At 42.1% G+C, this 57671-nt stretch carries 60 protein-coding genes and 1 riboswitch (2 of these 61 running past the window's edge); of the genes, 39 read left to right on the top strand and 21 right to left on the bottom strand.

The window, feature by feature from the left end; translation table 11 throughout:
• The 11 genes from ACRRMM_RS16115 to ACRRMM_RS16065 all read left to right on the top strand — a co-directional run.
• Positions 1–95 carry the end of a GntR family transcriptional regulator gene (locus ACRRMM_RS16115; protein ID WP_017366490.1) on the top strand. 277 nt of this gene lie to the left of the window's left edge, so only the last 95 of its 372 coding nucleotides appear in the window; its start codon lies beyond the left edge, outside the window; its stop codon occupies positions 93–95.
• A gap of 5 nt (positions 96–100) precedes the next feature.
• Positions 101–976 carry an ABC transporter ATP-binding protein gene (locus ACRRMM_RS16110; protein ID WP_048002317.1) on the top strand — a complete coding sequence of 292 codons (876 nt, stop codon included), beginning with the start codon at positions 101–103 and terminating at the stop codon, positions 974–976.
• Positions 960–1565, top strand: coding sequence for an ABC-2 transporter permease (locus ACRRMM_RS16105; RefSeq protein ID WP_046527284.1), 606 nt, complete (start codon positions 960–962; stop codon positions 1563–1565). Before ACRRMM_RS16110 ends, ACRRMM_RS16105 begins: the two co-directional genes overlap by 17 nt.
• Positions 1566–1749: 184 nt before the next feature.
• Positions 1750–1968: a helix-turn-helix transcriptional regulator gene (locus tag ACRRMM_RS16100; RefSeq protein WP_017358703.1), complete on the top strand. Its 219-nt coding sequence runs from the start codon at positions 1750–1752 to the stop codon at positions 1966–1968.
• Positions 1965–2264: a hypothetical protein gene (locus tag ACRRMM_RS16095; RefSeq protein WP_017358704.1), complete on the top strand. Its 300-nt coding sequence runs from the start codon at positions 1965–1967 to the stop codon at positions 2262–2264. The genes ACRRMM_RS16100 and ACRRMM_RS16095 overlap by 4 nt, the downstream gene beginning before the upstream one ends.
• A 55-nt stretch (positions 2265–2319) precedes the next feature.
• Positions 2320–3264 (top strand): alpha/beta fold hydrolase, encoded by a 945-nt coding sequence (locus ACRRMM_RS16090; protein ID WP_052321025.1) that lies wholly within the window; start codon positions 2320–2322, stop codon positions 3262–3264.
• Positions 3265–3357: 93 nt separating this feature from the next.
• A complete protein-coding gene (locus ACRRMM_RS16085; RefSeq protein ID WP_035390632.1) occupies positions 3358–4248 on the top strand; it encodes a helix-turn-helix domain-containing protein in 891 nt (296 codons plus the stop codon).
• 129 nt (positions 4249–4377) lie between these two features.
• Positions 4378–5010, top strand: coding sequence for a TetR/AcrR family transcriptional regulator (locus ACRRMM_RS16080; RefSeq protein WP_035390631.1), 633 nt, complete (start codon positions 4378–4380; stop codon positions 5008–5010).
• Between the two features lie 28 nt (positions 5011–5038).
• A complete protein-coding gene (locus ACRRMM_RS16075; RefSeq protein ID WP_035390630.1) occupies positions 5039–5710 on the top strand; it encodes a hypothetical protein in 672 nt (223 codons plus the stop codon).
• Between the two features lie 6 nt (positions 5711–5716).
• Positions 5717–6496 (top strand): DUF4097 family beta strand repeat-containing protein, encoded by a 780-nt coding sequence (locus tag ACRRMM_RS16070; protein ID WP_231493302.1) that lies wholly within the window; start codon positions 5717–5719, stop codon positions 6494–6496.
• Between the two features lie 219 nt (positions 6497–6715).
• Positions 6716–8104 carry an amino acid permease gene (locus tag ACRRMM_RS16065; RefSeq protein ID WP_035390629.1) on the top strand — a complete coding sequence of 463 codons (1389 nt, stop codon included), beginning with the start codon at positions 6716–6718 and terminating at the stop codon, positions 8102–8104.
• A gap of 40 nt (positions 8105–8144) precedes the next feature.
• Here the strand turns inward: ACRRMM_RS16065 and ACRRMM_RS16060 are convergent, their stop codons facing one another.
• The 5 genes from ACRRMM_RS16060 to fabF form a co-directional block, all read right to left on the bottom strand.
• A complete protein-coding gene (locus ACRRMM_RS16060) occupies positions 8145–9026 on the bottom strand; it encodes a glycerophosphodiester phosphodiesterase (protein WP_017358710.1) in 882 nt (293 codons plus the stop codon).
• A 92-nt stretch (positions 9027–9118) separates the two neighbouring features.
• Positions 9119–10453: a glycerol-3-phosphate transporter gene (gene glpT / locus ACRRMM_RS16055; RefSeq protein WP_008343899.1), complete on the bottom strand. Its 1335-nt coding sequence runs from the start codon at positions 10451–10453 to the stop codon at positions 9119–9121.
• 218 nt (positions 10454–10671) lie between these two features.
• Positions 10672–11442 carry a SurA N-terminal domain-containing protein gene (locus ACRRMM_RS16050; protein WP_017358711.1) on the bottom strand — a complete coding sequence of 257 codons (771 nt, stop codon included), beginning with the start codon at positions 11440–11442 and terminating at the stop codon, positions 10672–10674.
• A 152-nt stretch (positions 11443–11594) separates the two neighbouring features.
• Positions 11595–13658 (bottom strand): thioredoxin domain-containing protein, encoded by a 2064-nt coding sequence (locus ACRRMM_RS16045; protein ID WP_428828745.1) that lies wholly within the window; start codon positions 13656–13658, stop codon positions 11595–11597.
• 156 nt (positions 13659–13814) lie between these two features.
• Entirely contained in the window at positions 13815–15047 is a 1233-nt protein-coding gene (gene fabF, locus ACRRMM_RS16040) for a beta-ketoacyl-ACP synthase II (protein ID WP_428828746.1), read from the bottom strand.
• 103 nt (positions 15048–15150) lie between these two features.
• Between fabF and ACRRMM_RS16035 the strand changes: the two genes are divergently transcribed.
• Positions 15151–15987, top strand: coding sequence for a helix-turn-helix transcriptional regulator (locus ACRRMM_RS16035; RefSeq protein ID WP_025206654.1), 837 nt, complete (start codon positions 15151–15153; stop codon positions 15985–15987).
• Between the two features lie 360 nt (positions 15988–16347).
• Here ACRRMM_RS16035 and ACRRMM_RS16030 read toward each other — a convergent pair whose 3' ends face one another.
• Positions 16348–16854, bottom strand: a complete 507-nt coding sequence (locus tag ACRRMM_RS16030) for a hypothetical protein (protein ID WP_052320712.1) — start codon at positions 16852–16854, stop codon at positions 16348–16350.
• A 118-nt stretch (positions 16855–16972) separates the two neighbouring features.
• Here ACRRMM_RS16030 and ACRRMM_RS16025 point away from each other — a divergent pair, with 118 nt between their 5' ends.
• The 10 genes from ACRRMM_RS16025 (at position 16973) to ACRRMM_RS15980 (ending at position 22492) form a co-directional block, all read left to right on the top strand.
• Entirely contained in the window at positions 16973–17287 is a 315-nt protein-coding gene (locus tag ACRRMM_RS16025; RefSeq protein WP_008343888.1) for an ArsR/SmtB family transcription factor, read from the top strand.
• 83 nt (positions 17288–17370) lie between these two features.
• Entirely contained in the window at positions 17371–17799 is a 429-nt protein-coding gene (locus ACRRMM_RS16020; protein WP_041091707.1) for a DMT family transporter, read from the top strand.
• Positions 17800–17812: 13 nt separating this feature from the next.
• Complete coding sequence (locus tag ACRRMM_RS16015; protein WP_052320711.1) at positions 17813–18277, top strand: DMT family transporter; 465 nt, start codon at positions 17813–17815, stop codon at positions 18275–18277.
• A gap of 122 nt (positions 18278–18399) precedes the next feature.
• Positions 18400–18660: a metal-sensitive transcriptional regulator gene (locus ACRRMM_RS16010; protein ID WP_003217059.1), complete on the top strand. Its 261-nt coding sequence runs from the start codon at positions 18400–18402 to the stop codon at positions 18658–18660.
• A gap of 125 nt (positions 18661–18785) precedes the next feature.
• On the top strand, positions 18786–19268 hold the full coding sequence (locus tag ACRRMM_RS16005; RefSeq protein ID WP_035390623.1) for a DsrE/DsrF/DrsH-like family protein: 483 nt from the start codon (positions 18786–18788) through the stop codon (positions 19266–19268).
• A 14-nt stretch (positions 19269–19282) separates the two neighbouring features.
• Complete coding sequence (locus ACRRMM_RS16000; RefSeq protein WP_428828747.1) at positions 19283–19639, top strand: rhodanese-like domain-containing protein; 357 nt, start codon at positions 19283–19285, stop codon at positions 19637–19639.
• 52 nt (positions 19640–19691) lie between these two features.
• The gene (locus ACRRMM_RS15995) at positions 19692–20249 is read left to right on the top strand and encodes a sulfurtransferase TusA family protein (protein ID WP_428828748.1); all 558 of its coding nucleotides are present in this window, start codon (positions 19692–19694) and stop codon (positions 20247–20249) included.
• 15 nt (positions 20250–20264) lie between these two features.
• Positions 20265–21392, top strand: coding sequence for an MBL fold metallo-hydrolase (locus ACRRMM_RS15990; protein WP_213406347.1), 1128 nt, complete (start codon positions 20265–20267; stop codon positions 21390–21392).
• 34 nt (positions 21393–21426) lie between these two features.
• Positions 21427–21657, top strand: coding sequence for a sulfurtransferase TusA family protein (locus tag ACRRMM_RS15985; RefSeq protein WP_008343881.1), 231 nt, complete (start codon positions 21427–21429; stop codon positions 21655–21657).
• A gap of 58 nt (positions 21658–21715) precedes the next feature.
• Complete coding sequence (locus ACRRMM_RS15980) at positions 21716–22492, top strand: sulfite exporter TauE/SafE family protein (protein ID WP_017366514.1); 777 nt, start codon at positions 21716–21718, stop codon at positions 22490–22492.
• Positions 22493–22544: 52 nt separating this feature from the next.
• On the opposite strand, the gene ACRRMM_RS15975 is transcribed toward ACRRMM_RS15980, so the two are convergent.
• Together ACRRMM_RS15975 and proS are read right to left on the bottom strand one after the other, a co-directional pair.
• Positions 22545–22721: a hypothetical protein gene (locus ACRRMM_RS15975; protein WP_017358723.1), complete on the bottom strand. Its 177-nt coding sequence runs from the start codon at positions 22719–22721 to the stop codon at positions 22545–22547.
• A 308-nt stretch (positions 22722–23029) separates the two neighbouring features.
• Complete coding sequence (gene proS / locus ACRRMM_RS15970; protein ID WP_035703007.1) at positions 23030–24463, bottom strand: proline--tRNA ligase; 1434 nt, start codon at positions 24461–24463, stop codon at positions 23030–23032.
• A 400-nt stretch (positions 24464–24863) separates the two neighbouring features.
• Positions 24864–24963: riboswitch (purine riboswitch) on the top strand.
• Between the two features lie 77 nt (positions 24964–25040).
• On the opposite strand from proS, the gene ACRRMM_RS15965 reads away from it, so the two are divergent.
• On the top strand, positions 25041–26213 hold the full coding sequence (locus ACRRMM_RS15965) for an MFS transporter (protein ID WP_008343877.1): 1173 nt from the start codon (positions 25041–25043) through the stop codon (positions 26211–26213).
• Between the two features lie 42 nt (positions 26214–26255).
• On the opposite strand, the gene ACRRMM_RS15960 is transcribed toward ACRRMM_RS15965, so the two are convergent.
• Together ACRRMM_RS15960 and ACRRMM_RS15955 are read right to left on the bottom strand one after the other, a co-directional pair.
• Complete coding sequence (locus ACRRMM_RS15960; RefSeq protein ID WP_048002330.1) at positions 26256–26633, bottom strand: hotdog domain-containing protein; 378 nt, start codon at positions 26631–26633, stop codon at positions 26256–26258.
• 137 nt (positions 26634–26770) lie between these two features.
• Positions 26771–27538, bottom strand: a complete 768-nt coding sequence (locus tag ACRRMM_RS15955) for a GNAT family N-acetyltransferase (protein ID WP_125590867.1) — start codon at positions 27536–27538, stop codon at positions 26771–26773.
• Positions 27539–27745: 207 nt separating this feature from the next.
• Here ACRRMM_RS15955 and ACRRMM_RS15950 point away from each other — a divergent pair, with 207 nt between their 5' ends.
• The 4 genes from ACRRMM_RS15950 to ACRRMM_RS15935 all read left to right on the top strand — a co-directional run bounded on the left by ACRRMM_RS15950 (position 27746) and on the right by ACRRMM_RS15935 (position 30586).
• Positions 27746–28204 carry a MarR family transcriptional regulator gene (locus tag ACRRMM_RS15950; RefSeq protein ID WP_125590869.1) on the top strand — a complete coding sequence of 153 codons (459 nt, stop codon included), beginning with the start codon at positions 27746–27748 and terminating at the stop codon, positions 28202–28204.
• 348 nt (positions 28205–28552) lie between these two features.
• Positions 28553–29014, top strand: a complete 462-nt coding sequence (locus ACRRMM_RS15945; protein WP_039169309.1) for a DUF523 domain-containing protein — start codon at positions 28553–28555, stop codon at positions 29012–29014.
• A gap of 29 nt (positions 29015–29043) precedes the next feature.
• Positions 29044–29460, top strand: coding sequence for a hypothetical protein (locus ACRRMM_RS15940; RefSeq protein WP_353829602.1), 417 nt, complete (start codon positions 29044–29046; stop codon positions 29458–29460).
• 298 nt (positions 29461–29758) lie between these two features.
• Positions 29759–30586 (top strand): aldo/keto reductase, encoded by an 828-nt coding sequence (locus ACRRMM_RS15935; protein ID WP_008343867.1) that lies wholly within the window; start codon positions 29759–29761, stop codon positions 30584–30586.
• A gap of 50 nt (positions 30587–30636) precedes the next feature.
• Here the strand turns inward: ACRRMM_RS15935 and ACRRMM_RS15930 are convergent, their stop codons facing one another.
• Entirely contained in the window at positions 30637–31719 is a 1083-nt protein-coding gene (locus ACRRMM_RS15930; protein WP_268432187.1) for an iron-containing alcohol dehydrogenase family protein, read from the bottom strand.
• A 199-nt stretch (positions 31720–31918) separates the two neighbouring features.
• Between ACRRMM_RS15930 and ACRRMM_RS15925 the strand changes: the two genes are divergently transcribed.
• Both ACRRMM_RS15925 and ACRRMM_RS15920 read left to right on the top strand, forming a co-directional pair.
• On the top strand, positions 31919–32887 hold the full coding sequence (locus tag ACRRMM_RS15925; RefSeq protein WP_007498459.1) for a rhodanese-related sulfurtransferase: 969 nt from the start codon (positions 31919–31921) through the stop codon (positions 32885–32887).
• A 343-nt stretch (positions 32888–33230) separates the two neighbouring features.
• Entirely contained in the window at positions 33231–34850 is a 1620-nt protein-coding gene (locus ACRRMM_RS15920) for an APC family permease (RefSeq protein ID WP_008343861.1), read from the top strand.
• A gap of 34 nt (positions 34851–34884) precedes the next feature.
• Here the strand turns inward: ACRRMM_RS15920 and ACRRMM_RS15915 are convergent, their stop codons facing one another.
• Positions 34885–35085, bottom strand: a complete 201-nt coding sequence (locus ACRRMM_RS15915) for a hypothetical protein (RefSeq protein WP_008343859.1) — start codon at positions 35083–35085, stop codon at positions 34885–34887.
• Between the two features lie 185 nt (positions 35086–35270).
• Here ACRRMM_RS15915 and licT point away from each other — a divergent pair, with 185 nt between their 5' ends.
• From licT to arr, 5 genes are all read left to right on the top strand, one after another.
• Positions 35271–36107 carry a BglG family transcription antiterminator LicT gene (licT, locus tag ACRRMM_RS15910; RefSeq protein WP_017358738.1) on the top strand — a complete coding sequence of 279 codons (837 nt, stop codon included), beginning with the start codon at positions 35271–35273 and terminating at the stop codon, positions 36105–36107.
• Positions 36108–36343: 236 nt separating this feature from the next.
• Positions 36344–38203: a beta-glucoside-specific PTS transporter subunit IIABC gene (locus ACRRMM_RS15905; RefSeq protein WP_249476526.1), complete on the top strand. Its 1860-nt coding sequence runs from the start codon at positions 36344–36346 to the stop codon at positions 38201–38203.
• Between the two features lie 19 nt (positions 38204–38222).
• On the top strand, positions 38223–39644 hold the full coding sequence (locus ACRRMM_RS15900; RefSeq protein WP_216943106.1) for a glycoside hydrolase family 1 protein: 1422 nt from the start codon (positions 38223–38225) through the stop codon (positions 39642–39644).
• Between the two features lie 157 nt (positions 39645–39801).
• Positions 39802–39987, top strand: a complete 186-nt coding sequence (locus tag ACRRMM_RS15895; RefSeq protein WP_008343855.1) for a hypothetical protein — start codon at positions 39802–39804, stop codon at positions 39985–39987.
• 120 nt (positions 39988–40107) lie between these two features.
• A complete protein-coding gene (arr, locus tag ACRRMM_RS15890) occupies positions 40108–40524 on the top strand; it encodes an NAD(+)--rifampin ADP-ribosyltransferase (protein WP_428828749.1) in 417 nt (138 codons plus the stop codon).
• Positions 40525–40585: 61 nt separating this feature from the next.
• Here arr and ACRRMM_RS15885 read toward each other — a convergent pair whose 3' ends face one another.
• Genes ACRRMM_RS15885 through ACRRMM_RS15860 form a run of 6 tightly spaced genes read right to left on the bottom strand, consistent with a single transcriptional unit; the run spans position 40586 to position 48075 of the window.
• Entirely contained in the window at positions 40586–42505 is a 1920-nt protein-coding gene (locus ACRRMM_RS15885) for a BglG family transcription antiterminator (RefSeq protein ID WP_428828750.1), read from the bottom strand.
• A complete protein-coding gene (locus tag ACRRMM_RS15880; RefSeq protein WP_024719038.1) occupies positions 42502–43386 on the bottom strand; it encodes an ROK family protein in 885 nt (294 codons plus the stop codon). The genes ACRRMM_RS15885 and ACRRMM_RS15880 overlap by 4 nt, the downstream gene beginning before the upstream one ends.
• 57 nt (positions 43387–43443) lie before the next feature.
• Positions 43444–46107 carry a mannosylglycerate hydrolase gene (gene mngB, locus ACRRMM_RS15875; protein ID WP_428828751.1) on the bottom strand — a complete coding sequence of 888 codons (2664 nt, stop codon included), beginning with the start codon at positions 46105–46107 and terminating at the stop codon, positions 43444–43446.
• A gap of 28 nt (positions 46108–46135) precedes the next feature.
• The gene (locus tag ACRRMM_RS15870) at positions 46136–47254 is read right to left on the bottom strand and encodes a PTS fructose transporter subunit IIC (RefSeq protein ID WP_017358746.1); all 1119 of its coding nucleotides are present in this window, start codon (positions 47252–47254) and stop codon (positions 46136–46138) included.
• Positions 47255–47290: 36 nt separating this feature from the next.
• The gene (locus ACRRMM_RS15865; RefSeq protein WP_007498438.1) at positions 47291–47620 is read right to left on the bottom strand and encodes a PTS fructose transporter subunit IIB; all 330 of its coding nucleotides are present in this window, start codon (positions 47618–47620) and stop codon (positions 47291–47293) included.
• Entirely contained in the window at positions 47617–48075 is a 459-nt protein-coding gene (locus tag ACRRMM_RS15860) for a PTS sugar transporter subunit IIA (RefSeq protein ID WP_007498437.1), read from the bottom strand. Before ACRRMM_RS15860 ends, ACRRMM_RS15865 begins: the two co-directional genes overlap by 4 nt.
• A 242-nt stretch (positions 48076–48317) precedes the next feature.
• On the opposite strand from ACRRMM_RS15860, the gene ACRRMM_RS15855 reads away from it, so the two are divergent.
• Together ACRRMM_RS15855 and ACRRMM_RS15850 are read left to right on the top strand one after the other, a co-directional pair.
• The gene (locus tag ACRRMM_RS15855) at positions 48318–50984 is read left to right on the top strand and encodes a S8 family peptidase (protein WP_058214111.1); all 2667 of its coding nucleotides are present in this window, start codon (positions 48318–48320) and stop codon (positions 50982–50984) included.
• Between the two features lie 107 nt (positions 50985–51091).
• Positions 51092–51574 carry a hypothetical protein gene (locus tag ACRRMM_RS15850; RefSeq protein ID WP_007498435.1) on the top strand — a complete coding sequence of 161 codons (483 nt, stop codon included), beginning with the start codon at positions 51092–51094 and terminating at the stop codon, positions 51572–51574.
• A 346-nt stretch (positions 51575–51920) separates the two neighbouring features.
• On the opposite strand, the gene ACRRMM_RS15845 is transcribed toward ACRRMM_RS15850, so the two are convergent.
• The 3 genes from ACRRMM_RS15845 to mmuM form a co-directional block, all read right to left on the bottom strand.
• Positions 51921–52541 carry a hypothetical protein gene (locus ACRRMM_RS15845; protein WP_017366532.1) on the bottom strand — a complete coding sequence of 207 codons (621 nt, stop codon included), beginning with the start codon at positions 52539–52541 and terminating at the stop codon, positions 51921–51923.
• Positions 52542–52653: 112 nt separating this feature from the next.
• Positions 52654–54057 (bottom strand): S-methylmethionine permease, encoded by a 1404-nt coding sequence (gene mmuP, locus ACRRMM_RS15840; protein WP_035390586.1) that lies wholly within the window; start codon positions 54055–54057, stop codon positions 52654–52656.
• Positions 54058–54103: 46 nt separating this feature from the next.
• Positions 54104–55042: a homocysteine S-methyltransferase gene (mmuM, locus tag ACRRMM_RS15835; RefSeq protein WP_035390584.1), complete on the bottom strand. Its 939-nt coding sequence runs from the start codon at positions 55040–55042 to the stop codon at positions 54104–54106.
• A gap of 337 nt (positions 55043–55379) precedes the next feature.
• Here mmuM and ACRRMM_RS15830 point away from each other — a divergent pair, with 337 nt between their 5' ends.
• The 3 genes from ACRRMM_RS15830 to ACRRMM_RS15820 all read left to right on the top strand — a co-directional run.
• Complete coding sequence (locus tag ACRRMM_RS15830) at positions 55380–56210, top strand: YitT family protein (protein WP_025206673.1); 831 nt, start codon at positions 55380–55382, stop codon at positions 56208–56210.
• Between the two features lie 694 nt (positions 56211–56904).
• Positions 56905–57222, top strand: a complete 318-nt coding sequence (locus ACRRMM_RS15825) for a PadR family transcriptional regulator (protein WP_017366535.1) — start codon at positions 56905–56907, stop codon at positions 57220–57222.
• Positions 57215–57671: the 5' portion of a DUF1700 domain-containing protein gene (locus ACRRMM_RS15820; protein WP_057078633.1), read on the top strand. Its footprint extends 131 nt past the window's final position; the window shows 457 of its 588 coding nt (coding positions 1–457); the start codon lies at positions 57215–57217; its stop codon lies beyond the right edge, outside the window. Before ACRRMM_RS15825 ends, ACRRMM_RS15820 begins: the two co-directional genes overlap by 8 nt.

Below are 57671 nucleotides of genomic sequence, written 5' to 3'. Positions count from 1 at the left end.
AGGAACAGCTTGGAGCGGTTGTTACAAACGGCAAGGAATTAGGCTTATCTTTTGATGAATTGCAGCAGTTATTAAAGTTCTTATATGAGGAGTGAGATAGGTGGAACATGTGATTGAATTCAAAGACGTGTCAAAACGTTTCAAGGACTTTGCCGTTCAGGATCTGAACTTACAAGTGAAGAAAGGCTTTGTCACAGGGTTTATTGGGGAAAATGGTGCCGGTAAGTCAACCACCATCAAAATGATCATGAATCTATTAAGGCCGGATGCGGGTGAAGTCAAGATTTTTGGATTAGATTATCACACGCATGAAAAAGAAATAAAGGAACGAATCGGGTTTGTTTACGACGCCAATGTGTTTTTTCCAGGGCTGAACTTAAAGGACATCAAACGTATTGTGGCACCTGCCTATAAACGCTGGGATGATAGACTATTTTATCAATATATTGAACAGTTTGGCCTGCCGCTTCATAAAGCGATTAAAACATTTTCAAAAGGAATGCAGATGAAGGCATCGCTTGCGATTGCGCTATCGCATCATGCAGAGCTGATTATCATGGATGAACCGACTGCTGGTTTAGATCCGGTATTTAGAAGAGAGCTGCTAAGTACGTTACAAGAATTGATGATTGATGGGAATCGGACGATCTTTTTCTCGACTCATATGACAACAGATTTAGACCGGATTGCGGATTATATTGCGTTTATTCAAAATGGGCAGCTCATCTTTCAGCAGTCGATTCATGATGTAGCGGAGAATTATGCGCTGGTGAAAGGAAGTCTGGATTTGCTTGATCGAGACACTGAAAAAGCCTTTGTCCATATTCAGCGAACAGCAGTAGGATTTGAGGCATTAACAGATCGTATAGAAGGTGTGAAAGCTATTTTCGGGGATGCTGTTGTCATTGAACGGCCATCATTGGAGGATATTATGTTTTACATGAAAGGCGGGGTGGAGCATGTTTCATTTAATTAAACGTGATGTGATTTTGCAAAAGAAGCAACTGATGATTTTTCTTCCGTTTATCTTATTTTTTATTTTCATGGATGTACATCCGGTATTGACGTTTCTAGTTGCTAGTGTCTTCATTCCATTTAACACATATGCGTACGATGAGAAGGCAGAAACGAATATTCTATTAAATTCTTTGCCGTATACCCGCAAGGAAATCATTGCATCACGTTATTTAGGTGCTGTTGTTTATATGATCCTTTCGATTGGGCTGACAAGTGCTGCTTTCATTAGTTTTGGGAAGCTATTTTCGATGACCGATATTGCGATTGGTAGCGGGCTATTTTTATTGTTTGCGGCGTGCACATTTCCATTGTTTTATATCTTAAAGCCTGGCTATATCACAACGGCAGTGATTATTGGCTTTATCATTTTATCTGCTATGGGGCCACCTGTTGTGATCTATTTAGCAGAGCAATTCAGTGGGATCACTGATTTTATAATGAATTTATCAATCCCTATTTTATACACTGGGTCCGTTGTGCTGATTATGCTTATTTACTTGCTATCTTGGGGGCTTTCTACTGCGATTTACCAGAGGAAAGTGTTTTAAATCAGATGATCACATCATTTATAGAGAATCATTCATTTTGAGGTAGGCCTTTCAAAATGGATGATTCTTTTTTGCATCCGGTGAAATTGACATCCAGTAGAAAACAGGTTATTGTTATTTAACATAATGTTAATTATTTTTAACATAATGTTAAATAAAACATCCTTTAAGAAAGGAATCTGAAATGGAAATTAAAAATAGAATGAAAGTATTACGGGCAGAAAAAGACTGGACACAAAAGGATTTGGCAGAGAAGTTAGGTGTGACTCGTCAAACTGTGGCAGCGATTGAAAATGGTAAATATTCTTTGTCTTTAAAACTAGCATTTCAAATTGCGAGAACATTTGAAGTTGATTTATATGACGTTTTTCAAGAGGTCGACAAGGAGGAACAACAGCGATGATGACAACGATCATACTTTATTCTCTGATTATCCTTTCTATCTTAAGTACGGTCTTTCAATTTAAGAAAAGCCGTGAATATAAACAGGATGAACGGGGTCAATTTATTTTAGCGAAAGCTGGAAGTTTTTCAATTGTAGGTGTGGCATTAGCCTATATATTGGTTGCTGTCGTTCAAGCTTTTGTTCATGAATTATCATCTCCAACAGAATGGTTTTATATAGCGATTACGTTTATGTATGTATCAAGTGTTTGCGCAAATACAATTGGCATTATCTATTGTGAAAGAAAATACTAATCTTTCATCTGCGGATGCAAGCTAGGGTACTTCATCATGAAGGGAAGAAAAAATATTGAAAAAATTACTGAAAATAATGCTGATTGCTCTATGTACCATTCTGACTGTCTTGGTTGTATTTGTAGCCAGTGTTTATGTTGTTAATCTAATTAGTAAGGAAAGAGAACAGGGGAAAATAGAAGCTTATGGGCAAAAGGTCTTGGTGGATGGGAAGCAGATGAATGTGCTCATTCAAGGCGATGGGAAAGAAACGATTGTCCTTCTCCCAGGCTATGGAACTGCTTCACCCGTGCTTGATTTTAAACCGTTAGTCAAGGAGTTATCGCCATATTATAGAGTTGTTGTAATTGAACCGTTTGGTTATGGTTTAAGTGACGACACAGATAAAGCAAGGACAAGTCAAAACATTGTGGATGAGATTCATGAATGTTTGCAAAAACTCAACATTAAAAAATATACGCTGATGGGTCATTCGATTGCTGGCATTTATGGATTAGAATATGTGAATCAATACGAAAAAGAAGTCCAAGCCTTTGTCGGCATTGATACGAGTGTTCCTAAACAGGAAACGGATGAATTGCCGGTTTCTAGCTTGCAGCTGCTCAATCAATCTGGCTTTTACAGATTGTTATTGAAAGTGAAAACAGATCAACTGGTGATGCCTAACGTGGATCAACAAACGAAAGATCAAATCAAAATGCTGACCTTCCGAAATTTCTTGAATGAAAGCCAAGCGAGTGAGGCGGAAAATTTCACAAATAACTTTAAAAATGCAGAGCGTTTACATTTTCCTAAGCGTCTCCCTGTTGTTTTCTACCTAGCGGATCAAACGGAGGAAGAAACACCAAGCTGGAAACCAATGCATGAAGAGCTGCTGAAACATGTAGACCACGGAAAAGTCGTTACTTTCAAAGGCGGCCATTATTTGCATCATACGAAATCAAAAGAAATCGCAGATGATGTGAGGGAGTTTCTATCGAACAACGAGCGCTCACGTTAGCGGTTTTCCTCCTCAGCTGGACAGATGAAACATCGCAATTTTGATCAAAACGAGTGAACTGATTTGTTTTATGATCAAGAAGAGGTGAGGGAAATGATGTATAGTCGGGTGACGCAAGAGGTGATTTCTTATTTGGAGTCGCATTTGATGGATGAGCTGTCGCTGAGACAGGTGCCTGAGAAAGTAGGATATTCACATTTTCATTTGCTGCGTGTGTTTAAACGAGAAACCGGGCTGTCGATGGGGGAATATGTGCGGAAACGAAGATTGGCTACGGCTGCACAGCTTCTTTTGTATACGGATCAGGGGATTTTAGACATCGCTTTTTCGTTACAATTCCAATCGCAGGAAGCCTTTACGCGTGCTTTTAAGCATCTGTATTCCTTACCTCCCGGAATGTACAGGTCGATGATGAGAGACATGCAAATGAAAAAGGAGGAAGATTCGATGACATTACATGAAGCAGTACCTGGCTGGGGTTTGAGTGGTTCACATCCGCATATGTATGAGATGGGTGTTGATACAGCAGAGTTCCATACGGGAAAGCAATCAGGTGTTTTATCATCTAAAGAAGGCGTACAAGAAGGACAGTTTGCGACGATGATGCAAGGGTTTCAAGCAAAAGAGTATGTAGGCAAGCGGTTGAAGCTTTCTGCTTTCTTGAAAACAGAGAATGTATCTTCAGCAGGAATTTGGATGCGGGTAGATGACGGAAAGGGTGATACGGTGCAGTTTGATAATATGCAGAATCGACCTGTGACAGATTCTACGGAATGGAATCAATATGCGATCGTATTAGATGTTCCTACGCGCAGTGAATCCATTCATTTTGGAGTGCTGCTCAGCGGTCATGGAACAGTCTGGGCTGACGGTTTTCGATTTGAGGAAGTGAATGAGAAAACACCTACGACAAATATGGCGGAGGCTTCGGCTCTGCCAGATGTGCCGATGAATTTGCATTTTGAGCTTGAGGAGACCGTGTGAGCGGTCTTTTTTTGTTGTATACAAATCTGCATGAACCGTTTATAATGAAAAATATAAATAAACATACCGTCGGTCGGTATGTAAAAGGGGGCGTTTGAACTGGCGCGAAATAAGTATCCAGAAAAGACGATGCAGCAAATTTTGGACGTGTCGACAAAGTTGTTTCAGGAAAAGGGATTTGAAAAGACAAGTTTGCAAGATATTATCCATGAATTGAATATGTCTAAAGGGGCTATATATCATCATTTTAAATCGAAGGATGATATATTACGCGGCGTGATGGATCGGCAGTTTCGTTATGCAACCGAGAAGCTTGAGGAGTTAATTGAGCATACGGAGGCAGCTCATGCGAAAGAGAAGCTGCAGCTTATCCTGGAGCAGCTTGTGGCAGACCCTCAGTCTCATTCGATTGATGGGATCTTGGTTGATCAGATGAAAAATCCGCAATTTGTGATTGAAGGCATGAAGACAGGTGTCAATCAGGATGCTGTGAGAATCAAACAGTTAATCATTGAAGGGATTGAGGATGGTTCGATGGAAACTGCGTTTCCTGGTGAAGTGGCAGAAGTATTTTTGCTTCTTGTGAATATATGGTTGAATCCCACCTTGTTTGTCCGCAATCATGAAGAAACGGTCCAGCGTTTGTGTTTTTTAAAGCAGATGATGAAGGGTCTTGGCGTGGATATTGTGAGTGATCTATTTATTCAAAAGGTGACAGCGCACTATGCTGAAATTGGCGGGTATGATCTGCCCGAAAGATAAAGAATGCCAACTGATAGGAGGATGACGTATGATTCATTTTATGAAGGTTGAGCTAAGAAAAGGCCACATGAAGCAGTATATTCAAGCTAGTTTCATCGCGAGTATTGTGCTGCTAGTATTCATCTATTTTATTGCGTTTGCTGCAAAAATTGAACGCGAACCGGGTTTTCAGCAATATACGAATATTTATTTGTTAACGAGTACAGTATGGATGATCTTTTTTTCTATCATCACAGCTATGCTGTATTGGCGTGTAGGCAAGACTGTTTATCAGGAACGCACATCCAATTCAGTGAGATTCCTTTCTCATATGATATGGATGGTGTGCCTTTCAACGTTTGCGATGATGTGTAGTATCATTCCTTCGTTTGTTGTGTTTAGTGTGACTGAATTGTTTTTCCCTATTGTTCACGATACGCTGACGGCAGGTTCTCTGTTTCAATTGATGAAAACATTCTTTATGTTGATTGTTTGTGTTCAAGCGATTGGCATGATGGCGATGAGAATAGGGTTGAGCAAGAAATCTGTTTTGATGACCGTCCTGACTGCCATTGTTTTATGTGCTGTTTTAGGAAATGTATCGCTCGCCATTTATGGCAATGATCAAATGAACCTCATCCTGTCAGGAGTGATGATTGCAGCAATCCTCATTGTGATCTTGGAATTGTGGAGCCGCATCGGCCGGCTGCAAACGAGGTAATTCATGATGGGAAAAGGGTGGAGACATGTGAAGCATACGGTTCAAATTGAAGAAGCAATAACGGAACTTTCGTTAAACTGGCTGGTGGGAGATGTTCGCCTTTATCACCATGATCATCCTTATTTATTGATGAAGCAGACCACCAATCATGTATTCCCCCATCGGTATTTACTGCATCATCAAGTGCAGGAAGGCAGGCTAGTCATTCAAGATAAAAGAAAACGAGCGATCAGCTTGGGGCTTCATCTTCATCAAACGAATTTGGAGATTTACCTCCCTCAGGCACAGTTACAGTCCTTGTCTATTCATTGTAAAGGAGCAAATCTATTCTTGGATGGACTGAAGGTGAAGGAGGCTGACTGCCAATTGATTTCTGGAAAGTCCATGTTCACGGGAGAAATCAAGCATCTGCGCTTGCAGACAGTGGGTGGACTTATCTCTAGTCAACAGCTCAACACGCAGACATTGAGCCTGCGTACTACTTCGTCAAAAGTGGAGATGGTAGGTGCTTTTTCAGATATTGATCTGAATTTAATAGGCAGAAGGGTACAGATACATTCAAAGGCCATGTTGCATTCGCTCAAATCGACGTCAACTGGATCATCTGTCAAAGTGGCAATTCCGGAAAATGATGGATTTATTTGTTATGTGAAGAAAAGATCAGGTACTTTTCACAATGACTTTCCTTGTGTTGATGATCAGGATAGAATGGTTTATAAAAATGGAGGGAAAAGCTTTGAGGTCGATATAAGGGGAGGTTCTTTTCTATTAAGTGATGGTCATTGAAGCGATGATGATCCTCTGATTCGATATATCAATATAAAATAATTTGAATATCTTTTTATGTCAGAATATTTTGTTAATAGTGTTTTCCTCAAAAAAACAATTGTTTTTTAAGGGTAGATTTATTATGATAATATACATCGAAAGATTGAAGATTTTGAATCAGAATGAAAATTCTGATTTTTTATTTTTTATGTTGTTTGTTGATGAGGGGGAATAGAAGTGGCTCAAAAGGAATTAAAGAGAGGGTTAAGTGCTCGTCATATTCAAATGATTGCGCTTGGCGGCACAATTGGTGTTGGCTTATTTATGGGGTCAGCTAAAGCCATTCAATGGACAGGTCCATCGGTTCTTCTCGCGTACGCAGTGTGTGGTATTTTTATCTTTTTTATTATGCGTGCGATGGGAGAAATGTTGTATCTTGAACCGAGTACGGGATCGTTTGCTACATTTGGGCATCAATATATTCATCCGCTTGCGGGGTATATGACAGCTTGGAGTAACTGGTTCCAGTGGGTCATTGTTGGAATGTCTGAGATTATCGCCGTAGGCGCTTATATGAAATATTGGTTCCCGGAGTTACCGGCGTGGATTCCCGGATTAATCGCCATGATCATTTTAGGTGCGGCCAACTTGATTTCGGTTAAGTCATTCGGTGAGTTTGAATTCTGGTTTGCGATGATCAAGATTGTGACGATTATTTTAATGATCATTGCAGGTTTAGGCATTATTTTCTTTGGGTTTGGCAATGGTGGAACAGCGATTGGTTTGTCTAACCTTTGGGCGCACGGCGGATTCTTTACAGGTGGATTTAGCGGTTTCTTGTTTGCATTATCCCTAGTGATTGCTGCCTATCAAGGGGTAGAGCTCATTGGGATTACTGCAGGTGAGGCGCAAAATCCGCAAAAGACGCTGACAAATGCCATCAAAAGCATCATCTGGCGTATTTTAATTTTCTATATCGGTGCGATCTTTGTCATCGTGACGGTGTATCCGTGGGATCAGCTGAATACGCTCGGCAGTCCATTTGTGGCGACGTTTGCGAAAATTGGAATTACGGCAGCAGCAGGTATTATTAACTTTGTTGTCATTACAGCAGCGATGTCCGGCTGTAATAGTGGAATCTTCAGTGCGGGACGTATGCTTTATACATTAGGTGTGAATGGACAGGCACCTGCTTTCTTCACAAAAATTTCGAAGAATGGTGTACCGTATTTTGGGACATTTGCTGTGCTGATTGGTTTAGCGGTTGGGGTGGTCTTAAATTACGTTTCGCCGCCAAACATTTTCGTTTATGTGTATAGTGCGAGTGTCCTTCCTGGTATGGTGCCTTGGTTTGTCATTTTGATTAGTCATATTGGCTTCAGAAAAGCGAAGGGGGCAGCGCTTGATCAGCATCCATTTAAGATGCCGCTAGCACCAGTTTCTAATTATCTTACGATTGGCTTCTTATTGATGGTTCTTGTGTTTATGCTCATTAATCAGGATACGCGTATTTCTCTTATTGTGGGGATTGTTTTCTTGATTGTTGTAGCGCTTAGCTTCTTCATATTTGGGATTGGAAAGAGAAAACCGATCCAAGCTGCTCCATCTAATCAAACGGTGGAATAATCAAAAGCCTTGCGGAGTGGACCCGCAAGGCTTTTGTCGTTTACAGAGAAGCTTTGACACGCTGAAAGACATCTGGAAAATTGGTGAAAAGACCGGTGACGCCGTATTGCAGAAGACGTGTCATGTCTGCTTCGCTGTTTACCGTATATGGGTGAAGGAGGAGTCCGTGGCTTCTGACCTGCTGTACATTTTCAAGTGTCAAAGCTCTAAAATTCGGTCCGACCCCCACTGCATATGATTTGATGAAGTCGAGCTGATCATCTGTAATAGACGTCATTTGCGCTCTATCTAATAGCTGTACTTTTGGAAGCCGAGGGGCGAGTTTCTGCAATTTTAATAGACTTTCTTGGCTGAAAGATTGGATGATGACCTGCCCTTTTCTCGTATGTTTTCCAAGAAGATGATGTTTCTTTAAGACGGCCAATAGTTTTTCTTCCATTTGCGGATAGATGTCTGGTTTTTTGGTTTCAATATAATAATTTTCTCGTTTACCGAAGTAGCGTAATACCTCATCTAATGTGAGGACTTGTTGTCCAATAAAGTGGGCATTTTGTTTGTCGGGGTTGGCTTCGTTAAACCATGCACCGGCATCGAGCTGTTTGATTTCGGCAAGTGTGAGGTCTTTGACCCAGCCTGTTCCGTTTGTCGTCCGGTCAACTGTTTCATCGTGCATGACGATAAGGTGTCCATCCTTTGTCATTTGAAGGTCAAGTTCGAGGTAATCTGCATTCATCTTTGTGGCGAGCTTGTAGGAAGCCAGGGTATGCTCTGGGGCATACCCTGATGCTCCGCGGTGTGCAACGGTTAAAATGCGATCTGGAGATAAAAGATGTTCATGTGCCGATATGGTGGTCGGCACCCAACCAAAAGACAGTAAAGCAAAAGAGAGTAACACGAAAGCAAGTAATCTACTTTTCTTCATATTTTATCCTCCTTTTACGGTAACTGCCTCTATCATAAGAAATAGATGTAAAGGGCATGTTGGGCGGAGATGAATCTTTTATGTGATTTTCATTAAGCTTGCTCTACGCGTTTTCCTGTATTCCATGTCATGGCGAGGAACACAATCGCAAGGATACAAGAACCAACTAGTAAAATGAAACCTCCTGTCCAGTCATAGTGATCGACGACGACACCCATCATGGCATTAGCAAAAGCAGAGCCACCAATATACCCAAAGAATCCTGTCAGCCCGGCAGCAGTGCCAGCGGCTTTTTTCGGAGCGAGATCAATGGCTTGCAGTCCAATGAGCATGACGGGTCCGTAAATTAAAAACCCGATGCTGATGAGGGCAATATTATCAACCATTGGATTGCCGGCAGGGTTTAACCAGTACACGAGAACCGCAATTAACACGCCAATCATAAAGAGGACGCCTGCTGGTGCGCGGCGGCTTCTAAAGAAGCGGTCACTAATCCACCCGCACAATAATGTACCAGGGATGCCTGCATATTCATAAAGGAAATAAGACCAGCGTGAATGCTCTGGTGAGAATCCTTTTGCTTCTGTTAAATAGGTAGGTGCCCAGTCTACGACCCCGTAACGGACAAAGTACACAAAGACGTTGGCAATGGCAATATACCAAAGGAATTTATTGTTGAGTACATATTTAAATAAAATCTCTTTTACGGTTAATTCTTTTTCTTGATCTTCATATTGTTGTGCCGGATAGTCATTTCGGTATTCTTCAATTGGCGGAAGACCAGCGGATTGCGGGGTGTCCCGTACGAGAAGAATGATGACGAAGGAGACGATAATGGCGATGATGGCAGGGAAGAAAAAGATACTTTTCCACGTCGCAAACAAAACAATTCCTAATGTAATAAGCGGTGCAAGAATTCCTCCACCGATATTGTGAGCGACGTTCCAAATCGACATTTTTGTTCCACGTTCACTCACCGAAAACCAATGTGCCATCGTTCGTCCGCATGGCGGCCACCCCATTCCTTGAAACCAGCCGTTTAAGAACATGAATAAAAACATGATCCATACACTGGATGTCACCCATGGAAATGAGACAAATAGAATATTGATAAGAGCTGATAGAAAGAGTCCAGCGGCTAAAAAGTATCTTGGGTTACACCGGTCTGAGATCATCCCCATAATGAATTTACTAAAGCCATAAGCGATTGAAACAGCCGCCAGTACAAAGCCTAATTCACTTTTTGTGAACCCCTCTTCCTGTAAATAAGGGATGGCAAATGCGAAATTTTTGCGCAGCAAATAGTAGCCCGCATATCCGATGAAGATCCCCAAAAAGACTTGCAGACGCAGCCGTTTATAGGTTTCGTCTGTTTTGGCATCATCGAGCCTGTCGATATGCGGAGCGGGTTTAAACCATTTGAACATAAACATCCTCCTCTTGTAGATATGACTGAAACAAAAGTACGAGGTCTGTCTTTGATCTTGTACTTTTTCAGAGACAAAAGAATTGATAACGCTTTCTTTTGTACTCTCATCATATCGGATGGAGAAGATGTTTATGATGAGGCTTTTGTCATTATTTTGGAAAAACAGTTCATGAAGTGATGAAAAAAATCCGCACAATGGCGGATTTTTAATAGTGGTTAAATTGATACATCAATTTTTGCAGATTTCTTTAGTTGATCAATTTCTTTTTGTACTTCTTTTTGCTTTTCTTGAGATTCTAACTGCTTCTTGATTTGTGATTTGACGTCTTTGAAATCAGGTGCTTTTTGTTTTTGTTTTTTCATTTGTTCGGCGTATTGGTCATAGTACGCTTTGACGTCTTTTTCAGACACAGAGGCTGATTTAATTTCTTTGTCGACATATTGGCTGTATTTGATGCTGTCGGCAATATCACTTTTCAGCTGATCCATTGTCAGTCCGCTCTTTTTGAGTGCTTCTTCAAATTGAGCATTGTCTTTAAATTGTTTCTTTTCTTCTTTTAGCTGTTTATCGACTTGTTTGTCAGAGGCTTTATAGCCCTTCTTCTCAGCATCTTGCAGGATGAGCTCTTGACCTACTAGCGCATCAATGGTTTGCTTTTTGACAGCTTTTGCGCCTTCTTTAGATGTTGGGTCTTGTCCTGACTGCTGAAGCTGACCTTGAATGGTCGATAAGGCGCTATTGTATTCACTTCCTGTGATTTTATCTTTGTTGACGGTCGCAACGACCTTTTGATCATCAATTTTTTGTGCGTCTAATTTCTTTTGCATCTCTTCCATTTGCTTTTGCTGCTCTTTTTGGTCAGCTTGTGTTGTTTCCTTGCTGTTGGCTGAATCGTTTTGCTTATCCTGTTTCGCATCGTTTGATGAGCAGGCTGCAAGCCCCACTGATAACAGGCAAGCAATGAGTGTATATGATACTTTTTTCAATTATTTTCTCTCCCTTCGGTATGAGAACATCTAGTGCGCATTCTAACCGTTTTAGAGAGAAAATAAAACCGTACAGACGAATTGTTAGCGGATTGACATGTTTTTTATCTGTTTGTCCTCATTTTGTCTTCTCATAGTCATCATATGACAGCTTAAATTTGAAATAATTGTTCCATCGCTTCGTCGAGATTGGTGATCGGCTGGCGGCAGCTGTAGTTTTCACAAATATAGACTGTCGTGCTGTCGTTGATCGTTTTGTAATCTTTTGCAAAAGGTGCGAGCCTTGCTAATTCTTGCCCTGTTTCGGCAGTTAAAATGAGATCAAATGGCATGAATCGTTTTTGCAATGCTTGTAGAAGCTGTTCTTTTTGCGGATCGCCCTTTTTCCCGAGAATAATGATTTCTCGTTTTACGGCATATTGGCTTAATAGTCCTTGTAAAAAGGCGGTATGTCCGCTTGGATAGGAAGAGACATCGACGTAAAAGGCGCTGAACATCTTCTCTAGTGTTTCGATCCAGTCTTGACGTCCGATCATTCTGCTTAGTTTCAGAAGGTGTTGGAGTGCAGTACTGTTACCAGACGGCATGGCCCCGTCGTATACTTCTTTTTCACGAACGATAAGCGCTTCTGCATCTGAGCCTGAGAAGAAAAAGCCCCCGATTTGCTTATCCCAAAACAGTTCAAACATATTTTCAGCAACGGCTCTTGCTTTTGTCAGCCAATCTAGGTCAAAGGTCGCTTCGTATAAAGACATATAAGCTGTTAGCATGTGCGCATAATCCTCGATAAAGCCTAGATGCTTTACGTCCCCTTCCCTGTAGCGGACCATGAGCCGTTCCTGCTGGACGAGGTGTGTTTCTAGAAAAGATATTGCCTGTTTTGCCATGCGTATGGCTTCTTCTTCATGAAAGACACTCCCTGCTTTGGCAAGTGCGGAGATCATCAGCGCATTCCACGAGGTGAGTACCTTGTCATCGATTAGCGGTGCAGGTCGCTGCTGTCTTACAGTGAGTAAGATGTTTCGAGCGGATTGCAGTTTAGAATAAAGGGTTTGGTCGTCGATTGAATATGCTACCTTGATGTCATCAAATGAGGTGGAAATGGTATGAGGGATGTTCTGTCCTTCAAAATTTCCTTCCTCTGTGATGTGGTAGACCGCACAAAATAAAGTGCCGAGGTCATCACCTAAATGAGTCATGATCTCCTCTTTTGTCCAAACGTAATATTGCCCTTCCTTTCCTTCCGAATCGGCATCGATTGCTGAATAAAAAGAGCCATCACGATTCATCATGTCTCGTTTGATAAATTGAATGAGGTCTTGGACAAGCTTTTCGTACTCAGGGTGTTGAGTGATTTGATAGGCTTCGGTGTAGGCATCTATCAGCAAGGCGTTATCATACAGCATCTTTTCAAAATGCGGCACAAGCCATTTTTCATCTGTTGAATATCGAGTAAATCCAGAACCAATATGATCATAAATACCGCCGTTTGCCATGCCGTTTAACGTTTTTGTGACAGCATATAACGCATTTTCTTGCCCTGTCCATTCAAAATAACGCATGAGAAACGTGAGCATATGAGGCGCGGGAAATTTAGGCGCAGAACCGAAGCCGCCATACAGCGTATCAAAGCTGCTCATGAGCTGATAATAGGCTTTGTGAATCGACTCCTGAGTGAGCGTATTTTCTGTCTGCCCTGCTGCCTTGATTCGCAGATTATTTGTTGCCTTTTCTGCCAATGATTCAATATGATCTCGGTCGTTGTGATACGCATCCAGCAATTGCGTCAGTGCTTCAATGAAGCCAGGACGGCCGTAAGCACTTCTTTTTGGAAAATAAGTCCCCGCATAAAAAGGCTTTTGATCAGGCGTGACAAACACGTTGAGCGGCCAGCCTCCTTGCCCAGTCATCATCTGACAAACGGACATATACATCGAGTCAATGTCTGGACGCTCCTCACGATCGACTTTGATTGAAATGAAATGCTCGTTTAGGATGTCAGCGACTTGTTGATCTTCGAAACATTCGTGTGCCATGACGTGGCACCAGTGACAAGTGGCATAGCCGATGCTGACAAGCACCGGTTTATTTTCACGTTTCGCTTTGTCGAGTGCTTCTTGCCCCCACGGGTACCAGTGAACTGGGTTGTGGGCGTGTTGAAGGAGGTAGGGTGATTTTTCCGTGATGAGTGGGTTGGGTGTTTGGTTGTTTGGCATGGGTCACCTGCTCTTTCAATTTTTTAAGTATTTTCTTTTCTCCATTTAATATATCAGATTGCTGAGGCTCGTCATATTTTGTCTGTGAGGTATTCCCATCATGAAAAAAACAAGGGCAATAAACCCTTGTTTTGTCATTATTTCACCTTCACCACTTCAATCGTAATGTTTTAACAAGATGGCTGAATTATGTCCTCCAAAACCAAAAGAATTGGATAGCCCATATTTCAATGGAAGCTGTCTCGCTTCTAATACAACATCTAAATTGCAATCTGGATCTTGTTTCTCTACATTAATAGTTGGCGGAATCATTCCTCGTCTCAAACTTTCCACTAAAGCAATCGCTTCTACTCCGCCAGCAGCACCAAACATGTGCCCCGTCATTGACTTGTTCGCCGTTGTTGGAATTTCGCCTGAAAGATCACCAAATAATTTCTTAATGGCTAGAACTTCTGAACGATCCCCTACTTGTGTACTTGTTGCATGAGCACTAATAACATCGATTTCACTTATTGATATATCTGCACTTCTCAATGCTTTCTTCATGGCTAAGTAGGCACCCCTACCTTCTGGGTGTGAAGCGACCATATGATGTGCATCTGAACTAGCCCCGTATCCCACTACTTCACATAATATCGGTGCATCTCTATGAATTGCGTTGTCTAATGATTCTAATACTAAGATACCGGCGCCTTCACTCATCACAAAGCCATCTCTATCTGTATCGAATGGACGGCTAGCTCGACTTGGGTCTTGGTTTCTAGTAGATAGTGCGTGTGCGTTTCCAAAACTAGCCAAAGATATCTGGTTGACGGCAGCTTCTGCTCCACCGGCAAATATAATATCTGCTTCATCATTTCGGATCGCATTGAAAGCTTCACCAATAGAGGTGTTCCCAATAGAGCAAGCTGTGACCGGTGACAATGATGGCCCTTGTGCGCCTAATTTGATGCTGATTTGGGCCGCAGCTGCATTTGAAATCATCATGGGGACAAGGCTAGGGCTTACTCTCGATGGACCTCGTTTATCTAATACATTCACCTGATCAACAAGCGATTGTATGCCCCCGATTCCTGAACCAACATATACGCCTAAACGTTCAAGATCTACTTGATCTAACTGTAATTGTGAATGTTCTAATGCTTGTTCGGCCGCTGCTAAGGCAAACTGACTAAAACGATCTAATCGTTTTGCTTCTTTTCTCCCTAATATTTCATCTGCATTGAAATCACGAACGATTCCAGCTATTTTTGTTTTATAATCAGTCGTATCAAAAGAATCAATGAGAGATATTCCTGATTGTCCTTTAACGAGTTGATTCCAAAAGCTATCTATATCATTTCCTAGCGGGGAAATAACTCCCATTCCAGTAATAACAACTCTTTTCATGATCATTCCCTCCTTGTTTTTATTAACTTTAGCCATTGTGTTATCCTATTACAAGTTGTTGTTTATCCTAGTATAATGAATAATATTTTAAAAGGAGACTTTAATGAAACCTGAAACAAGACTTCAAGCATTATCAGAATTTCTAAAAAACCAACGTTCGAAAATTACGCCTCAAATGGTTGGTTTACCTGTAGGAACCCGCAGAAGAACACCAGGGCTCAGAAGAGAAGAAGTAGCTCAACTAGCCGGTGTGAGTCTTACTTGGTATACATGGTTAGAGCAAGGCAGAGATATAAAAGTATCTACTTCGGTATTAGATGCGATTTCTAGTGCATTACAATTAAATAACGATGAAAGGAGATATTTGTACGCTTTAGCGTTAGAGGAAGGTGTGAAACAATCCTATATCATTGAGAATGAGAAGGAAATCAGTCCGGCTTTAGTGAAAATTCTGCAGGAACTTCGTTATTGTCCAACGATTATATCTGATAGAAGAAGTCAGATTGTTGGGTGGAATCAAGCAGCAGCTAATGTATTTTTGGACTTTGAACAAATCATCCCGGCAGAAAGAAATATCATCCGCTTACTATTCGCAAGAAAGGAATTTAAAAGTTTAGCCGTGAATTGGGAGCATTTTGTAAGAGGCTATATCGCCATATTTAGAACGTATTATGGACAGTATGTGGCGGACGACTGGTATGAACAATTTATAGAAGAGATGGAGCAGGCATATCCTGAGTTTCGTAAAATATGGAATGAAAATGAGATCAGCTATGCACCTGAAGTATTAATTGAATTTCGTCATGCTAAGGCAGGTAAAATGTTGTTTAATCTCACTTCATTACAAGTGTATGGGGATACTGATTTAAGATGCAGCGTCTATACTCCAGTTGAGGATACTGAAACTGAGCTTAAGTTAAAACGTTTAATTGAAGGCTAGCTATTGTTTGGAGAGAAGAATAGATTTGAGGTATCCTTCCATGTTCAGAAAGTAAATAAATTAGGTATTTATGATAGAAATTATTTTTTTACTTCTTAAAACTTAATCATGACATTTAGCTTCTTTGGGTAGCGCTGATTGAGACATGCCGTCTATTCGCTTATCTAGTTCAAATAATATGAAAAAGTTTATGATGATCTGAAGAGAGGTAATTGAGGAAATTTTGGTTCCTTCAACTACCTCCGTGTTACATTTCTATTCGCTTTTCTATGAATAACTTCAAAGGATCTTTGCGTACCAAGGTTACGCTTCTACAATCTCTAGTAACACAGCATTTTGATGTAACTTGTCAATTCTCCTCTACCTCTTCACCAGTACATATTGTAAGTTTTCTAATTCAAACATATCAATCAGTTCATCGATCCCTTTAAAATCGATATGTTTTCCAAACCGTTTTTTGCTTAGGTCAATTTCTACATCTAATTGATCGTCCTGTTCTTTCATTTCGAGTCCATCTAGACAAGAATAGATTTCGATGGTTTCTCCTTTTGACAGTTCTTTTTCAATGAATTTAAAAAGTGCACGAAGAGAATGAATGATGCCTAATTCATAAACAAAAGGATGCGTGAATTTGTCTCTTACCTCTTCATAGACGGGATCTAGATAATCAATATGAATGCCTTCGAAATCCTCTTCTGTTTCAAATACTTCTATCAAAAGATCTTCCTTTTGATAGGTTTTGTGCTTTTTTTGTTTTTTATCAAACATGCTGATATTGAGTTCAGAGAATGGTTTATAGGTAGGATTTTGACCAATGGTACCAAGCGGCAGTTCTTTGTTTGATCCAATATAATGCTGTAAAGTCATGGGTTGCCCTCTTTCCTTGAAATATTCCTTATAGCGTTGATTATTTCCTTTTTACCAATTTAGAGGTGAATATGCAATGGCTTGACATATCGGTATTTCTAGATATACAATGTCTGCCATGGAACCTATTGATGTGTTTAAGGCATTATCGAATGAAACAAGGTTGAATATTTTAAAGTGGCTCAAGGAACCTGAGAAGCATTTTCCTAAGCAAGGCGCTCATTTACCGAAGGAGGTTAGTTATAAGGGGGGCGTTTGTGTTGGGGATATTCAAGAAAAGGCGCAAATTTCTCAATCAACGGTCTCTAGCTACTTACATTTGATGCAAAAGGCTGGTCTGCTTGAATCGGTACGGCATGGACAATGGACATACTATAGACGAAATGAAGAATTTATCCAACAGATCGGACAATATATGAAAACAGAGATCTAAAGGATGTGTGATTTCTGTTTTTTTCTATTCTATATATCTGTTTATCTAGATATATAAATATTTGAATCAAAGGAGATTTGATGATGCGTTTAATTTTTTATGTGCTTGCACTATTAGCCGGTGCGGCACTTAGTTTTGAAGGAGCCATCTATGCGGAGCTTGGGAAGTCAATTGGACAGTTAGAAACGAGTTTTTATAACTTTTTTGTCGGTTCAATTATTATGGGTTTATTGTGGCTCTTTGTTGGCAAAGGTGACCTTTCCTATACGTTGAAGGCACCGAAATGGTCACTGCTTGGCGGAGCGATGGGGGTTGTGTATTTAACGTCTATTGTGGTGAGTGTTCCATTCGTTGGTGTGGGGGTAACGATGGTTGCTGTCATTATTGGTCAGCTGCTGATGAGTATGGTGATTGAGCATTTTGGCTGGCTTGGGAGTCAGAGAACGAGAGTAAACAAAGAGAAGGTATTTGCGGTCATTTCGATGATCATTGCCCTTATTCTTATTCATTAGGAGGAAAGTCGATATGGCATTATTGTTAATTTTATTTACTTTCATCGGAGGCATTACGTTAAGTGCGCAATCTTCCATAAACGGTACGTTTAGCAGGAGAGCGGGTACGATTGAAACGACCTTTTTGACCTTTTTAACGGGTACGATGTTTTTGACCATTCTGATTTTATTCTTTGGGAGCGGCCATCTGTTGAATCTCTTGCATGCACCAAAGTGGCAGTTGAGTGCGGCTTTTCTTGGAACGGCTTATTTAATCCTGACAGTGATCGCTGTTCCGAAAATCGGTGTCATTGCTGCGAATATTGCGGGGATTGCTGGTCAGCTTGTCATTGGAATGGTCATTGATCATTTTGGCTGGTTCCATAGCTTGGTGATTTCACTTGATCTCAAACGCATATTGGCATTGGTTTTTATGCTGATCGCTCTTTATTTTATTTACAAAGGAAATAAGCGCTCTCGAGAGGAAGCGAGGGCTTAAAGAGAACGGGCTGCTGCGACATTTGCTCTCAGCAGCTCTTTTGTAATGATTCATCATGTTTGACTAAATACCTGTCAGGGTATACTATCTGATCATAGGGAAAAGAGAAAGGGGTGTTAAACGTGGAGTATAATCAGCAGATGAAGAATCGTCTTCGCCGGATTGAAGGGCAGATTAAAGGGGTTCTTGCGATGATGGAGCAGGGAAAGGATTGCCGCGAGGTGGTGACGCAGCTGTCTGCATCACGCAATGCCATTGATCGGGCAATGGGTGTGATTGTGAGTACAAACCTTGAACAGTGTGTCCGTGAAAGTCTTGAGCAGGGCAAGGATACAGAGGGGCTTGTCAAAGAAGCGGTTGAACTCTTGGTGAAAAGCCGGTAAGAAATTCCTCAGCCTTTGGAGGTTGACGAATTTTTTTACTTGTTATAATATACCCTTACCGGTATGTGTATATATTTTTTGTTATCAATATACCCCAATGGGTAATTGATATAAGGAGGATCATGATGGAGGAACAGAAAAAACGAACAACAATTGTTTTATTTAGTGGAGATTATGATAAAGCGATGGCCGCTTACATTATTGCAAATGGCGCAGCAGCTTATGATCACGAGGTGACGATTTTTCATACTTTTTGGGGGCTGAATGCCTTGCGTCAGGAAGAGATGGTGCCACTGAAGAAGGGATTTTTAGAAAAAATGTTTGGCAAAATGATGCCGCGCGGCGCTGATCGAATGGGGCTGTCAAAGATGAATTTTGCAGGAATGGGACCGAAGATGATCAAGCATGTGATCAATAAACACAATGCCATGACCCTGCCGCAGCTCATTGATATGGCGAAGGAACAAGAGATCAACCTCGTGGCATGTACGATGACGATGGATCTTTTAGGGCTGCAGGAGAATGAATTACTAGAAGACATTCAATATGCCGGTGTGGCAGCGTATTTAGCAGAGGCAGAAATCGGGAATGTGAACTTATTTATCTAGGGGGGTGTCCATACATGATTCAAATGCTTTTGCTCATCATGGTGATCGCTTTGCTTGTGAGCCGTTTTCTTCCCGTACGGGGTGTGAAACAAATGGACGCAGCTCATCTGAAATCTAAATTGCATAGTCGGCATCAACAGCTGATAGACGTGCGATCACCTTTAGAGTTTCAAACAAATCATATAAAAGGATTTCAAAATATCCCCTTATTCCAGTTAAAGGAACGAGCGCATGAGCTTGAGAAAGACAAAGAAGTGTATGTGATCTGCCAAAGCGGGATGAGAAGTATGCAGGCGGCTAAATTGTTAAAAAAACAGGGATTTACCCACATTACGAATATCAAGGGTGGCATGAATGCTTGGCGATTATAGGTATAAATAAGCTTTGAAATATACCCCCATCCCTATAAAAGGAGGAAAAACAATGCAGCAACCAACAGTAATTCTAGATGCAAAAGGATTGGCATGCCCAATGCCCATTGTCAAAACGAAAAAACAAATGAATGAGCTCTTGCCAGGAGATGTGCTTGAAGTGCAAGCAACTGACAAAGGGTCTACAGCGGATTTAGCAGCTTGGTCAAAAAGCGCCGGTCATGAATTTTTAGGAACAAAAGTAGAAGGACAGGTGCTTCATCATTTGATTCGTAAAGGCGGAGCGAAACAGGAGGAGCAGTCAATGATTTCGGAAATGTCGTTGAACATGTTTCAACAGAAGGTAAAAGAAGATCAGTCATTGTTTATTTTAGATGTACGAGAGCCAGATGAATATGAAGCGGGCCATATTCCAGGAGCTGTTCACATTCCTCTTGGCGAGGTGGAACAACGTGCTGAAGAATTGAACCGAGAGACGCTCATTTACCTCATCTGTCATTCAGGCAGAAGAAGTGAATTAGCCGCTCAAAAGTTAAAAGAAAAAGGATTTCATCAATTGATCAATGTAGTGCCAGGCATGAACAGCTGGACAGGAGAGATTGAAAAATAGGAGCTGAATGAACCAATGACTGTAAAAGCAATGACAGCAGAACAGTTAACAAAAAAGATCATCAACAAAGAGCCGATCTTTTTGTTGGATGTACGAAACGAATCAGATGTGCAGGACTGGAAAATTGAAGGGAAAGCCGTTGAATATTTAAATGTGCCTTACTTTGAGCTTCTTGATGGCGTAGAGGATATGGTGGAGAACATACCGGATGACCTAGATGTACTGGTCGTTTGTGCGAAAGAGGGCTCTTCTATTATGGTGGCAGAGATGCTGTCAGAGGCAGGCAGAACGGTCCATTATTTGCAAGGCGGCATGAAGGCATGGAGTGAGCATTTAGAGCCAGTGAAGATCGGTGATTTAACTGGCGGAGGAGAGTTGTACCAATTTGTGCGAATGGGCAAGGGATGCTTGTCGTATATGATCATGTCGAATGGAGAAGCTGCGATTATTGATGCAGCTAGAATGACGGAGGTCTATACGCAATTTGCTAAAAAGCATCATGTCACAGTGACGCATGTGTTTGATACGCACCTTCATGCGGACCATATATCTGGCGGGAAAAAGCTGGCTGAACAGACTGGGGCCACCTACTGGCTACCGCCAAAAGACGCCGAAGAGGTGACATTTGCGTACAATCACCTTGAAGAAGGTCAGCGTGTGACGATTGGAGCGACGGAGATTGATATTCATGCCCTTTATTCACCGGGCCATACGATTGGTTCAACCTCTTTTATCGTAGACGGCCGTTACCTCCTTTCAGGTGATATTTTGTTCATTGATTCGATTGGAAGACCTGATCTAGCCGGTATGGCGGAGGACTGGGTAGGTGATTTGAGAGAAACCCTTTATACACGATATACGGCGCTTTCGGCAGAATTGATTGTGCTGCCTGCACATTATATGATCGTGGATGAGCTTAATGAAAACGGAAGCGTTTGGAAGGAGCTAGGCGCTTTGTTTGAAGAAAATCACGGGCTGAACATTGAAGATGAAGACGTATTTAGACAAATGGTCACGCAGGATCTCCCTGCACAGCCAAACGCTTATCAAGACATTCGGTCTACCAATATGGGGAAGCTGCATCCAGACGAGGAAGCGCAGCGAGACATGGAAATTGGTCCAAACCGTTGTGCGATTCGATAATGTTCAATAAAATAAAGAAGCGAGGGATGATCAGATGACATCAGATCACATTTTAGACGTAACCGGGCTTGCATGCCCAATGCCAATTATTCGGACGAAGAAAAAAATGAACGACTTGGCAGAAGGCCAAGTATTAGAAATACATGCAACAGATAAAGGGGCCAAAGCTGATTTGGCTGCATGGGCTAAGTCAAGCGGACATGAATTGATCACGCAGACAGATGAAGGGCATGTGCTGAAGTTCTGGGTGAGAAAAGGGTCCTAAAGGGGAGAGGGGTATCTATGAGGGAGCCCCTTTTCCTTTTGCAAAGGAGGAGACCAGCGTGGATTTTGCATTTTTCATTACTTTATTTATCATCGGATTTATTGGTTCCTTCTTATCAGGAATGGTCGGAATAGGAGGATCGGTGATCAACTATCCTATGCTGCTTTATATCCCGCCTCTAGTCGGAGTGATGGCATTATCGGCACACGAGGTTTCAGGGATTGGTGCCATTCAAGTCCTATTTTCGACACTCGGCGGTGTGCTGGCGTATCGAAAAAGCGGATTTTTACATCGTCCATTGATTTTATATATGGGGAGCAGTATATTGGCAGGGAGTTTATTAGGCAGCTATTTATCACATTTCCTTCCAGAGAAAGGCATCAATGTAGTCTATGGTCTGCTTGCCATTGTCGCTGTCATTTTAATGCTTGTTCCGAAAAAAGGTCAGCGGGCAGAAGCAGATGGAGAGGTGACCTTTCATAAAGGATTGGCGGCTGGTATTGCCTTTGTGATCGGAAGTGTATCCGGTGTATTAGGTGCAGGCGGTGCCTTTATTTTAGTGCCGGTGATGCTATCGATTCTCAAAATCCCTGTGCGGATGACGATTGCCTCGTCTCTGGCCATTACGTTTCTCTCTGCGATCGGCGCATCGGCTGGGAAAGTGCTGACTGGTCAAGTCATGTTCATGCCTGCGCTTGTCTTAATGGCAGCCAGTTTGATTGCTGCGCCGATTGGGGCGAAGATTGGTCAGAAGATCAATGCCGTTTATTTGCAATGGGCACTTGCCGTGATGATTACAGCTACAGCAATTAAAATCTGGCTGGATTTATTATAAAAAAAAGACCAACAACTGAGAGCAAGGGCTCTTTTCCATGTGTTGGTCCTTTTTATTTCATATCATCGTGCTCGATATACGTTTCAAGTGCAGGGTGGTACTCTTTTTGATAATGAAGATTGGGGCATGTTTTCACGACTTTGCCTTGCAAGGCATTGGACTTCGAGACATCTAATGCTGTTTTACATTTTGGACAACGTTCGTTAAATATTGAGAGCCAGCGCTTCATAGATCACCACTCCAGTTAAAGTCTTAAAAACCGATTATATTAATATGAATTATAGGGGATTGTGTGAAGGAGGTCAATGGATATTTGGCTCTTTTTAACAAAAAAAGAAGCATCGTATAAGATGCTTCAGTGTGTAGACAAATCCTCGCATTCTTTGTCAGCCCTGCGTGTTGGTGCTTGCGAATGTCAAATTCGCTCTGCCAGTACTCGTCCTTCCTAGGTTGCAAAGTTTTTCTATCACGCTGAAAAGAAGACAAAGGGCTAAAATAAAGTTCATTTTAGCCCTTTGTCAACAATCAGAAGCATCATTAGTAGGCTTTTGCCCAGAACACCATATCAGAAGCAGGTTTCCCGCAGCAGACACATGTGTCAGAAACGGATTCTTGTTCAAACGGGATACAGCGTGATGTCGCCCCTGTTCTCTCTTTGATGTCGTTTTCACAGTCTTCATCGCCGCACCACATGGCTTTGATCAACCTGTTTTCTTCGGCAAGAAGCTGCTCGATGTCTTCGATTGTGTGGGCGTTTGATGTTTTTTCATGTAATCGTTCTTTTGCTTTTTCGTACATCGTCTGCTGAATGTCTTCAAGCGTGGACGTGATGGTTTGTTCAAGTGCATCTAATGTGACGGCTTGCTTTTCACCAGTGTCTCGTCTTGCGAGCATCACCTGACCTTTTTCCATATCCTTTGGTCCCACTTCTACGCGTAATGGGATGCCCTGCATTTCGCATTCGTTGAATTTCCAGCCAGGCTGTTTATCACTTGCATCGATGTCAGCGCGTGCGATGCGGGCGAGTCTATCCTTTAATTCATAGGCATGATCGAGGACACCTTCTTTATGGGAAGCAATTGGCACAACACGTACTTGGGTTGGCGCAATGTTTGGCGGCAGGACAAGTCCTCTGTCATCGCCATGCACCATGATCATAGCGCCAATAATTCTTGTGGTGAAGCCCCATGATGTTTGCTGGACATGCTCTAATTTTCCTTCTCGATTTAAAAATTCAATGCCAAACGCCTTGGCAAATCCGTTGCCGAAGAAGTGAGAAGTGGCGGTTTGCAGGGCTTTTCCATCATGCATCAAGCTTTCAACCGTATAGGTGAAGCGGGCGCCAGCGAATTTTTCTTTCTCTGTTTTCCTGCCTTTAATGACAGGGATCGCTAGAAGCTCTTCACAAATAGACGCATAGATATGAAGCATTCTTTCTGTTTCTTCAATCGCTTCTTGCTCAGTCTCGTGACAAGTGTGCCCTTCCTGCCAGAGGAATTCAAGGGTTCTAAGGAATGGACGTGTTGTCTTTTCCCAGCGGACGACATTGGCCCATTGGTTATATAGCTTCGGTAAATCACGATAGGAATGAATGATGTTTTTATAATGCTCGGCGAACAGCACCTCGGATGTTGGTCTGACGCAGAGTCTTTCCTGTAATTCCGAATCACCGCCATGTGTCACCCACGCCACTTCAGGAGCAAAGCCTTCGATATGATCCTTTTCTTGCTGGAGCAGACTTTCTGGGATAAAGAGCGGCATATAGACATTCTCGTGACCCGTTTCTTTGATTTGACGATCAAGTTCGTCGCGAATATTTTCCCAAATTTTAAAACCGTATGGCTGAATGATCATACTGCCTCTAACGCTTGAATAATCGACGAGACGCGCCTTTGTGACAACATCTGTATACCACTGGGCAAAGTCGTCTTCCATGCTTGTAATTTTCTCAACAAATTGTTTCTTTGACATCGTCTTTTTCCTCCTTTTAAAAAAACAAAAAAGCTGTGCTTTAAGTTAGGGACCATTCCTGGTGGTACCACCCTAATTTAAAGCACAGCTTTACACTCGATCATGATAACGGTATGAACCGCTGTATGAAACAGAACTAAATCGGCAGGTTCACTTGAAGATGTCAGTAGGAACTTCTCAGCACCGTTCCCTCTCTGGTAAAGATCAATTCAAGCTACTATTCCAGATCTACGTTGATCCTTGTTCGTTGATTTTTCATCAGTTTACCTGTAAATGGGGGAGAAAGCAAGTTGGTCCGCAAGTTCATTTCATGCCCTTCTGAGGTCGTTTATGTTGCTGAGCCATTGGCAAACACTTTCTGTTTTTGCAGCTTGCACGTTATGGAAGGCTATGCTAATATATTTGAAGAAAAAAATAGACTTGTATAACCTCAATAATATGGTTTGAGGGTTTCTACCAGGATCCGATAAATCCTGATTACAAAAGCGCGCTTTCCTTTTTTGTAATCAGGGTTTTTTTGTTTGTCTGCACCCTGTATCAAAAGTGAAAGCCATGATATAGAGAAGGGATGTTAGACATGAACTGGAGAGTTTATTTATTAGCTGTTTCTACTTTTGCGGTTGGATTAGTTGAGCTTGTGGTCGGGGGCATTTTACCAAGTTTAGCAGAGGATCTCAATGTGTCTCTTGCGACAGCTGGGCAGCTGATCACGGTATTTGCGATTGTGTATGCTATTTCAGCACCGGTGCTACTGACCGTCACAGCCAAAATCGAACGAAAGCGTCTTTATTTAATCGCATTATTGGTCTTTACATTAGGCAATGTATTCACATATTTTAGTTCCACCTTTACCCTTGTCATGATCTCTAGGGTCTTGATTGCCATGAGTACAGCGCTTGTTGTGGTACTATCATTGACGATTACCGCCAAGCTGGTGGAACCAGCGCATCGAGCGAAAGCATTAGGTCTGATTTTTATTGGGATTAGCTCATCACTTGTTCTCGGTGTACCGATCGGTATTTTTATTACAGAGAGCTTTGGCTGGAGAGTGATGTTTTTAGGAATCAGTATTCTGTCAGCCATATCTATGGTACTCATTTATTTTCTATTGGAGAAAATGCCTGTTGAAAAAGTCACGCCGCTTAAAGAACAAATTCGTTCTTTAGGGCATCCGAAAATTTTCAGTGCACATTTGATTAGTTTGTTCATGCTTGCTGGTCATTATATGCTGTATTCTTATTTCACGCCATTTCTGATGGAAGTTCTGCATATGACTCCGTTTTGGATTAGTATTTGTTATTTGGTCTTCGGGCTTGCGTCGATTGGCGGGAATGGATTTGGCGGCTGGCTGAGTGACAAATTAGGATCAGGAAAAGCCATTTTGCTTGTGACCATGGCGTTTGCCATTGTGATGTTTATCCTTCCTTATACAGCGGGAGTGTTTATGCTCTTTATGGTGATGGTTGTCCTATGGGGTGCTCTTAGCTGGGCACTGACACCTGCTTTGCAGAGCTATTTGATTCAAACAGACCCTGTGACGTCTGATATTCAGCAGAGTTTGAACACATCCGCTTTGCAAATTGGGATTTCCATTGGATCAGCAGTGGGCGGCGTCATGTTTACAATGACCGGTTCATCTGTTGATTTGGCTAAATTCGGCGCTGTTTTTGTGCTGATTGCCTTTAGCTGTGCAGTGATTTCATTAAAGAGACCGCCGCTTTATATGGATCGTCAGCATCACGCTGAATAGAAGAGAATAAGATCGTTTAGCTGCCTCATCATAGGCAGCTTTTTATTTTTTGAAAACCACACCTTCGCTTTTACCAGTAATGACTTCTTCTCCATGCTGATTGATATAACGGGAAAAAAGGTAGACTCGATGGTATTTTTCAAGGGGTTCTACCTTGGTGACGGCCATCTGGCAGGTAATGGTGTCACCTGTATAAACAGGGCGTATGAAGGTACATGTCATCTCTTGACCGATAAAATGAAACTGACCGCCAAGCTTCGTGGCTAGACTTGCTGTGAGAAAACCGTGTACCATGAGCCTGCCTTGATCATCTAGCTCGGTATGATGTTTGCCAAGATCACCTGTCATCTCGCCAAATTGAATCACATCTTCATGCGTATAGGTTTTGCTTGTTTGAAATTGATCGCCTGGTCGAACCATCTGTTTTTCAGCTCCTTTTTTTAAATGTACCAAAGGAGTGAATGAATGTACATTCATTTTTATGGTGAGATGTTGGAGGCAAAGAAGAGACAGGCTACCTTTCTTTGCCCTTGATAAGTCAGGAAAAATGTCATCTTCTATTCAAAAACAACCATTTCTCCAATTGGTTGAAATCCGGCACGCTGATAGATATGTTTGCCGTCATTTGAGGCTTGTAACATCACACACTTTTGTTTGTTATCTGTCTGGGTCAGAAGGTAATGAAACATGTCACTGCCAAGTCCTCTTCCGCGGTGTTCTGCCTTTGTGATGACATCATAAATACCGTAGCTTTCTGCTGTTTCAATCAATAAGCCCGTTGTGACCGGTTTGTTGAGTTCATATCCAACGAACATGCGGGTACTCGGGTGTAATCGTTCAATCGAAAAGCGCTGGAAATAGCTGTTTAAAGCGATTGCCTCAGGTGATCCTTCGAAAAGTTCGATAAATAAATGTTGATAATCGAGAAAAGTTTGATCGTCAGTCACTTCCTTGATCGTAAGCGATTGAGAGGTCCTTTGATCGATGTCGTTTGTATGTTCAAGCATCATGATGGTATTGCGTTCCACTTCTTGAAGCCCATATTTCTGCATGATATTCGACCAATCGGGGTGGAGCAGGCTTTGAGTGATCCATGTGCTGAATGTTAGCTGCTGTTGCTGCATTTGTTCGATGGCAGCTTCCACTTTTTGTTGATCTTGTATGTGCGCTGAAATCGGTAATAATAAATTGAACGTGTCAGTTGATATATGCGTGTTTGATAGAACGAAATCTTCTGTTGATAGGAACGATCCGTTGACAACAGAAGAAAACAAATTTATTTTTTCTTCTAACTGGCGAATGGCCATTTGCTGCTCTGTTTTCATTCTCTCACCTTCTTTTTTTGATTGAGGGTTACCTATCATAAATGATAGCAAAGAAAAGGAAATTGTGCCGTCTCTTGTAATCTAGTAAAAAAGTTCTTTTATTTATCAGGTCTGATGACCCATTCTTTTCCTCATCTCCACATTTCTTTTGACTCCTTTATTGATTATTAGTACCATTTTATTAACCAGTTAAGAGTGGAGGTTCAGATGGAAACAAAAGAGCAGATTGTCTTAAAAGCGATTCAAGATTTGATTATGCATAGGGAAAAGAAACGGAACGATCCAACAGATCCACTGATTACCACGACTGATACACTCAAGCAAGATTGGACACTTACACAGCTTCATATTTTATCTATGATTCAAGCAAACCCTAACGAATCCAATAATACATTTCTTTCACAACAACTAAAACTATCAAAACCCGCCATTACAAAGGCTGTGAAAAAGCTCATCGAAAAAGGCATGGTCGACTATTGCCACCGGCAAGGTGACAAGAAATCCGTCTATTATTCACTGACAGAGGAAGGTACACAGCTGGCGGCACTGCATGATGAGCTTCATGAACAGGCAGTCTCCTCCTATTTAGAATTCCTCCATGAATTTAATGAAGGCGAGCTACAGGTTATCGAGCGCTTCTTAAAGACTTGGAAGGAAAAGATATAAAAAACGAACCGAAAGCTTTCTATAAACTAGATGCTTTCGGTTTTTTTATGGTAAAATTAACATATATTGACGTTGTTCGTGATGATGATTGAGGGAGGGTGCCGTGTTGGTGAAAGAGATGATGGAAAATTTTAAAAAGTATGTTTTTATCATGCCGTTCGTCGGATTGTTTGTCAGCTTGCTATTATTTGTTTATTTTTTTGGGATGACAGGAGTTGAAGGGTCCATTTGGGCGGCTGTTTTGTATTGTGCTCTGCCCTTTCTGATGTACACGATACTCTGTTTGCCTTTATGGATTTATTTTAAAGTCAGCAAAAAACGTTCAATACATAGAAATGAGGAACATACATGATCGTTGTCAGCGCTTGTCTTGCGGGATTAAAGGTCCGTTATAATGGCAGCCATCGATTAGATCAACGTATCGAGGAGCTTGTGCAGGAAGGAAAGGCGGTAACAGTTTGCCCTGAGCTGCTTGGCGGCTTCTCTACACCAAGACCTCCCGCAGAAATTATTGGTGGAGATGGTCATGATGTCTTACGGGGGCAGGCTTCTGTTGTTGATGTTCATGGAACAGATGTGACAGAGATGTATGTAAATGGTGCACAAGACACGCTTAAGCAGGTTCAGACTCTTGGCGCAACATCCGTCGTGTTAAAAGAGTACAGCCCTTCTTGCGGAAGCCGGATGATCTATCGGGGAGAGTTTAACGGGAAGACAAAGGCTGGGGACGGTGTGACGTCTGCCTTGCTGAAACAGCATGGGATTCAAGTATTCTCTGAGGAGGATGATTGGACCTCGCTGTTTGTATAGGGATGGCGTGAATTGAAGGAGGAGTTAGGTTGAAGAAGTGGATCATTGGTTTAGTAGTCGTTATTGTCATCGGAATAGGTCTTTATTTTATGATCAATGCCAAAACATATGCTTTTGATGATGTGGTCTCGATTGATAAAGATAAAGTGACTTCCATTCAAATTGAGCATGATGATGAGCGCGTTGTGGTGGACAAGAAAGAGGATATTCAAAAGCTGCTGAAGAAATTTTCGGGTATTCAATTAAAGAAGTTAACTGGATCTAAAAAAGAAACAAAAGAATCTTATTGGATCAGAGTGTACGAGAACGAAAAGCAAATATATGGTGTGACTTTTTATGACCAAAGCTTTTTAGAGACGTATGATGGTTCTAAAACAAAAAATCGAATCAGTGAATACCAAATCGTTGATGCAAATCAAGTCGATATGGGACAATACATCAAATAAGATCATTCAGTCTATGAATGGTTTCAGCGTGTAGACAAACCCTCGCATTCTTTGTCAGTCCTGCGTGCTGGTGCTCACGAATGTCAAATTCGCTCTGCGCCAGTACTCGTCCTTCCTAGGGCTGCAAAGGTTTTCTATCACGCTAAAAAAGAAGACAAAGGGCTAAAATCAAGTTCATTTTAGCCCTTTGTCAACTATCTGAGATCATTCAGTCTATGAATGGTTTATCTTCATGCATGATCTTTCGCACATTCGGGTATAGTGCATGGTAAGCAAAAATGAAGCGGAGGTTTGTTTGATGAGTGGATTAACAGATACAGTCACATTAGCAAACGGAGTGAAAATGCCGAAGCTTGGCTTTGGTGTATGGCAAGTAAAAGATGGGGATGAGGCTGTAAATGCAGTCAAAGACGCACTAGAAGCGGGCTATCGCAGTATAGATACAGCAGCGGCCTATCAAAATGAAGAAGGTGTTGGCAAAGCCATTCAGCAATCAGGCATCTCTCGCGATGATCTGTTCATTACGACAAAAGTGTGGAATAGTGATCAAGGATATGAGTCAACGCTTGAAGCCTTTGAAACGAGTATGAACAAACTTGGTCTGGATGTATTGGATCTTTATTTAATCCATTGGCCGGTTGAAGGCAAATATAAAGAAACGTGGAAGGCGCTAGAGAAGCTTTATAAGGATGGGCGTGTTAAAGCCATTGGCGTGTGTAACTTCCATCAGCACCATTTAGAAGATTTATTAGAAGAGGCAGAAGTGGTACCAATGGTCAATCAAATTGAGCTGCATCCGAAGCTGACGCAAGAGCCTTTACGTGACTACTGCAAGGCAAAAGGCATTCATGTAGAAGCATGGTCGCCATTAGGCAGCGGGAAACTTCTTAACCATCCGGTGCTTCAAGATATTGCAAAAAAACATGAGAAGTCAGTAGCGCAAGTCATTCTTCGCTGGGACTTGCAGCATGGCATTATCACCATTCCGAAATCGGTGACGAAGAGCCGAATCATCGAAAACACAAACGTATTTGATTTCGAGTTGTCCGCCCATGAAATGAGTGTCATTGATCAGCTCAATGAAGATGAGCGCACGGGTCCAGACCCAGATAACTTCGATTTTTAATAGAAAGAAAGCACAGGCGGGATGCCTGTGCTTTTTATTTGCCCCTATGTTCAGACCGTCTTTTGAGGCTGATAGGTTTCAATGATTTGAATGGCGTCGACAATTTGCTCTTTCGTATAGTCTCCAATCAAACAAAAGGTTTCATCTTTACGTGCAGCATGGTTTGCCACTGTATGTGCTGCTTCCTCTAGCTGAGCTGTGATGCCAAGATCACGCATCGTTCTAGGTAATCCGAGTGTTTGATAGAGCTCAAGTAATTCTTCTACTTCCGTCATACGGTTTTCTGCGGCAAGCTGGACGAGAATGCCATAGGCCACTTTTTGTCCATGTAACACATGATGTGTTTCATCAATAAATGTTAATCCATTATGAACAGCATGGGCTCCTGCCATTCTGCCATAACGTCCTCCATAGCCGCCGACTGTTCCGGCTAACGTAATGATCGTATCTGTTACATCTGCAAAGGCTTGAGAAAGCTGACCTGTTTTTAAGCTGCTAACGGCTTCTTCACTATGAGTCAGAAGAATGTCACGAACGTACACTGCCTGCTTTAATGCAGCATGTACCATGAGCGGCAAGGTGCCTTTTGTGTTACGAATAATGGCTTCCGCTTCATACCATTTTGCCAGTGTATCCCCAATTCCGCTTTGTAGATAGGAAAGAGGAGATGAAAGCAAAAAAGTATGATCAATTAACGTGAGATAGCTGGACCGCTTATGATAGTCGACCCTCATGAAATTTCCCTTGTCATCATAAATGACACTGAGCGGTGTAGAAGCCGCACATGTCCCAGGAATCGTCGGCACCATGATCACTTCAATTTGGAGAGCGTCGGCAACAGACTTCGCTGTATCTAAAATCGTTCCGCCACCGATCCCGATGATCACGTCTGAACTCTTGAGTTCTTCCGCAATTCGTGTGATCGCATTTGGTGAACTGTAACCTTTATGCTGAACAATAGGCCACTCGGATGGAAGCTTTGTGTACTGTGAAAAGGCTTGATATGAGTCATATCCTGTCACTATAGCAGGTGAATGAAAAGGAGATGCAAGTGACTCGAGTTCGTGATAAATTCCCTTTTGAGAAATAAACTGGTTAGGACCGCTTCTGACGATCTCTTCTGGCTGGATCATTGACTTATGCTCCTTTACGAAATCATATAGTTCTTAAATCATCTCATTTTACAGAAAGTTCTGTCAAATAATCGAACAATATGAGACCATAGACCCTTCCGTTTTATGGAATTGAACTGCTGACATTGCCTTAAGGTATGTATTTCCTGTATGATATAAAATGGTATGTTTTGATTAAATTTAAGAGGTGTTTATATATATGGAAAAACAATATCGTGTATTACTTTACTATCAATATGTCCCCATTGAGGATCCAGAAACGTTTACAGCAGAGCATCTAGCATTCTGTAAGGAACTTGGTTTGTTAGGTCGTATTCTTGTTTCATCTGAAGGCATAAACGGAACCGTTTCTGGTACCATTGAGCAAACGGACAAGTACATGCAAGCATTGAAAGAAGACCCACGCTTTGCGTCCATGCCAATTAAAATTGACGAAGCAGATGGTCATGCGTTTAAGAAAATGCACGTCCGTCATCGAAATGAATTGGTGAATTTAAGTCTTGAAGATGATGTGAATCCGCTAGAATTAACGGGGAAACATCTCAGCCCAGTTGAATTTTACGAGCAAATGCAATCACCTGATACGGTCGTGATTGATGCACGTAATGATTATGAGTTTGATGTCGGTCACTTCAGAGGTGCTGTGCGCCCTGACATTGAGACATTCCGTGAATTGCCTGAGTGGATTCGTGACAATAAAGAGATTCTTGAAGGGAAAAAAATTCTGACGTATTGCACAGGCGGCGTACGCTGTGAGAAATTCTCAGGATGGTTAAAGCGTGAAGGCTTTGAAGATGTATCCCAGCTTGACGGTGGAATTGTCACGTACGGAAAAGACCCAGAAGTTCAAGGAAAGCTATGGGACGGTCAATGTTATGTGTTTGATAACCGCCTAACGGTTCCAGTCAATCAAACAGAGCACGTTGTGGTAGGAAAAGATTTCTTCACTGGCGAACCTTGCGAGCGTTATGTGAACTGTGCGAACCCTGCATGTAACCGCAAAATGATTGCAACAGAAGAAAGCGAGCATAAATATATGCGCAGCTGCAGCCATGAATGCCGCACAAGCGAACGTAACCTTTATGTGAAACAGCACAATTTATCTGAAGAAGAAGTTCAAGAAAGACTAGCTGTCATTGAAAAAGAACAAGCAATCTCACAAGGATAAGAGGGTTTCCCTTTTATCCTTTTTTCTTTGGATGATATGTGTTCAGAGGGAAGAGGAAGTCATTTCCTCTTTCTTTTTTGTTTTGTTTTTTTCAAAATAAGGGTAAAGGTAGTTAATCAGTCTAATAGATTGAACAGTTGAAAAAGCGCTTTCTTTTGAAATAAGCATGTTCGACTATTTCAGAAAATGGAGAATTGAGAGATAATATAACAGGCAAAAAAATGAACAAAGATAAAAGTTCAGATCAGAAAGTATTTGCCAATGGAATGAAAGGTGAGCTGCTATAAAAGAAAGGCGCTTGCTCGACACATGCTCTGTATTTTAATCGAAAGGTGTTATGAACATGAATCATTTGCATCGTAGGATGGGAACTTTCGCTTTAATGATGGTAGGTCTTGGCTCAATCATTGGTTCAGGATGGCTCTTTGGTGCGTGGCGGGCTGCTCAAATCGCCGGCCCTGCTGCTATTTTGTCATGGTTGATCGGGATGGTTGTTATTTTATTTATCGCATTGTCTTATAGTGAACTCGGGTCGATGTTTCCAGAGGCAGGCGGAATGGTCAAATATACGCAATATTCACATGGCTCTTTTATTGGATTTATCGCCGCTTGGGCAAACTGGATCGCCATTGTCTCAGTGATTCCTGTTGAGGCAGTTGCCTCCGTTCAATACATGAGCTCATGGCCTTGGGAGTGGGCAAAGTGGACAAGCCATTTGGTCACAAAAGGGGTTTTGACGACTGAGGGGCTCATGGTGGCAAGTGTGCTGCTGGTGATTTATTTTCTGCTCAATTATTGGACAGTTGGGTTGTTTTCAAAGGCGAATACATTCATTACGATTTTTAAAATCGTCATTCCAGGATTAACAATTGGTGCGCTCTTATTCGTAGGTTTTCATAGTGAGAATTTTACTTCTGGAACAAGTATTGCGCCGAACGGCTGGGCGAGTGTGCTCACAGCTGTGGCAACATCGGGGATTGTGTTTGCTTTTAATGGCTTCCAAAGCCCGATTAACATGGCAGGAGAAGCGAAAAATCCAGGGCGTTCGATTCCAATCGCCATTGTTGGATCGATTTTGATTGCAACGGTCATTTATGTGCTGCTGCAAATCGCTTTTATTGGCGCTGTCGATCCATCAATGATTGTGAATGGCTGGGGGCATTTGAATTTCAACTCGCCATTTGCTGACCTTGCCATTGCGCTAGGAATCAACTGGCTTGTCCTTATTTTATATGCAGATGCGTTCGTTTCTCCTTCTGGCACAGGGATTACGTATACGGCGACGACGTCTCGTATGATTTATGGGATGGAAAAAAACAAGTACATGCCGAGTGTACTTGGTCGTCTGCACCCAATTTATGGTGTGCCTCGTCCAGCGATGTTTTTTAACTTAGGCGTATCGTTTATCTTTCTGTTTTTGTTTAGAGGATGGGGGGTTCTCGCTGAAATTATATCTGTGGCGACCCTGATTTCCTATTTGACAGGACCTGTGACAGTGATGACGCTGAGAAAGACGGGCACAGATTTATATCGTCCACTGCGAATTAAAGGACTCAGCATCATTGCTCCGCTTGGTTTTGTCTTTGCATCATTGACACTGTACTGGGCGAGATGGCCGCTGACGGGTCAGGTGCTGTTTATTATTCTCATCGGTCTGCCAATCTATTTTTACTATCAAGCAAAAGCGAAGTGGAAGGGCTTTGGCCGTCACTTTAAAGCAGGTGCTTGGATGGTTGTGTATTTGCTTGTGATGATGACGATTTCCTGTCTCGGCAGTGATAAATTTGGCGGGTATAACGTCATTCATTATGGTTGGGATATGGCACTTATTGCAGTTGTGGCGTTGTTATTTTATATGTGGGCACTCAAAAGTGGATTTGAAACAGAGTTTTTAGAAGATGCGAAAAAAATCAATGATGAACTGCGTGCTTCTCAGAAAGAAGCCGCCTCATCTAAGGAATAACGGAAGGGCTGCCTGAATACTGAGGGCAGCCTTTTTATTTGGATGGATGATCCATGACATGCTGCTTTAGCCAAGTGGTAACGCCGTGTAGAACGGTGGCTGTCACAAGACAGATAAGCGCATATCTCCATAGCTGATCTAAGCCTTGTCCACTAAGCCAAAAAACAATACCTAGAATAAAGAGAGTAAGAATGAACATGAATAAAAAAGATGCTGACCAGAAAAAAGCCTTCATCGAAGGTCACCTCCTCGAGGTATTGTATGCAGGCCGAGGGAGGATCAGACCAGCAAGAAAGAAGTAAAAATATCGTGAAATCTATTTCAAAAGTCAGATAAAAACGCCAAGTGATTTGACAGTTGTGTTAAGATGAGAGCATATTTTGAGTGTAGATGGCTGGTTATAGACGGAGGTGTTTGGAGATGCAGATTCAAAAGGTTCTAAACAATAATGTCATTAGTGTGATAGATGAACAAGGAAAAGAAATCGTCGTCATGGGCAGAGGCATCGCTTTTCAAAGACGTCCCGGAGACCCGGTGGACGAGGCGTTAATTGATAAAGTGTTCCGCTTAGAGGATCATTCCGTACATGAGCGGATGAAAATGCTGCTTCAAGAGGTTCCGTATGATGTCGTCAAGGTGACCGAGGAAATGATCCAATACGCACATACAAAGCTGAACCGAAGATTAAACGAAAGTCTGCATGTATCGCTGGCAGACCATATTCATTACGCCATCGAACGATTAAAGAAAAACCACTTGATTGAGAATTCGCTGATTTGGGAGATTAAACGTTTATACAAAGATGAGTTTCTCGTGGCGAAGGAATGCCTTGAGATGATTGAAGATCGTCTTCATATTGAACTGCCTGAAGATGAAGCGGGCTTTATTGCCATGCACATCATTAATGCAGAGCTCAATGAAGACATGAATACAACGGTCAATATCACGAAAGAAGTGAATGCCATACTGACCATTGTGAAATATCATCTGAACATGGAATTTGATGAAGACTCGCTCAACTTTTATCGTTTTCTCACACATTTACGCTTTTTCGTACAGCGTCTCATCAACGAAACGTTACTCGTCAGTGAAGATCAAGATTTATATCAGCTGATTAAAGTAAAATATCCGAAGGCGTACGATTGCGCAAAGAAAATCGCGGAATATGTGTATCAAACGTATCATCGCGACCTGACATCAGAGGAGATGCTCTATCTATCGATTCATTTGAATCGACTCATCAAACGAGAAAAATAAAGATAGAATTTTAAAAGAAAGCGTTGACATCACAAAAAGTGAGTGGTACTATTTGCTCATAAACATAAAAGAATACGGTTTCACAATGATCGTCTTAGAGGATTGTGACTGTTCGGCAGGCAAAACCTAAACGTTCACTGAAAAAGCGCAATAGCAAGTTGCGACTATTTTTGGTGCCCGTTTAGGTTTTTATTTTGCCTAAAAACGTATTTTTTTGAAAAAAAGGGGGTTTTTGTATGAGTCATCGTCAATTAGCAGAAGACATTATCAAACATATCGGGACAGAGAAAAATGTTCATTCATTGGTTCACTGTGCCACAAGACTTCGCTTCACACTAAATGACAGATCAAAAGCAGATAAAGCGGCCATTGAAAAATTAAATGGTGTGGTGACTGTCATGGAAAGCGGCGGCCAGTTTCAGGTGGTCATTGGCAACACCGTACCAGAGGTATATCGAGAGATTGGGGAGTTTACGAATCTATTAGAGGATTCCACTTCTTCATCTGCAAGATCAAGTGAAGAAAGTACAAGTCTTTTTGGAAAATTCGTCGACATTGTTTCTGGAATTTTCACACCGCTTCTAGGTGTCATGGCGGGTGCCGGTATTTTAAAAGGACTTCTAGGCATCTGTATCAATGCAAAATGGTTATCTCCTGAAGATACGTCGTATCAAATTTTATTTGCCGCATCAGACAGCTTGTTCTACTTCCTGCCGCTGCTGCTCGCATTCACTTCTGCTAGGAAGTTTAAAGCGAATCCATTTGTCGCTGTGACGATTGCAGGTGCACTGATCTACCCGACTATTCAAGAGCTCACAAAAGGCGGCGGAGATGTGTCGTTCTTCGGCATTCCAGTTGTCTTAATGTCTTATACATCAACGGTTATCCCGATTATTTTGGCAGTGTTTGTGATGGGATATATCGAACGTTTCTTTAACAAAGTCATTCATGAAAGTGTGAAAAACTTTATTACACCACTGATTTTACTGGTCACGGTCGTTCCACTGACACTGATCGTATTTGGACCATTTGGTGTGTATGCAGGGAACGGAATTGCAGCCGTCCTGCTGAAAGTATTCTCCTTTAGCCCTACACTTGCCGGTGCTTTAATTGCGATGGCATGGCAGGTTCTTGTCATCTTCGGTATCCATTGGGGGCTTGTGCCAGTCATTTTAAATAATATTGCGGTTCATGGAAAAGATCATATTAAGCCGGCCACTGCGCCAGCTGTATTTTCACAAGCCGGTGCTTCAATCGGTGTTATGCTGAAAACAAAGAACAAAAAGCTGAAATCATTAGCTGGATCGACAGCGGTTTCTGCTGTATTTGGAATTACAGAACCTGCTGTATACGGCGTCACACTTCGTTTGAAAAAACCATTTATTGCAGCGGTGATCTCTGCCGGTGTCGGTGGTGCCATTATCGGTTATTCACAAAGTATTGCGATCGCGTCAGGTCTTCCGAGTTTACTGACACTTCCGATCTTCTATGGTCAAGGGTTTACAGGATTCTTAATCGGAATTTCCGTTTCATTTGTCCTTTCAATCGTCTTAACCTATTTGATTGGATTCAAAGATCCTGTGGATGAAGAAGATGCTCCTGCAGCTAGTTCTGCACCAGCATCTGAAAATGAACATGGTGTCAAAGCAGCTCATGTGAAAAGTCCTTTATCTGGCGAAGTCATCAAGCTAGAAGAGGTGCAGGATAAAGCCTTCTCATCTGGCGCATTAGGTAAGGGCGCAGCCATTATCCCGTCAGAAGGCAAGCTGTTTGCACCAGTAACTGGGGTCGTGACAACGGTATTCCCAACAGGACATGCATACGGTCTCACCTCTGAAAGAGGAGCAGAAGTACTTATTCATATTGGACTGGATACTGTACAACTTGGGGGCCGTCATTTTACGCCGAAGGTTGAGCAGGGCCAAACGATTACAGAAGGTGAACTGCTTGCGGAGTTTGATATTGAGGCCATTCAAGCAGCAGGTCTTTCTGTCACAACACCTGTGATTATTACCAATTCCGGTGAATTTAGCGATATCATTGAGACAGAAGAAAAACAAGTGACACCAGGACAATCATTTTTACACTTAGTTTAAGAAAAGGGAGGACATAATCATGAGATATTCAACACTAGCACCATTTCCAAAAGACTTTTTCTGGGGCGGATCGACTTCCGCCTATCAAGTAGAAGGTGCGTGGAACGAGGATGGCAAGGGACCTTCAGTCATTGATATGAGAGAAAGCTATCCTGAAGGAACAACTGATTTTAAGGTAGCCAGCGATCACTATCATCGATATAAAGAAGACGTGAAGATGTTTGCAGAAATGGGCTTGAAGGCTTATCGTTTCTCCATTGCATGGACACGTATCATTCCAAATGGAGATGGGGAGATCAATCAAAAGGGAATTGACTTCTACCATTCTCTCATTGATGAATTGCGACGCTATGACATTGAACCAATTGTGACGATGTATCACTTTGATTTACCTCATGCGCTTCAAGTGAAAGGCGGCTGGTCAAATCGTTCAACAGTCGATGCGTTTGAACGTTATGCGGAAGTTTTGTTCCAAGAGTATGGTGAGAAGGTAAAATATTGGCTGACGATTAATGAACAAAACATGATGATCTTACATGGATCAGCTCTAGGTACACTGGATCCAAATTTAGAAAATCCGAAAAAAGAACTATATCAGCAGAACCACCATATGCTTGTGGCACAGGCGAAAGCCATGACGCTTTGTCATCGTTTGCTGCCTGAGGCGAAAATCGGACCAGCGCCAAACATCGCCCTTATTTACCCGGCATCTCCAAAACCTGAGGATGTCATTGCTGCGGCCAATTACAATGCGATCCGCAACTGGCTGTATCTTGATATGGCGGTATTCGGCCGTTATAACAACCTTGCATGGGCATACATGAAGGAAAAAGACATTCTTCCTGTGATTGAAGAGGGAGATATGGATATTTTGAAAAGTGCAAAACCAGACTTCATTGCCTTTAACTACTACACATCTCAAACGGTTGAAGCGAGTAAAGGAGATGGCAATGATGAATTTGCCCGCGGTGGAGATCAGCATTTAAAATCTGGTGAAGATGGCGTCTACAAAGGCGGGAACAACCCGTTCTTAAGTAAAAATGCATTTGGCTGGGAGATTGACCCTACCGGTTTCCGATCAACGATGCGTGAGATTTACGACCGCTATCAGCTACCTCTGATTATTACGGAAAACGGGCTGGGCGCTTTTGACAAGTTAGAAGCGGATGGATCGATTCAGGATGATTACCGAATTGATTATTTAGAAAAACATATTGAACAAATCAAATGGGCGATCACTGACGGTGTTGAGGTATTCGGGTACTGCCCATGGTCAGCCATCGACTTAATCAGTACACACCAAGGTTGCTCAAAACGCTACGGTTTTATCTACGTCAACCGTGATGAATTTGACCTAAAAGACCTCAAAAGAATTCGGAAAAAGAGCTCTTATTGGTATGAAACATTGATCGAGCAAAATGGAGAGAACATCGGGAAGTAACAGGAAAAAGCCAGTCACCTTATTAGCGGGTGGCTGGCTTTTTTGTTCGTTTACTTTATTGGCAAGAGCATATTGTTCGAGTTGTTCTAAAATGTTAGTCTAATGATATATTGTAAAAATTGGTTGATTATCCATTATAAGAAAGAGGGTTATGTAGATGATGACGATCCTTTATTTGTTTTTCTTATTGTTCTTTCTTTTTTACGCTTTAAACTATATTGGTCAGAAATTAATTGCGAAGGAACACCCAATGAACCACGGATTGATTGTGACGCTGTCAGCAGTGGAAGGTATTCTTGTTTTTGTTCTTGTTGGAATCAATGAGAAATTTCCTTTTTTTTAAACGATCTTACTCTCTACTATCATTATACCCCGAATTTCATCTCATTTATAGACTGTTTTCCGCCCGCATCAGGCCGTATACTGTTATACGCAAGTCAAAAACGATAAGGGATGTGGCTGTATGAATGACAAGAAAGATGTTTTAGATCCTGGGCCGTTTTTTCATGGGACGAAAGCAGAATTGAAGATTGGGGACCTGCTTGAACCGTTGCATTTATCCAATTATCAGGATAAACAATCGAACCACATCTATTTTACTGGAACATTAAACGCAGCCAAATGGGGAGCTGAATTAGCCCGGTCTGATTCCAAAGAGAGAATTTATGTTGTAGAACCGACAGGCGAGTTTGAAGATGATCCGAATTTGACGGATCAAAAGTTTCCGGGGAATCCGACCCGTTCTTATCGATCGACATCCCCTTTGAAAATTGTCGAAGAATTAGGCGCTTGGGAAAGACATTCCGATGAAGAAATCAACCATATGCTGACGTCGTTAAAAAAGTTAAGGGAAGAAGGAAAAAATGTCATATACGATTGATTCGTATGTAAGGAATAGATGAATAAAAGGCCGCCCGATTTCACTTGGGTGGCCTTATGTGCTATTGAAACAGGACATGCATCAGCTCATCAAATGTCTTTGCATGTGTCAAGGAGTGAAGGCGGTCAGGACTGTCTAATAAATCGACAGCTTGTTCAAAAAATTGATTCATGCAGGCAGCGTCATCTTTCTGAATGGCTAACAAGAAAATCAGAGATACTTGATCGCCCTGCCAATCAATTGGCTGTGTCAATCGTGCAATTGCCACGCAGGAGGTGCCTTCATTTGTGATGAGCGGGTGAGGCATCGCAATCCCCTTGCCAAGATAAGTAGATGACATTTGCTCCCGTTCCAGCACGGAGGAACGAAAAGAAGATGAAACAAGCTGATGCGCTTCCAGCCGGCTGCAAAGCGTATCTAATACCTCTTCTTTGCTTGAAAGGTTCACATCCAACAAGGTCAATCGTTCTTGGAAAAAAGCCATCAGCTCCTGCGAAGGGGAACCATGTCCGTTTAACAGGTGAATGACCTCACTCACACGCTGGACATCATGATGTTCAAAAAAAGCATTCACTTGAATGATTGGTTTCCCCTTTGGTGCGAGAGGTACGGTTGTAATAATCACATCACATGGCAAAGTCGTGCTAAAAGCGTAATCCTGATAAGAATAAAGCTCAACAATCTCAAGCTCATGTTGAAAGGCCGCCTTCAATTTAATTTCAAGCAGCCGTGCCGTTCCTAGTCCAGACCCGCATACAATAATGGCCCTCTTTTTTTGCGAGGTGTCAAGATGACTTCTTTCAAATGAAGCAGCAATATGTAAGGCAACATATGCCGCCTCATCTTCATTTGGCGTCCGCACCAGCTGTAAGACATTGAGTCCGCTGACAGCCAAATCAAACGGATAAGGGTAAGATGTTTTGATCTCATGCAAAAGCGGATTTTGTAAAGACACGCCGTATTGAATTCGATTTAATAATGGCTTCATATGCAGCATCAAATCTTGACGCAGGATATCGTCATCTACAAAACGATGACCGCTTGTTTTTTCAATGTGCTGGAGAAATCGTGTCACTGCCTGACGTACTTCTTCTGTCGTTTGGTGCTCATCGATTTCTTTCCACGTTTGATTCGCTAAGAGATGCATCACCAAGTAATCTGTTTCATCCTCTGATAAGGTGACATGAAACGTGTCGCTTATTTGATGAGTGATCTTTTGAGCGATTCTTGTTAACACTGGCGGTCTTTGTGTATGAGTGATACTGGCGGGTATCCGCTGTTTGTTTTGCGTTTGTTGAATGGCAATCGCTAAGTGAATCACTAAATTCTTTAGGGCAATATCTTTAATGAGCAGTGATTCTTGATATAGATTTGTCAGCACAATGGATCGAATGGTTTCAAGTGAAATGTCAGGGAAATGAAGCTGTTCCCGCTCAGTTATATGAGATAGGGCGGGTTCTTCTTCAAGCAGTAAGTCTGCGTAGCACGTCCTTTTTTGCAATTCGTCTCCGTCTACTTTTAAGCCAAACCCAGGCTTTGAGATAAGGGTCATACCGTAACGGGCTAACAGCTCCCGTCCTTTTTTTAAATCACTGCTGACCGTCATACGGCTGATGAACAATTCTTCTGCTAATTGATCAATTTTTAAGTAGTCTGATTGAAGCAATAATTTTCTCATCATAAATCGTATGCGCTCTTCTGGCATGACGGGTACGAGAGAACGGGCAGGAAGCTTTTGCTGATGGAGCCAAAGCAGGAAAGCGTCTTGGTCACTTGTTAAGAGCGTATACCCTTTCCCGCGGATGGTCTTGATCATGGCTCCAGCATGTGTTAACAGCTCGTTTGCTTCTTTGATTAGATTGCGGATGGAACGGTCAGATAAGCGAAAAGAGGCAGTGAGCTCCTCCAGCTTCACGAACCCTTTCGTTTCAAATAGCCGCTGAATGAGCTGGTAGGTTCGAGTATCTGCCGTCATCATCATTGCGCCGCTCCTTGTTCCTTTAAGGCATCAGCTCCAAGGGCGATGGCTCCCATTAAACCAGATAATCCGTCAAAGGAAGGCTTTGTGACGATTTCATTTAATGGCTTTGGTAATTGTAAGTAACCATGAAGACGTTTGTCTGTTTCTTCAAGGATGAGCGGCAGCAAGGCCGGCTGTTTCATGACACCTCCACCAAATATAATGCGTTCTGGTGAAAGAGTGAGTAATAAATTTGCGGTCATTTGCCCAAGATAATAAGCTTGAAGTGACCAGGCAGGGTGCTCCTCTGGCAGCATTTGTGCCAATGTATGATAGCGGCCTTCTATGGCAGGTCCAGATGCTAGTCCCTCTAAACAATCATGGTGGATCGGGCAGCAGCCCCCATAGGTGTCATGAGGGTGGCGCTGAACAGTGATATGTCCCATTTCTGGATGAAGCAGTCCGTGAATGAGGCGGTTTTCAATATAGGCACCGCCGCCGATTCCCGTCCCAACCGTGATATAGATCAAGGAATTTGGTCTGTCTGTTTCCGTTGAAAAACGAGCTTCACCGAGCGCCGCACAGTTCACATCCGTATCAAGCTTCATAGGGAGACCGAGTGCTTGTTTTAAGGTTGAGAGTAATGGAAATTGGCGCCAAGCTGTTTTGGGTGTTTCGAGAATCGTTCCATAGCTGGGGCTGTGTTCTTTTACATCGACAGGTCCGAATGCGCCTATGCCAATCGCATCAACTGGATGCTCTGTAAAGTATTCGATCACTTGCCGGCATGTTTCTTCTGGGTTCCCTGTTGCAAAGGAAGTCATATGTTCAATCGTTCCGTCTGTTGTTCCGTAGCCGCAGACAAATTTTGTACCGCCTGCTTCGATGCCTCCAATTCGCATGATCAATGCCCTCCATTAAAGAGAGGCGGAATCCAAATGGATCCCGCCCCTACATGTTCATTTTTTCTTTACAATGTAGGTTTGTACCTGACAAGGTGTGAGCGGTTCAATGTGTAATGATCCATGTTGTGCTTTCAGTATATGTCCTTCAGGTGTTTCGCCTAAATTCGCTGTTTCTCCATGTTGTAGAGATGAACTATTGATTGAAGCGGCTGTTTGACGTGTTAAATATGGATTGAAGAGACGAATGACAATGCCTGTCCCATGCTCTTCTTTTTTCAAAGCGCTTAGAACGGCCCCGTCTGTTTCAATGTCAAGCAGGCTATAAGTAGATTGTAAGTCTTCTTTTTCATCTCGGAAAGAGAAAATTAAACGACCGTTTAAAAAGTCTGCCCGCTCGTAGCACTGAACCGGGGTGGTGTAACGTTTAGCAAGCTGAGCCAAGTGTCCTTCACTTACCGCTTCTTGGCTATAGTGCATGCCAAAGGAGAATGATAGCGATCCTTGAAGCTGGGCGTCAGGTGTTTCCACGATTTTTTCTCCAGAAGCCCGGCCAGGACGATAAAGAAGGTTTTCTTTCCCCATTTTTCCGAAACAGCGGAAGAGTGTGTAAGCAATGGTTGTGTAGTCTTCGCCTGTGATTTGGTATTCTCTGACGCAATCCGTCAAAAGAGAGACACCATATGCTTCATCGCGAAGTGCAACAAATGATTGCATGGGTTCAATGGTAATCGGTTTTTCTTCCCAATGTTCATTGTTCCACCATTCTAGCTCTTGCGTCAGCTCCGTTGGACGTTCGATGGTGCCAAACTGTTGATCGCTGAGTGATACGTTTGATGCAATACCTGTATCAAAGAGTACCCGTAGACGGTGGTCTAGCGCATGGTTGTCAACATTTACATGAAAACGGATGACCGCTTCATCTTTATTTAAAGCCACCTTCGCTGTGATCGGGAGGGAAGTCGTCACCTTTTGCTCCGAACGTTCCTCTAAATCATATGGGACAGTCAATTGAAGCTTGATGATGAGCTCTTCCTGTAAACTGCTTTTAGATACGGCGATGTCAGCTGATGAGATATCTTTAGATGATACATAAAGGTCCTCACGCGGTGGTGAATAGTTATAAGAATCCCCATCATCTCCGTTGTCTTCAAAGATCATTTGCTCAGAGAAAGTTCGTCCGGTCTGTTTATCCGTAATTTCTAATGACCCATTGTCATTTGCTGTAATGCGGTAAAACGTATTTTCAATGACACGGCCTTCTGTTTTTTCCAAAATGGATTCACTAGATTCATCGAAAACCATGCTGACTTGTGTATAACCAACGGATGGCAAGTCGACTGCTTCAATGAGTAAAACAGCTTTCCATACTTGCTTTGGCATGTACACCTCTTTGCTTGGGTTAAGTGAAATCTGCTGTGCTAAGACATAATCTGTCACATCGGTTTTGCTTTTGACTGTGTAGTGAAGAGTTCGTCCATCAGCGTCTTTTAGTGTAAATGGACGTTCTGTGATAAAGGCTTCGACTTCAATGACTTCAGAGCGCTTTGAAGGCAGTGTATTAAATAAAGTGAACGTGATTTCTTGCTCCGTTTGCAGCCGGATGGCGATGAGACGCATGTGTAAGTCCACAAGATTCTCGGCGATTTCCTTTGCCTGTTTATAGCGGAAGAAGACATCTTGATTCGTCGTATCACTATTACAGCCGCCAATGCTATCATGCGCTGCATTTTCAAACATGAGGTACCAAATATCACGCACCGTGTCATGCGGGTAATCGTGTCCGAGTGAATAGCTGATTGTAAGGATCGGCTCCATCACATTGACAAGATAGTTTTCAATTTGATTGTTTAAGATTTTCAAATCTGCTCTTGTTGAAAAAATGGACTTATGAATTCGCATATGCTTGGCATGAATGAGCTCTCCTTCTAATGTCTCAAAAGAAGTTCGCTCTTTTTTCACTGCTGCAATGTAGTCTTCTAAACTGCTGATTTGATAGTGGTGCTCGTCTATTTCATTGGCTTTTTCTAATAAGTCAGGCAGGTTTTTACGAATAGGCGCCTGGTCAAAGCCATTTGGGAAATAGACATTCTTTGTCGTGGCTTTTGCTTGCAGCGCCCCGATTTTTTCAGAAAGAAAGGCTTGCAGGTCTTCATCCTTTTCAGGAATATTTCCTCCGTAGTAGTAGCCAAATGGCAGATTCACTGCAAACACTTCACTGCCATCAGCCCCGCGCCAATTAAATTCTGTGTGATTCGTCATATGATCAGAAACGCCGCGCCAAAAGGCTGTGTCGACAATACCAAAGCCTTGATAAATTTGAGGCATTTGTGCAGATTGACCGAAGGAATCAGGGACATAACCGACCTTCATGACATGTCCAAACTGCTGACAGCGCTCAATCCCATATTGCAGGTTCCGTACAATCGATTCCCCAGAAATCACGAGCTGATCGGTTTGTGTATACCATGGACCGATGATGAGGCGTTTTGCTGTGACGAGATGTTTAATTCGATCCTCATCCTCTGGTCGCCATTTCAAGTAATCATCTAGCAAGGATGCTTGTGCATCGAGCATGAAGTAATGGAATCGTTCATCTGTTTCGAGGGTGTCCAATATGTCCATTACGCTTTTCATTAAGTAGATACGGGAACGGGAGGTGGTAAAATACCATTCCCGGTCCCAGTGAGTATGTGGAATCACATGTACATTGACAGTCATTGTGTAACGACACCTTTCTTTGTTCAAATTATCCTTCTAGCACAAGGTCAAAATCATCTTCTTCTTTCTGCTTCTGATCATGTTCTGGCTTTTGGGGTTCTTTTTTCTCAGAGAAGTTCACAAGTAGGTTGGCGCCAATTCCAATAACAAGTGCGCCAGTTAGTGCGCCGATTAAATACGCCCACCAGTTTCCTACTGAGAAGAATCCGTATAGTCCGCCAATTGGCGGCATGATGTCATGGACACCTAATAAGGCAGCGACCCCGCTTCCAGCAGCACAAGCGACGACATTCAGCGGAATCAATTTCAAAGGATTGACGAGTGTAAAAGGAATGGCTCCTTCTGTAATCCCGATAATCCCCATCACAAGACCGCCTCGTCCGGCTTCTCTAAAGGTAGGAGAGAAGTTGCGTTTTCGAATCAATGTCGCAAGCCCGTATCCAAGCGGAGGAATGACAATCGCGATATTGACGAGAATGGCAGGAAGATAGACACCTGATAGGAAGAGCGCGTTACCAGCCATCCAAGCTGATTTATTCACTGGGCCGCCAAGATCAAAGCCAATCATTGCACCTAGAATGAGAGCAAGTGCGAGTGTACTTGTTCCATCTGCGACCATGCCTTTGATCCATTCAATTAATGCGGTGTTCAAAGCCCCTAATGGACCGCCCAGCAGAACGGACATGAGAAGTCCGGTTAAGCCAACAGTAATGAGCGGTAAGATGAGCAGAGGGACGAGTCCAGCTGCGGAGCCTTGAATTTGAATTTTTCTTTTCACAAAGAGAGCGACATATCCGGCAAAGAAACCTGCAATGACGGCGCCGATAAAACCAGCATTTGTTGAGCTGGCAAGAGCTCCACCGATAAAGCCGGCCGCAAGACCAGATTTATCCGCAATCGAATAGGCAATAAAGCCAGCGAGCAGTACGTTCATTAAGCCAATGCCTGTCCAGCCAACCTGTTCCATCAAATAGGCACCATGTAAAATGCCGCCTGCATCTTTATAGGCGTTTAAATCTGATACACCAAAACCTAACCCGACTAGTTTGGCTAAACCAACGATAAGTGAAGCTCCGATGATCACCGGAAGAATATAAGAAATACCGGTCATGAGGTGGCCTTCAATGACTTTTAATTTTGCTTTCATTCTGCTTTGCTCCTTTCTATATGGCATTGCTCCTGTTTATTGGGATTCAGATTTTTTCTTTTCAACCAGCGCAACGGCTTTTGTGATGATTTGCTCGGCATTTTTTAAGGCGCGCCCGATTTCGACACGTACAGTAGGAATACCTGAGAAGCGTTCGGCGTCGTTAATATGCTGATTGGAGGCGATGATGCAAAGGTCTGCCTGCTTGGCTTCCTCTGCTGTAATGCCATTCACCTGTCCCATAATTCCTTGTTGTTCGATTTTAATCTCGTGTCCAAGCTGTTTACCCGCATTCTCTAATGCTTTTGCTGCCATTGGTGTATGAGCTAACCCTGCTGGGCATGAAGTGACACCGACAATTTTCATTGTGTAATCCCCTCTTTCAATTGTTGTTCAATGACTTCGTAATAATAGTCTGCTGTTTGACCAGGTTGAATCTTTTCGATAAAAGCAGGCTCCATTAAACTTGTGGCAATGCCAGACAGTAATTTGAGGTGTGTGACATTGGCCTCTTCTAGTGGAACGAGCAGTGTAAATAAATAGCTTGTTGGCAAATCGTCGAAGCTTCCCCATTCAATGGGTTGTTCAAGTTCTAAAAAGAGAAGTGAAGCCGTTTGAACAGCAGAGCTTTTTGTATGAGGAATCGCAAAACCTTGCTGAAGTCCTGTTGAGACTTCGTCTTCGCGTTTCAACAAATCTGTTAATAACCCTGACTGATCATCTGTAATGTGAAGGTCTTCAGCTTTCTCGGAAATGTATTGTAAAATCTCATTCTTTGATCGACCGTTTACTTGTGTAAAAACATGATCTTTTTGGAACAAGCTGATCCCTTCTCTCTTGTTTGTTAAGCGCTTACAATTTGATTTTAATGTACTTTTCGACATGGTTAAATAGCATCATTTTCCGTTTGAAATGGCAAAAAGTTTATGAAGCGATCAGACTAGCCATCTGAATATCTCAAATCCTAGCTTAAAACGAGTTTAATTATGTCAAAAACAGATTCTACTAAAAGGGATTCTGTGATATTCTTCCAAGGTATTGTAAAAGATAAGGGGGTCTTTTCATGTTTAAAAAGCAGGTCAAATCCTGTGTGGTTGTACTCATGGCCATCATTCTATGTATGGCTGCATTACCTGGGTACGAGGCATCAGCAGTTAGTAAGGGCACAAGTGTCAATGAAGCCATTGGGTTAAAAAATGGTGAAGTCATCTCAGGTACATTACAGAATGAAAAAGAAGAGTCATGGTACCAAATCACGCCATCTGCACAAGATGTGGCAAAACATACACATATGCAAATTGCTGTCAAAAGCAAACAAGTGTTATCTGTATCGGTCTACCCAAGTAAGGATAGAGCGATAAAGGATGACACTTATTCGAGATATCGTGTGGACACAGCAAGTGGAGAGACAGAAATCAACTTCCCGCATGCATGGTCAGGTCCTTACTATGTCAAAGTGCTGTATTTAGGTTCAGAGGAAGACAGCCGTGATGAGGAAGAGGATGCAGCATATACAATCGGGTATAAAGGCGCGAATCTTCCGCCATCTGAACCGATTTTCCCTGAAGAAGAAGAGCCAGGGATCATCATTATTGAGAAAAAGCATGGACGTCAAATTCTTCAATCCATTCGTACGATCGAAGACAAACGATTCAATGAAACAGCCGATGGTCAGAAGCTTACACGTCTGCTACAAAAAACAAAGCCGTTTCTTAAATCTAAACTCATCAACAATCAAAAAAAGCAGCAAACGGTGTACAATCATTTGCTTACATTAAAATCATTGCTGAATGACGTAGAGAAAAATGGTGCATTCAGCGGTCATATCGTCACAGAGAAAGAGCAACAGGCGATCCGTTCCCTTTTTGATATGCTCAAAGAGGCAAGTCCAGCCTATCTAAAAAAGGAATTAGAAACAGTGGGACAAAAAGTAGGAATCGATCAGCTTGAAGGAAAATCGATCGGTTATGTATTAGAGAAACAAAAGCTTGTTCCAGAAGAAAAGGTCAACACAAACAAAATCATCTTTAAATTAAAGGATGGACAAACGCTTCAATCCGCAAAAAAGAAGATGAAAGGCTACGGGATTCAAGAAAACCGTGTGACATCTCAGTCAGTAAATCCTTTATTCAAAGGAATGTATGTTTACGATGTACCGGCAGGGAAAGAATCAGCTGGCAAAACGCTTAAAGCAGGCAAAGCTGTGATCAAAAGCACGGCGAGAAAGCTTTCTAGTATGCCGAATGTTGAATTTGCAGAGCCTGTACAAACGTATCGTGCGCTCAGTAATGACGCGCAGTATGGTTACCAGTGGCCGCTGAAAAACAGTGCGCAGAACAGTGGGAAAAAAGGCGCTGATGTGAAGTTTGAACAAATGAATACATTGATTGGCACAAGCAAAATGAAGCAAACGTTAATTGCTGTTGTGGATACAGGTGTCGACAGCCGTTTGTCCGATTTAAGCGGAACGGTTCGCACAGACTTAGGTGCCAATCTCATCGGCCGAAATAAAGATGCAATTGATGACAATGGCCACGGCACCCATGTGGCAGGTATCATTGCAGCAAAAGCCGATAATCATTACTCCATGGCAGGGCTGAATCAACATACAGGAATCATCCCAGTCAAAGTGCTGGATGCGTATGGAAATGGAGATACAGAGCATATTGCTCTTGGCATTAAACATGCAGTGGACAAAGGTGCAAAGGTCATCAACATGAGCCTTGGTGGCTACTATAGCAAGGTCATTGAATATGCGATGAACTATGCTGCACAAAAAAATGTATTAGTGGTAGTGGCGAGCGGAAACGATGGCATTCCAGAAATGGGTTATCCTGCGACTTCCAAATATGCCATGGCAGTTGGTGCAAGCAATCGCATGGATATTGCCGCTGAATTCTCAAGCTATGGGAAAGGATTAAGCATGTCTGCACCAGGGTCCGATATCCCAAGCTTAATGCCTGATGGGAATGTTTCATACTTGAGCGGGACATCAATGGCTACACCGTATGTTGCAGCAGCAGCAGGATTACTGCTTTCTAAAAATCCAACCCTGAAACCAAACCAAGTGAGAAATATTTTACAAAATACAGCGGATGATATTTCATTTAAAGCTGTTGATGGAACAGATGACATTTTCTATGATGAAAATGACGAGCCTGTTGTCGATCCGAAAATTCCGGGTATCGATTGGATGACTGGACATGGCAGACTCAATGCTTTTGCCGCATTAAGTGCTGTTGAATTAAACGCATCAGTCAGCAAAGTAGAAGATCAGCATCAAAAGGTGACAGGAAAGGCGAAAGCCGGCGCTGCCATTTCTGTGTATAGAGGCAAAACCCTGCTTGGAAAAGGCACGGCAAGCAAAAAGGGAACCTTTAGTGTGAAGATCAAGCATCAAAACAAAAATAAAGTGCTTCACATCAAGATATCAAAAGGAAAGGCTGCGACTTCGCTCAAAACGGTCGTGAAAAAGGGCAAAGCACCAGCTAAGCCAAAGGTGAATCGAGTAACAGTGAAAAGTAAAACGGTCAAAGGAACTGCGGGTGCAGGCTTGACAATCAAGGTGAAGAACAAATCAAAGAAAGTCATTCAAACGGTCAAAACCAATAGCAAAGGCGCATTTACGGCTAAAATCAAGCCGCAAAAAGCCAAAACCGTCTTGTATGTGACGGCTTCAGATGTGAGAAAAAGAGAAAGTAAAGCAGTGAAAGTTGTTGTGAAAAAATAGTTTTGCAGCTTCCCTTTTGAATAAAAAGGGAAGTTTTTGTTTTTTACTGGAAAAATGACAATAACTGTCGATAGTAATATAGTAGGAAAAAAAAGGAGGATTTATCGATGAAAAAAATCATGTTTGCTTTCTTTCTATCATTGCTTCTCGTTTTCCCAAGCTTTGCACATGCAGAGGAAACAGGAGCAGTACCAGCATCCGTACAAGTAACAGGCGTCACAGCAGCAGACGGTGGTATGGTTAATTACGGTTCTGGCAGTAAATATCGTGTAGGTTCATATTATCCAGCTACTTTTAAAGGAACATTAAAGGACACAAGTGGTCAACTCATGGCGAATCAGCCAATTCAGCTTTATTTTGAAGCAGCAATCAAATCATATGCTCAAACAGCGACAGGTACAACAGACGAGAATGGACAATTTTCACTAACGATTCAAGTTCCTGCAGGTGCAGGCTACCGTACATACAATAATGCAGGCTGGTCTACACATTACTACGATATCGTTCCAGTGACTTTTACTTCAAACGACATCACGCTATCTTCAAATGTGACAAGTGTGTACCATTTGGCATATACATCACGTTACTAATCTGCTAGAAGAGGCGACTTGGCGAAATTCCTGTCGTTTTCATAGAAAAAAAGGATGTCAGCTAGTGACATCCTTTTCTTTTTGTTAGCAAACCTGCTGGGCGGCAACCGAAAGAGTCGATAAACAAACACTCATGAGCCGTTTCTCCCAGATTCGATCGAGCATTGAGCTTTTCATCTTGAACTTTGATGGATAAGAACTTTGAATACTTGAGCTTTCAGCTTTGAACGTTCAGCTTTGAGCTTTTATCATGGATCATCCTAAGATGATCATCAGATGAGGAGGGAATGACCTTTCCCTCGGAGGTGTTTAGTCCTATCGATTTTCGGCTCACTAACAAAATCGACTAGTCGATCTGTATTTTTGTCAAGGTATTGCTTTCTGACAAGGAGAAATCCACTTCCATTTGGAAATCTTCAATCTCTTTCGAAAGCTGTTCAATCTTCACTCGGAGACGAAGAGGGTCAATGATCGCCGCCTCATTTTCAGCTAGGAATGACTTGACGATCTCTTGGTTGGCAGCGGCTTGTGTTTTCCCGTCTTTCCCAAATAGTGTTTCTAAATGCTGATCCAGTCTCTTTTTCACATCTTCATTGATTTGTTCTGACCGGTCAACCAGCTCTGTGTAGACCTTTTTTAATTTTCGTAAATAACGAATATCGTAATCTATGGATGTCTTGCGTTCAATGGCTTCTGCTACGGTCATGCTAACACCCGCCACCTCAATCGTTGTCGTAGCATTCGACACAACGATGGCTGATTTAATGGCATTTCGGCGTTTGATTAATGCTTGAATCGATTGGTCATCTGCTTTTGCCTTTTTTTCTACTTCTTCTTGATTTTGAAATCCGTTCTGTATATGTTTCCCGATGATCAAACCACCGAGTACGGCTTCATCAATCGTTCGGCTGATTCTCTTATCTAACATTTTCAGTTCACTTAATGCTCTTGTAATGGTCATTTCCATATTAAAAACAGCTCCCTTGATTCATCCTGAAAATCATAGATTCCTATCATATACCAAAATGTCTTTGTTTTGCTAGTGATATCCTTTTTTGGGACAAACAAAAACCCTGGTGCTATACACCAGGTTTTTCTCGTTTTTTCTGAATCCATGTTGTCATGTAATAGGCAGCATAGCAGAGTGCGATAAAAGGGATACCGCAGATAAGAGCAATACGCTGATTTGGATCAAAAGCAATGCCGATCACAGATGCAAGGCATAGGAGGAAGGCAGCAATCGGAACCACCGGATAGAGCGGGGTTCGGAAAGATAAATCATGAAGCTGTCCGCCATCCTGTAAGAATTTTTTGCGAAACATGAACTGTGAAGCTGCAATTCCCATCCATACAACAACAACGGCGAGTCCAGAGATTGAAACAAGAACCAGATACACCGTTTCAGGTGCGATGACACTCGATAGCAAAGAGAGAATGCCCCCAATCATACTCAAAATGAGTGCATTCAAAGGAATTCCCTTTGACGTCAATTTTGCCAGCTTTTTAGGTAATGTTCGTTCTTCAGAAAGGGACCATAGCATGCGAGATGAAGCGTATAGTCCTGAGTTTGCAGCAGATAAGATCGCCGTCAGAATGACAAAGTTCATAAAATCTGCCGCATAAGGAATACCGATGCGGTCAAAGACCACAACGAAAGGACTTTTGATCACCCCGGCTTCTTCTACTGGAATTAAGCCGGCTAAGACCACGATCGTTCCGACGAAAAACAGGACAAGACGTAGCACAGTCGTGCGAATCGCCCGGGGAATGGTCTCATCTGGATTGACACTTTCGCCCGCAGCAATCCCAATTAGCTCAGTACCCGAAAAAGCAAAATTAACAGCCAGCATGGTCATTAAAATCGGTAAAAAGCCGTTTGGGAAGAGACCCCCATCTCCAGTGAAGTTAGAGAAGAACGGAGCGGCCTCACCGCCTTTTAGTGGAATCAATCCAAACATCGCGGCTCCGCCAAGGATAATAAAGAGAATAATAGCCATGACTTTAATGCTAGAAAACCAAAATTCCGATTCTGCAAAAAACTTAACTGTAAAAGCATTGAGTAAAAAGATGAGAATGGCAAAAACACCGCTCCACATCCAAACTGATGTGTCCGGGAACCAGCGCTGCATTAAAAGACCTGCCGCTGTAAATTCTGAACCAAGTGCCACGGTCCATGTCAGCCAATAAAGCCAAGCCACTGTATAGCCAGTGCCGGGCCCAATGTATTTTGTTGCATATGTGTGAAAAGCGCCTGTAACCGGCATTGCGACAGACAGTTCACCTAAACAGAGCATCACGAGATACACAATTAATGCCCCAACCAGATAAGCCAAAATCGTTCCCGCAGGTCCGGCCTGATTGATCGTATATCCTGAACTTAAAAAGAGTCCTGTGCCAATCACGCCACCTAAAGAAAGCATGAACAGGTGACGGCTTGTCATTTTTCGTTGATATTGTTGTGACTGATCTTTTGCTTGTTCCATGTCTTCCCGCCCTTTTGCTTAAAAGTATGTGTGTTGAGTCATGATGCTACGATGTTGCCTGTTTTAAGATATCGGTAATATCCTCTGGTGTCGTCCGGCAGCAGCCGCCGATGATTTGTGCGCCGTCTTTATACCATTGCTGCGCACATTCACCAAATGTATGGTGAGACGTATCGCCGCTCCAAACCTTTTCTTCAGGATCATATAATTCCCCTGAGTTCGGATACACGACAATCGGTTTGCTCGTCCCTTTTTTCATCTCCTGAATAAGAGAAGACATATATTGCGGCGGTGTACAGTTTACGCCAACAGCAGCGATTTGCTCATATGGCTCGAGTGCTTGTACACAGTCTCTAAGTAAATCTCCTTCACTAATGTGCTGACCATCTTTTGCACTAAATGTAATCCACGCATATACACCGCTGAACTCATCCTCCAGCAGTTTAGCGATGGCGATCGCTTCAATGAGACAAGGGATGGTTTCACAAGCGAGAATATCTGCACCAGCCTCTACCAATGCTTGAATTCTTGGTCTGTGAAAATCAATGAGCGCCTGCTCTGTGAGTCCGTAATTCCCCTTATATTCTGAACCGTCAGACAAATAAGCGCCGAAGGGCCCCACAGATCCAGCGACAAATGGTTTTGTCCGCTCTTTACGTTGTGTCTCATCCTGCCAAAACTGCTCACATGCTTCTTTTGCTAAAATGACAGATCGTTTCATTAATTCGATGGCTTCTTCTTTTGTATAGCCTTTTTCAGCAAAGCCATCAATTGTCGTTTGGTAGCTGGCTGTTGTTGCACAGTCAGCACCTGCTTGGAAGTAGTCCAAGTGTACTTGCTGAATCAATTCTGGCTGTTCAATGAGGATTTTGGCTGACCATAAACTGTCGTTTAAATCACAGCCCTTTCGTTCAAGCTCCGTTGCAAGTGCACCATCTAAAATCAATGGTGTGTGAGCCTGTAAACGGCTTTGAATAGGATTCATATAAATCAAACAGCCTCCTTTGTCGATCGGAAATAATGGATATGATATGAGGCAGTAGTTTAAATGACTAAAGTGTTTTTGTCAAGGAGAGGAATAAGCATCATATGACGGAAAAACCCTGAAAACATGCGGGTTTGAGTGCATAAACATACAGTTGAAATAATAGAAAACCAAGTCATTGACAGCCTCTAAAAAGAGATATATATTATGGAAAGGTTCATTTCAGAAAGCTTCATCAAAAGGCGCCGTCTTTTGATTTTTATTTTGTCCAACGACTGTCTTCTTTCGTGCAGAAAGAGGGTTTTTTATATGCTTAAAAAAAGGAGGAAAGAAGAAATTGAAAAAATGTGTAAAAGATATTGCAATGATTCTAGTTGGTTCTTTTTTATTTGCTGCAGCTGTGAACATGTTTGTCATTCCACTTGAGTTTGGTGAAGGCGGCGTAACGGGGCTGTCCATCATTTTCTACTATATGTTTGAGATTGCGCCATGGCTGACAAACCTTGTGTTGAATGCGATTTTATTACTTGTGGGGTATAAATACTTGGACAAGAAGACCACGATCTACACAGTGGTAGCTGTCGCAAGTAACTCTCTATTTTTACATTTGACCACTACATGGGTGGTGAATGTCCATGAATTGATCATTGGTTCTATTTTCGCTGGGATCATCATTGGGATTGGCATTGGTCTTGTTTTAAGAGCGGGCGGTACAACAGCGGGATCTGCTATCCTCGGGCGAATTGCGAATAAGTATCTAGACTGGAACGTGAGCTACGCCATCTTGTTCTTTGATCTGATCGTTGTTTTTGCTTCTTACTTTATTATTGGTGCGGAAAAATTAATGTTTACGATTGTGATGCTGTATGTGGCGACTAAGGTGATGGATTTCGTCATAGAAGGGCTTAACACGAAAAAAGCAGTGACGATTATTTCTTCATGCAAAGATGATATTGCAGAAGAAATCAATCACACCTTGGATCGAGGCGTGACCATTTTAAACGGTCGAGGTCACTATTCGAAGGAATCGAAGGAAATTCTCTATGCGGTCATTCAAAAACAGGAGCTGATGCGTTTAAAGAAAATCATTAAGAAAATTGATCGAGACGCATTCGTTGTTGTCCATGACGTGCGGGATGTGTTTGGAGAAGGATTTGTGAATATATAAAAAGTAAAAAAAGACACCTCCACTATAAAGTGGCGGTGTCTTTTCATATGTTGAGTGATCTTATGTTTAAGGGACTATTTTTTCAAGGTATCATCTTTTTTCTCGTTACTTTTCAGAAAGAAAAAACGTATACACTCAGCAATGGCGGCTCCCACCACAAACAGGATGATGGGTGTAATGGTAAAAGGTTGTTTGAAGATGAACAAATACACGATATAACACAAAGTTAGTGTAATGACTAAAGTGAGATAATTACTCCACATTTTTTTCAAGGTCATCAGCTCCTCGTTTTTTAAGGTCTACCATTATTCGGTATTGGTTGGGTTGAAAAGAACTAGCCACTTTCAGCCGTTCTCATCACTTTAATTCGAGTTGAGTGTTCGTAAAACTTAGTATGATGATCATAAGGATAAACCATTGTGAATGAACTTCTTAATTCCATAAAATTCAGCTTATCCCTTTAAAATAAAGAGATTAAATGGGGTGTTTCCTCATTTATTGATATTCGTTCTTGTTTATGTTTGTTGTCTACAATAGACACACGTTAGATTTACCTTGATCAGGTGAAGCCTTGAAGAAAGAGAAACTTCCTGTATGAAAATTTATAGGACGTTGAGTGTGAAAAGGTGCAAAAGATACCTCTTGTAACATCATACTATGTATTGTATAGTATAAATAGTTAGGAGTTGTAATCATGAATGCACAATTAAAAAAAGGTTTACTTGAATTCTGTGTACTGGCAGTTTTAAAGAAAGGCGATTCCTATGGTTATCAAATGATTAAAGATATGTCCCATTGTATTGAGATTTCAGAATCGACATTATATCCGATATTAAAGCGGTTAGAGCAAAACAATTATGTGGAGACCTATTCACAGGAACATAACAGTCGATTAAGAAAATACTACCGGATGACAACAAGTGGCCGTGAGCATATGGCACAGTTTTTAGCGGAATGGGATCAAGTGATGGCGATTTACGACTTTATTTCTGGAGGACAGAGCAATGAATAAAAAAGAATTTTTAGCCAGCTTGGAGAAGCACCTGCATCGTCTAGGCGAAAAAGAAAGTGATCGGTTCATCGAGTATTACGATGAAATGATCGAGGATTATCAGGAGGATGGCTACAGTGAACAGGAGGCAGTTCATCAAGTCGGTCAGCCTGCCATCATCGCTGAAGGGATTATGAAGGAACAAGGAATCAAAACCGTTCAGGTGCCGACGTTTGGAGAAAAAGCCACAAGACTCTCCATCCTCATTTTGGGCTTTCCGTTATGGGGCAGTATTCTAGCAACAGTCTTTCTGCTGTTTCTTTCTGTGTATATGGTGATTTGGTGCATTCCACTCGTGACAGGTACAATGACGCTAGTTGGTCTGCTTGGCGGTTTTTGGAGCATCATTGGTTCACCGTTTATTTTTCAAGACGGTTTGCATGTGGTGGTGACGCAGATCGGAGTTGGGA

The organism is Bacillus sp. XT-4, assembly GCF_050864245.1.
Taxonomy (GTDB): domain Bacteria; phylum Bacillota; class Bacilli; order Bacillales; family Bacillaceae; genus Bacillus; species Bacillus altitudinis.
The sequence above is the reverse complement of the archived record's forward strand: the minus strand, read 5'-3'. Positions and strand labels throughout refer to the sequence as shown.

Excerpts from the sequence above, each read along its gene's own strand:
- ACRRMM_RS15920 (WP_008343861.1), top strand. The coding sequence starts at position 33,231 with ATGAATCATTTGCATCGTAGGATGGGAACTTTCGCTTTAATGATGGTA.
- ACRRMM_RS15895 (WP_008343855.1), top strand. The coding sequence starts at position 39,802 with ATGATGACGATCCTTTATTTGTTTTTCTTATTGTTCTTTCTTTTTTAC.
- ACRRMM_RS15885 (WP_428828750.1), bottom strand. The coding sequence starts at position 42,505 with ATGATGATGACGGCAGATACTCGAACCTACCAGCTCATTCAGCGGCTA.
- glpT (WP_008343899.1), bottom strand. The coding sequence starts at position 10,453 with ATGTTCAAATGGTTTAAACCCGCTCCGCATATCGACAGGCTCGATGAT.
- arr (WP_428828749.1), top strand. The coding sequence starts at position 40,108 with ATGAATGACAAGAAAGATGTTTTAGATCCTGGGCCGTTTTTTCATGGG.
- ACRRMM_RS15855 (WP_058214111.1), top strand. The coding sequence starts at position 48,318 with ATGTTTAAAAAGCAGGTCAAATCCTGTGTGGTTGTACTCATGGCCATC.
- ACRRMM_RS16025 (WP_008343888.1), top strand. The coding sequence starts at position 16,973 with ATGGAACCTATTGATGTGTTTAAGGCATTATCGAATGAAACAAGGTTG.
- ACRRMM_RS16020 (WP_041091707.1), top strand. The coding sequence starts at position 17,371 with ATGCGTTTAATTTTTTATGTGCTTGCACTATTAGCCGGTGCGGCACTT.
- ACRRMM_RS15995 (WP_428828748.1), top strand. The coding sequence starts at position 19,692 with ATGCAGCAACCAACAGTAATTCTAGATGCAAAAGGATTGGCATGCCCA.
- ACRRMM_RS16005 (WP_035390623.1), top strand. The coding sequence starts at position 18,786 with ATGGAGGAACAGAAAAAACGAACAACAATTGTTTTATTTAGTGGAGAT.
- ACRRMM_RS15880 (WP_024719038.1), bottom strand. The coding sequence starts at position 43,386 with ATGCGAATTGGAGGCATCGAAGCAGGCGGTACAAAATTTGTCTGCGGC.
- ACRRMM_RS15955 (WP_125590867.1), bottom strand. The coding sequence starts at position 27,538 with ATGAAAACAGAGCAGCAAATGGCCATTCGCCAGTTAGAAGAAAAAATA.
- mmuP (WP_035390586.1), bottom strand. The coding sequence starts at position 54,057 with ATGGAACAAGCAAAAGATCAGTCACAACAATATCAACGAAAAATGACA.
- ACRRMM_RS15935 (WP_008343867.1), top strand. The coding sequence starts at position 29,759 with ATGAGTGGATTAACAGATACAGTCACATTAGCAAACGGAGTGAAAATG.
- ACRRMM_RS16045 (WP_428828745.1), bottom strand. The coding sequence starts at position 13,658 with ATGCCAAACAACCAAACACCCAACCCACTCATCACGGAAAAATCACCC.
- ACRRMM_RS16070 (WP_231493302.1), top strand. The coding sequence starts at position 5,717 with ATGGGAAAAGGGTGGAGACATGTGAAGCATACGGTTCAAATTGAAGAA.
- ACRRMM_RS15965 (WP_008343877.1), top strand. The coding sequence starts at position 25,041 with ATGAACTGGAGAGTTTATTTATTAGCTGTTTCTACTTTTGCGGTTGGA.
- ACRRMM_RS15825 (WP_017366535.1), top strand. The coding sequence starts at position 56,905 with ATGAATGCACAATTAAAAAAAGGTTTACTTGAATTCTGTGTACTGGCA.
- ACRRMM_RS16100 (WP_017358703.1), top strand. The coding sequence starts at position 1,750 with ATGGAAATTAAAAATAGAATGAAAGTATTACGGGCAGAAAAAGACTGG.
- ACRRMM_RS16075 (WP_035390630.1), top strand. The coding sequence starts at position 5,039 with ATGATTCATTTTATGAAGGTTGAGCTAAGAAAAGGCCACATGAAGCAG.
- ACRRMM_RS16060 (WP_017358710.1), bottom strand. The coding sequence starts at position 9,026 with ATGAAGAAAAGTAGATTACTTGCTTTCGTGTTACTCTCTTTTGCTTTA.
- ACRRMM_RS15975 (WP_017358723.1), bottom strand. The coding sequence starts at position 22,721 with ATGAAGCGCTGGCTCTCAATATTTAACGAACGTTGTCCAAAATGTAAA.
- ACRRMM_RS15960 (WP_048002330.1), bottom strand. The coding sequence starts at position 26,633 with ATGGTTCGACCAGGCGATCAATTTCAAACAAGCAAAACCTATACGCAT.
- ACRRMM_RS15900 (WP_216943106.1), top strand. The coding sequence starts at position 38,223 with ATGAGATATTCAACACTAGCACCATTTCCAAAAGACTTTTTCTGGGGC.
- mmuM (WP_035390584.1), bottom strand. The coding sequence starts at position 55,042 with ATGAATCCTATTCAAAGCCGTTTACAGGCTCACACACCATTGATTTTA.
- ACRRMM_RS16080 (WP_035390631.1), top strand. The coding sequence starts at position 4,378 with ATGCAGCAAATTTTGGACGTGTCGACAAAGTTGTTTCAGGAAAAGGGA.
- proS (WP_035703007.1), bottom strand. The coding sequence starts at position 24,463 with ATGTCAAAGAAACAATTTGTTGAGAAAATTACAAGCATGGAAGACGAC.
- ACRRMM_RS16030 (WP_052320712.1), bottom strand. The coding sequence starts at position 16,854 with ATGACTTTACAGCATTATATTGGATCAAACAAAGAACTGCCGCTTGGT.
- ACRRMM_RS15905 (WP_249476526.1), top strand. The coding sequence starts at position 36,344 with ATGAGTCATCGTCAATTAGCAGAAGACATTATCAAACATATCGGGACA.
- ACRRMM_RS15990 (WP_213406347.1), top strand. The coding sequence starts at position 20,265 with ATGACTGTAAAAGCAATGACAGCAGAACAGTTAACAAAAAAGATCATC.
- ACRRMM_RS15925 (WP_007498459.1), top strand. The coding sequence starts at position 31,919 with ATGGAAAAACAATATCGTGTATTACTTTACTATCAATATGTCCCCATT.
- ACRRMM_RS16095 (WP_017358704.1), top strand. The coding sequence starts at position 1,965 with ATGATGACAACGATCATACTTTATTCTCTGATTATCCTTTCTATCTTA.
- ACRRMM_RS15945 (WP_039169309.1), top strand. The coding sequence starts at position 28,553 with ATGATCGTTGTCAGCGCTTGTCTTGCGGGATTAAAGGTCCGTTATAAT.
- ACRRMM_RS15915 (WP_008343859.1), bottom strand. The coding sequence starts at position 35,085 with ATGAAGGCTTTTTTCTGGTCAGCATCTTTTTTATTCATGTTCATTCTT.
- ACRRMM_RS16105 (WP_046527284.1), top strand. The coding sequence starts at position 960 with ATGTTTCATTTAATTAAACGTGATGTGATTTTGCAAAAGAAGCAACTG.
- licT (WP_017358738.1), top strand. The coding sequence starts at position 35,271 with ATGCAGATTCAAAAGGTTCTAAACAATAATGTCATTAGTGTGATAGAT.
- ACRRMM_RS16035 (WP_025206654.1), top strand. The coding sequence starts at position 15,151 with ATGAAACCTGAAACAAGACTTCAAGCATTATCAGAATTTCTAAAAAAC.
- ACRRMM_RS16015 (WP_052320711.1), top strand. The coding sequence starts at position 17,813 with ATGGCATTATTGTTAATTTTATTTACTTTCATCGGAGGCATTACGTTA.
- mngB (WP_428828751.1), bottom strand. The coding sequence starts at position 46,107 with ATGACTGTCAATGTACATGTGATTCCACATACTCACTGGGACCGGGAA.
- ACRRMM_RS16085 (WP_035390632.1), top strand. The coding sequence starts at position 3,358 with ATGATGTATAGTCGGGTGACGCAAGAGGTGATTTCTTATTTGGAGTCG.
- ACRRMM_RS15950 (WP_125590869.1), top strand. The coding sequence starts at position 27,746 with ATGGAAACAAAAGAGCAGATTGTCTTAAAAGCGATTCAAGATTTGATT.
- ACRRMM_RS15865 (WP_007498438.1), bottom strand. The coding sequence starts at position 47,620 with ATGAAAATTGTCGGTGTCACTTCATGCCCAGCAGGGTTAGCTCATACA.
- ACRRMM_RS15870 (WP_017358746.1), bottom strand. The coding sequence starts at position 47,254 with ATGAAAGCAAAATTAAAAGTCATTGAAGGCCACCTCATGACCGGTATT.
- ACRRMM_RS16000 (WP_428828747.1), top strand. The coding sequence starts at position 19,283 with ATGATTCAAATGCTTTTGCTCATCATGGTGATCGCTTTGCTTGTGAGC.
- fabF (WP_428828746.1), bottom strand. The coding sequence starts at position 15,047 with ATGAAAAGAGTTGTTATTACTGGAATGGGAGTTATTTCCCCGCTAGGA.
- ACRRMM_RS15930 (WP_268432187.1), bottom strand. The coding sequence starts at position 31,719 with ATGATCCAGCCAGAAGAGATCGTCAGAAGCGGTCCTAACCAGTTTATT.
- ACRRMM_RS15850 (WP_007498435.1), top strand. The coding sequence starts at position 51,092 with ATGAAAAAAATCATGTTTGCTTTCTTTCTATCATTGCTTCTCGTTTTC.
- ACRRMM_RS15845 (WP_017366532.1), bottom strand. The coding sequence starts at position 52,541 with ATGGAAATGACCATTACAAGAGCATTAAGTGAACTGAAAATGTTAGAT.
- ACRRMM_RS15985 (WP_008343881.1), top strand. The coding sequence starts at position 21,427 with ATGACATCAGATCACATTTTAGACGTAACCGGGCTTGCATGCCCAATG.